Source organism: Gemmiger formicilis (assembly GCF_900167555.1).
Lineage (GTDB): Bacteria > Bacillota > Clostridia > Oscillospirales > Ruminococcaceae > Gemmiger > Gemmiger formicilis.
Genome location: NZ_FUYF01000005.1, coordinates 173,014 through 214,174, shown reverse-complemented (window position 1 = coordinate 214,174; position 41,161 = coordinate 173,014). Strand labels below are relative to the sequence as shown.

The window sequence follows — 41,161 nt, the reverse complement described above, 5'->3', positions numbered from 1 at the left end:
AGATAAGATATCCCACTGAGTCAATCAGGTAAGACCCCTTGAAGACTACAAGGTTGATAGGCACACAGTGTAAGCGGAGTGATCCGTTCAGCTAGCGTGTACTAATAGGTCGAGGGCTTGACCCCATCTTGATCAGATACTCTATTTGCTAAGAAAGCAGTTCGATATTCAGTTTTGAGGGTACATCCTCAACAAAAGAGAAGCATGACAAGCGCCATGTGAATGGCCGGTGTCGATGACGGTGAGGTTCCACCTGTTCCCATTCCGAACACAGAAGTTAAGCTCACTTGTGCCGAAGATAGTTGGCTGGAAACGGCCTGTGAAAATAGGTAGATGCCGGCTTCTCTTTAAGCCCTGCTCAGATTTGAGCAGGGCTTTTTTGTTTATGCAGAATGCCGGAAACGGAAAAGGACGATAGAGGAAGGCGGCGGGCCGGACATGTCCGGCCCCTACAGAGATTCTTCGGAAAGCCTGTTACTGCCGCAAGCGGGTACAGCAGTCGGAGGGAGGAAACGATACGCCTGCAAGAACGCCCAGCTTTAGGCAACACCGCATAATTCCCGCCTTACGGCTTAAGCACCGCTCCGGCAGCTGCCGCACCTCGCTCGCCGTATCGGCACTTAGAATTATGCGGTATTGCCTTTACTTTTTTATTTATACTGTTGACAAATCAAGAACTCTGCGGTATACTGGCAACTATTGTTGAGCAATCATGCAATGGTAGAAAGGGAAAGCAAAGTGAAAACGAAAGCAAACACGAAAAAGAAACTTCTAATCGCAGCGGGCGTAGTGGTCGTTGCGTTGGCTGCGGCGCTGATATTTATCAGTAATTATCTGGTCAATTATGCGATTGGCCGCAGCGGCAACGGTGGTGACCGAGAGGTGGCACTGGAGGTGGATGCACCGGCGGACAGTGTTGAGGCGGTCATGGAGGACAACCGCGCGGCATATAAAAGTAAGATCGATACTTTCACGAAGGAACACCCTGGCCGGGATGTGACCCTGACCGCGGACGACGGCCTGACCTTGCACGGCGTTTACTACGCCAATGCAGAGACCGCTGACACGCACCGTTGGGCCCTTGTACTGCACGGATACCGCGGTGACTACACAGGCGCGCTGCAGTTGGCAGCGCCCTATTATGAAGCTGGCTATCAAGTGATCGCACCCGACCTGCGGGCCTGCGGCGAGAGCGAGGGCGACTATGTCGGCATGGGCTGGCTGGATCGCAAGGATGTCCTGCAATGGATCGACTATATTATCGAGCAGGACCCCGAAGCAAAAATCGTCGTCCACGGCATCTCAATGGGAGCGGCTACAACGATGATGACGGCAGGGGAGAGCACACCCGACAATGTGAAAGCCTTCGTGGAGGACTGCGGCTACACCAGTGTGTGGGATATTTTTTCCAGTGAGTTGCAGCTGCGGTTCGGGCTGCCGGAGTTCCCGATTTTGTATACGGCCAGCGGTGTCGCCAGGCTGCGCGCAGGGTACAGCTTCACCGAAGCGAGCGCCCTTGTGCAGGTAGCGCACTGCGAAAAGCCTATGCTTTTCATCCACGGCACGGCGGACGACTTCATCCCCTACGAGATGATGGATACACTGTACAATGCCAAGCCCGGCGACAACAAGGCTGAGCTGACCGCTGAGGGCGCGGGCCACGGTGAGGCCATGTACGCACTGGGGGACAGCTACTGGGATACGGTGTTTGATTTTATTGCGCCTTATATGGCGTAATGCGTCGGATTCGATAGGAAAAAGCGGCACGGCGAAGGCTGTGCCGCTTTTGTGCTGCCTGGGCAGGATACGGCGTACAATGCAGCAGGGGAGGGGTGAGAATGCAGTATACCGTTATCGAGTTTTTCCAGTCGGAAACCGAGAAGGAGCGGCGGCGAAACCTTGAACACCTTTTACAACAGCTGCGGCTGATAAACGGTCCAAAGGACGGCGGCACCGATGCCACCGCGTAAGGGCTGGGCGGCGGTCTACTGCCGCCTGAGCAAGGAGGACGAGGAAAAGACCGCGCGCGAGTCCGAGAGCATCCGCAACCAGCGGGCGCTGCTGCTGGCCTGGGCTGCGGACCACGGCTACCGTATTTATAGGGTATACGCCGACGAGGACTACTCCGGCATTGACCGTGCGCGGCCAGGCTTCAACGCGATGCTGGCCGACGCGCGGGCGGGCAAATTTGAGGTCATTCTGGCAAAAACACAGTCGCGGTTCACCCGTGACATGGAGTTGGTAGAAAAATATCTGCACGGACTGTTCCCGGAATGGGGCGTGCGGTTCATCGCGGTGCTGGACCATGTGGATACCTGCGACCCGGCAGGCAAAAAGGCACGCCAAATCAACGGACTTATCAATGAGTGGTACCTGGAGGATCTGTCCGGGAATGTGCGGGCTGTGCTGGACCACAAGCGGCGCAGCGGGAGCTACATTGCGAGCTTTGCGCTCTACGGCTACCGGAAGAATCCGCAGGATCACAGCCGTCTGCTCCCGGACGAACCTGCCGCGCAGGTCGTGCGGCAGATATTTGCGCTGTACCTGCAGGGAAACGGCGTGGGCAGGATCGCCCAGACCCTCAACGCGCAGAGCGTGCCGCCGCCGTCCGCCTACCGCGCGGTCAGTGCTGGCCAGCCGCGCCCCACGCCCGCGCCGCTGTGGTGCAAGGCAACGGTGCGGCGCATTCTGTCCACGCAGACCTACGCGGGCGATCTGGAGCAGGGCCGCGTGCGCAAGCTGAATTACAAGTCCCGCAGAGTCATCCGCCTGCCGCGGGAGGATTGGATCATCGTACCCGGCACCCACGTACCGCTCATCAGCCGGGCGGATTTTGCAGCGGTACAGGCGCGGCTGGCGGCGCATGGCGGACAGACAGCGGCAGCGCGCCACCCGCTGGCTGGGTTTGTCCGGTGTGGTGTCTGCGGAGGCAAGATGGAGCTGACCGGCGCGGCGGCGCGGCGGTACTTCCGCTGCCGCACGGCGCGCCGGAGCAAGACCGCCTGCCCGGGCCAGCCCTACTGGCCGCTGTGCGACGCCGAGGCGCTTGTCGAAAAGCAGTTGTCCCGCTATGCCGCTGCGCCGGGGCAGCTGACGCAGGACCAAGCCGCGGCCCTGCTGCAAAGCATTACCGTTTACCCGCCGCAGGACGGCACACGCCGTATAGAGCTGCGGTGGAGCTTTTAAATAGAAGTGCGCCGTGTGCCGGGTGCGCTATCCCAGGTAGGGTAGACCTCACTCGACGCGACGTTGGCGATATAGGACTGGAAGCTGACCGTTACGTTGCGGACGTTGGCCGACGGCTTGCCCAGGTGTACTGTGATCTTCTTCGGCACGACGATGCGGTTCAGCACGCTGCCGGGCAGCAGTTCCTCCGGCGCAGGGCCGCTGCCGCCGTTCCCGCCAAAAAGGGTGTGCGGCGGGATCGTGACGATGTCGGTCTCGACCTCCCCCGTGCGGCTGACGGCGGAAGCGGGGGCCGCTCCTGCGGGCAGCAGGTTCAGCCGCGCCACGGTCTGCTGGGCGTCAAAGACCTGCACGCCGTTCAGCACAAGGGGCTGCCAGCCGTCCAATGCAGCTTCAATGCGGTAGAGTGCGTAGGGCTGCACCGTTGTGTTGGCGGCATCCAGACTGTAGGCGGCATCGGGGGCGGGCAGGTCGGCGGCTTCGGCAAAGCCGTCCGCATCGGTGACGAGCCGGGCGCGGATGCTGCCGCCCGCATCCGTTACGGTCAGGGTCACGCCGGGCAGCGGCGCGGCCTGCCCGGCAGCAGAGGTATAGATCAGTATACTGCCTTTGGACATATAAAAACACCTCCTGCCCCACGCTATGCAAACGCGCACAACTGTGTTACAATGGGGGCAGGAGGAGCGATTATGGTATATCTTTCCGGGTTCCGGTTCCCAGACCGGGCACAAGAAGCGAACTACATGGCGTTCAGTCCGCGCGCGAGGCAGACCTGTTATGACTCGTACTATCCGTTTGGATTGTTCGAGGGCCGCACGCTGCCCGAGCTGGATTTTCTTGAGATCACGATCCTGTACGGCGGCAATGGCAGCGGCAAGACGACCTTATTAAATGTAATGGCCGATGCCCTGCGGCTTTACCGCCGCGCAGAGTATAATCGCACGCCTTTTTTTGACGATTATGCGCGCCTGTGTGAGCCGCGGACTATGCGCCCCATACCCACGGGCAGCATGATTTTGACAAGCGACGATGTGTTTGATTATATGCTCGATCTGCGGGCGCTGAACGATGGCGTGGACATGCGGCGTGAGCAGATGTTTGCGGATTACAACGACCTTCGGCGGGAAAAGTTTCAGATGCAAGGCATGAAGGACTATGACCGGCTCAAGCAGGTAAGCGCCGCGCGGCGATACAGCCAGTCCCAGATGGCACGCCGCACATTGCCTGCCAATGTGCGCACCCGCTCCAACGGCGAGAGCGCGCTGGCCGTGTTCAGCGAGCGCATTCGTGAGGACGCACTGTATTTGCTGGATGAGCCTGAAAACAGTCTTTCACCTGCGCGGCAGCTGGAGCTTGCACAGTTTTTGCATGATTCGGCGCGGTTTTATAACTGCCAGTTTGTCATAGCGACCCACTCGCCGTTTTTGCTGGCGATGCCGGGAGCGCGGATTTACGATTTGGACAGCGAGCCTATTGCAACAAGGCGTTGGACGGAACTGGAAAACGTGCGGGCAACGTGGGAATTTTTCCAGAGCCACAAAGATGAATTTAAATAAAAAACCGCCCGCAGGCGTGGTGCTAAACCATACCTGCGGGCGGTGGTGTTTATTTTAAGCAGCAGCTAGGAAATCAAGCCTTGTTGGCGGAGCCGAACAGCTCGATCTTCTCGCGGACGGTAGCCTTGATGGCCTCTGCGCCGGGAGCGAGCAGCTTGCGGGGGTCAAAGCCCTTGCCCTCGAGATCCTTGCCGGCCTCGATGTACTTGCGGGTAGCATCGGCAAAGCTCAGCTGGCACTCGGTATTGACGTTGATCTTGGAGACGCCCAGGGAGATGGCCTTCTTGATCATCTCGTCAGGGATGCCCGTGCCGCCGTGCAGGACCAGAGGAATGTTGTCGGTGGCGTTGTGGATCTTGTCCAGCGCAACAAAGTCCAGGCCCTTCCAGTTGGCGGGGTACTTGCCATGGATGTTGCCGATGCCGGCAGCCAGGAAGTCGATGCCCAGAGCGGCGATCTTGGCGCACTCAGCGGGGTCAGCGACCTCGCCCATGCCGATGACGCCGTCCTCCTCGCCGCCGATGGAGCCGACCTCGGCCTCAATGGACAGACCGTGGTCATGGGCCAGGGCGACCAGCTCGGTGGTCTTGGCGACGTTCTCGTCGATGGAGTAGTGGCTGCCATCGAACATGATGGAGGTGAAGCCGGCGGCAACGCAGGCCTTGGCACCCTCATAGGTGCCGTGATCCAGATGCAGGGCAACGGGAACGGTGATGCCCAGGCTCTCGTCCATGGCCTTGACCATGGCAGCCACGGTCTTGAAGCCCGTCATATATTTGCCTGCGCCCTCAGAGACACCGAGGATGACAGGGGAGTTCATCTCCTGCGCAGTGAGCAGGATGCTCTTGGTCCACTCCAGGTTGTTGATGTTGAACTGACCGACTGCATAGTGGCCATCGCGCGCTTTCAGCAGCATATTGGTAGCATTTACCAGCATAGTTCATACCTCCACGTAAAACGTTATCAGTGGTTGACGTACCGAGGTCCGGTGCGCCATCAAGTTTATTATAACCTGACTTTGACAAAAAATCAACAGGTTTTTTCGCTGCGGAGGATGTACTTTTGTCACCATGGAGCAAAACCTGCGGAATTTGTGGCAAATTTGTAAATTCTGTCAGGGAACGGGGCGGAAAAACGGCCAAAATCGGCATTATTCCAGATTGACAGCGCGGTTTATCCGGGCTGTTATGTGGAAAATTTCTCCACAACGGCTGTTGAAAACTCTGTGGAAACGGTGGAAAAGCCCATCAATAAGCAGGTTTTGCACACTTTCCACAGAGTTTTCAACAGGTGGAAAAGCGGTGCGTCCTCTACGCTTTGTATAAACAGCGCTGTTTCGACAAGGTGGAAAAGGCATTTGCACTTTTGGCGCATTTTGTCCGGCAAACTTGTAAAATTGCCGCCGCATGCGCCCAAAAGCTGTAAAAAAAGATGACAAATGCCCCTGTCTTGTGTTATACTGTTATCTGATTATAAAGCATAGTCGGTTACTGTCGGCTTATGGCCGATTTTACAAGCCAGATGGAGGATGCTATGGAAAGATTCGCCCGCGAGCAGGCGCCTGAGCGCGCCGAGCGCACCGATACCCTTGTGTGGGGCAAGAATGCCGTGACAGAGCTGCTCAAGAGCGGCGGCGCGGTGGATACGGTCTACCTGACGGACACGATGCCCCAGGCCGTGGCGGGCTACTACACAGCCCTGGCCAAGGAGAGCGGCGCGGTGGTCAAGCGGGTGCCGGGCAATAAGCTGCAGAAAATGTGCGGCACGCCGGACCACCAGGGGGTGGCTGCCCGCGCCGCCGAGGTCGAGTACGCCGCGCTGGACGATCTGTTCCGCGCCGCCGAGGCCAGGGGCGAGCAGCCCTTTCTGGTGCTGTGCGACGGCGTCGAGGACCCGCACAATCTGGGGGCCATCGTGCGCTCCGCCTACCTGTGCGGTGCGCACGGCGTGGTCATCCCCAAGCGCGGCGGCGTCGGCGTGACCGGCACGGTCATGAAGGCCAGCGCCGGTGCTGCTGCCCGTCTGCCCATTGCCCGCGTGTCCAACCTGGCCCAGGCTATCCGCACGATCAAGGAGCACAATATCTTCGTCTACTGCGCGGACCTCGGCGGTGCCCCGCTGGCAAAAACGGACCTCTCCGGCCCGGTGGCGCTGGTCCTGGGCAGTGAGGGCGGCGGCCCCGGTGCGCTGACCCGCAAGCTGTGTGACGCTGCCGTCACGCTGGAGATGGCCCCCGGCCAGGCTACCGGCGTTGACAGCTACAACGTCAGCGTTGCGGCGGGCATCCTGTGCTATGATGTCATGCGCCGCCGTCTTGCAAAGAAGTAAAGGCAACACCGCATAATTCCCGCCTTACGGCTTAAGCACCGCTCCGGCGGCTGCGGCACGGCATCTGCGTTGCCAAAATGCTCGATGATACACAAAGTATTATCTGCGCTTTTGGCTTAGCAGCTGCCGCGCCTCGCTCGCCGTATCGGCACTTAGAATTATGCGGTATTGCCTAAATTCCACCTGGCCCCCGGAGAGCGGGGCAGGAAAGCCGTCCTTTTACTAAAGAGGAATCAACATGCCAAGCAAACGTACCAATGATTCGGTTGACCGGATCCTGGAAGAACTGAATATGCAGCAGGCGCAGGCCGGTCTGCGGGACAGCGTCACCGACCATCAGGTCGATGAGATCCTGCGCAGTGTCGGCATTTTATCGCTGCCTGACGAGCCGCTGCCCGAGGACAAACTCGCCTTCCCGGAGGGAGACGCGCTGGACGACCTGCTGCAAAAGCCGGCGTCGCAGCCTGCGCCCGCCCCGGCACAGCCGCGCCCGTATACCCCGGTGCAGCAGCCTGACCCGCAGCCGGTGCAGCCCGACGCACGGACGACCCGCCCGCCGGAGCAGCCGCTGCCGACGGTGGACAAGACCGGCACGCAGACCTTCAGCGGGGACACCACCGGCACCGGCATCATCAAGGGCTTTCTCGGTAAGATGGCCCCCGGCGGCGATGCCGAGTCGCTGGACCAGGGCAAGAACGAGTTCAAGCGATTCTTCGGCACTTCGGTGGCCGTCGTGCCCGATGAAAACGGACGCCTGCACGAGCCCGGCAAGAAGAAACGCAGCCTGTTCGGCTTAAAGCACGCCGAGGATACGGGTGCCTTTGAGCCTATCAACGTCACGATGGGCGGCGGCAGAGCCGTCGGGCAGGCGGAACCCGAGGAGGAGTACTACCCCGATGCCGAGCTTGAGCCGACCCCGGCCCAGCCCGCCCGCTCTGCGAAAAAGCACGGCTTCTTCGGCAGCCTGTTTGACCGTGATGAGGAGACCGAGGAGCTGATGATCCCCGAGGAGCGCGCCGAGGAGCCTTCCCCGTACCGCCCGGGAGCTGCCGTGCCTCCGCAGCAGCCTGTGCAGACGCCCTCTGCGGCAGCTGTGCCTGTGCAGCCGGAGCCGCCCGTGCCGCCTGTACAGGAGGAAATCTCCACGCAGGAGGTCTGGCGCAGCAAGTACACCCGCCCGGCCCGCCGCGCCGCGGAGGAGAGCGGCCATACCGTGGAGATCATCCAGGGCACGGTGGGCTATGCCAAAAACCACCCGTCCGCGCCGTCGCCCTCCGGCATGACCGGCACGATCTACCGCAAAAAGAAGAACACCGTGGAGTTCACCCCCGGCCAGAAGATCCAGAAGGCCCCGCCGCCGCAGCCTGTGCCGCAGCGCAGCGGGGAGCCTGTGGGTGAGCCCATCGAGACGCCCCGCAGCCAGACTTCCACCGGTTACACGATGCAGATCGGCGGGCTGGACGCCGTCCCCGTGGACAGCACGCAGGACTTTATGGCCGCCTACAACGCCGTGCGCCCGCAGCGCCGCCCGGCTCCCGCGCCGGTGCAGCCCGCAGCGCCCGTGCAGACGCCCACCGCGGCGGATGCCTATGACGAGTCGGCTGCCGTTGATGAGTCCTCCTGGGCGAAGCACGACGGCACCGGCCAGTGGCCTGCGCCCCGCCAGTGGGACGACGTGGACACGCTGGTCGACACGCTGACCGGGAACATCCACCTGACGCCGACGGCCCCGGAGCATTCCGGCTATACCCAAAACAGTGCCTCCGGGACGGCCCCGTCCGCCCCGGCGCACAGCGGCTTTACGCAGCGCATCGATATGCCCGCTGCACCTGCGCCCGGCAGTCCGGCCCCCGCGCCTGCTCACACAGGCTTTACCCAAAGGCTGGACCCGGCCCCGGCCCCGGCGCAGCCCGCCCACAGCGGCTACACCCAGAACCTGAACCAACAGGCCTCCGCCGCGCCGGATACGGCCTCCTTTGTCAACGGCATCGCCGCGGCCATCAACACGCAGCAGCCGGCAGGGGATACGCGCGATTATGACAGCGCTGCGGCGCGGCTGACGGACTCGCTGGCGGATGATCCCGCAGCCACCCGCACCCGCGCCCGCATCCCGACGGCGGCAGAGGTCAAAAAGGCCGCTGCCCGCCTGACGGGCCGCGCCGACGACGAGACTGAGGACAACGCCGCCTCCCCGTTTGACACAGCGGAGATCCCCGTGCCCCACAGCCGCGAGTATGAGCGTGCCGAGGACGCCCCGGCGATCCGCGCTCTACTGGCGAAAAAGCGTGCCCGGGCAGGCATTGCCTGCATCGTCTCGGGTGCGATGTCTCTTGTCATGATCGTGCTGGCACTGCTGCCGGTGCGCCCCGCTGCCCTGAACGACCCCATGGTCTACCCGGCGGCGCTGCTCGTGCTGCTGCTGGTCAGCTGCGCCGTCAACTGGCGGACTTTTCTGGACGGCTTCAGGGGACTGGGCAAGACCCCCTCGCCGGACAGTCTTTCAATTTTACCGGCGCTGGGTGCTGCGGTGCAGTGCCTGGCCGTTCTGGCCACCGGCGGTTACACCGACGGCACGCTGATGCTGGCCGGTCCGGCAGCGCTGATGCTCTGCATGAACGCGGCGGGCCACGCCCTGAACGCGGCCACGGTCTGCGATGCCTTTGAGAGCGTCAGCGGGCAGGACGGCTACGCCGTTGCCTACCGCCTGAAGGACGCCGGAGCCCTGCGCGCGATCTCGCAGGGGCTGTCCGAGCCGCATCCCTGTGTGCTCGTCACCCGCCCGACCCAGATCTTCCGCAGCTTTCTGACCAACAGTGCCGCCCACGGCACCAGCGATAAGAACCAGCAGCAGTTTGTCTGGCTGCTGGGCGGCTGCGGTCTGGCGGCCTTCCTGTTCACGCTTATCACGTCCAAAAGCGCAGCCACGGCGGCCACGGCCATGACCAGCCTGTTCTGCCTGGCCGCGCCGCTGGCCGGTACGCTGATGTCGGCGGTGCCGGCCCGCATGATGCAGCAGCGCGCCTACAAGGTCGGCGCGGTCATCCCCGGCTGGCGGGACATCCGTCAGCTGGGCCGCATCAATGTTGTGCAGGCCACGTCGCGCCAGCTCTTCCCGGAGGGGTGCGTCACGCTGCGGGACATCCATCCCGTCAAGATGGAGCACATTGACACCGCCATTATCTATGCGGCCTCGATGCTGGCCGATACGGACTCGACGCTGAACAAGCTCTTTACCGGCATGGTCGCCAGCAAGAGCCTGCTGGAAAAGGTCACGGATCGTCAGGCTGTGCCCGGCAAGGGCTATATGGGCTGGATCCGCAAGGAGCGCGTGATCCTGGGCAACCGCGCCATGATGATGGACTACGGCATCAAGGTGCCCAGCCAGGAGTATGAGCAGCACTACACGCTGAACCAGCGCCGCATCGTGTATATGGCGGTGGCGGGCAAGCTGTACGCCATGTTCCGTATTGCGTACCAGAGCGACCCCAAGATCGCCGCGGATCTGGAGCTCATGCACCGCACGGGAATGTACCTTGTTGTGGACTGCGACGACTTCAACTGTGATGTCCGGCTGCTGGAGACTGCCTACGGCCTGCCCACCGGCTCGGTCAAGGTGCTGTCCGGCGCCGAGCACGAGGCTGTTGCCCCGGCGGTGGCCTGGCTGCCCGAGAGTGAGGGCAGTATGCTGCATCTGGGCAGCTTCCGCAGTCTGGTCGGCGGTCTGGTCGCTGCCGCAGGGGCCGCCCAGGGCGAGAAGTACGCCGCCTACGCGCTGACCCTCTCGGTGCTGGCCAGCACCGCGGTGGGTGTGCTGATGACGCTGACCGGCGGCATTGTCACGCTGCCCCTGATCGGCATTGTGCTGTATCAGGCCGCTTGGCTGGTCATTACGCTGTTCTTCCCGCTGATGCAGCGTTAAGGCAGCACAGAATGATGTTAGGAAAGGGGACCCCCAATGTACCGTGCACGCGAAAAACAGATGTCGATCTACGACTATCTGCCGCCCTACCACGGCGAGCTGTGCAACGCCAACCGCTGGGTGCGGCTGGCTGCCGCCATCGACTGGGATGGCTTTGAAAAAGCCTACAGTGCGCTGTTTGCCCCCGGCGGCAAGGTGGCGCTGCCCGCCCGTGTGGCGCTGGGCTGCCGGATCATCCAGCTGCACTATGCGGCGTCGGACCGCGAGGTCGTGGCGCTGGTGCAGGAAAGCCCCTACCTGCAATATTTTTTGGGGTTCGAGAGCTTCACCGACGCGGTGCCGTTCTCGTCCCGCACGGTGGCGCGGTTCCGCGCCCGCATTCCGGATAAGGCTGTGCGCCCGGCGGTCCGCCTGCTGCGCAGCTTTCAGTGACCCATTATAGAGAGGTATTCATGGAATTGTTTTTAGACGCACTTCTGGACGCATTGATCGACGGCGTGAAAATGCTGCCGTTTTTGTATCTGGCCTACCTGCTGATCGAGTGGCTCGAACGCCATCACGGTGAGAGCATCGAGGGGGCCCTCGCAGGCGGCGGGCGGTGGGGGTTCATCCCCGGTGCGCTGCTGGGCTGTGTGCCGCAGTGCGGCTTCAGTGCGGTGGCCTCCAACCTGTACGCAAGCCGGGTCATCACGCCCGGTACGCTGCTGGCGGTGTTCATCGCGACCAGCGACGAGGCCATCCCGCTGTTGGCGGCGGAGCCGTCCCAGTGGATCACGCTTGTGCTGCTGCTGGCCTGCAAGGTGGCGTTTGCCATCGTGGGCGGCTGGCTGCTGGACATCCCGCTGCGCCACGTTCTGCCGCACTCCCTCTACGGCGGCTACGAGGGCCATGCCGACGACGTCGACTGCCACGAGGAACATGAGGAATCGAGCAGCATTTTTATGGCGGCACTGCGCCACACGCTGGAAATCTTCGTGTTCATCCTGCTGTTCAGCTTTATCATCAGTCTGCTGTTTGAGGGCTTCGGCGAGGAGCCCATCACGGCGGCGCTGTCCGGCATGGGCATCTTCCAGCCGATGCTGACGGCGCTGGTCGGCCTAGTGCCCAACTGCGCGGTCAGCGTGCTGCTGGCCCAGCTCTACGTGCAGGGAGCCATCAGCTTCGGCAGTCTGTTCGCCGGCCTGACTGCCGGTGCGGGCGTCGGCCTGGCTGTGCTCTGGCGCGTCAACCCCAGCTGGAAGCAGAACCTTTTCATGACCGGCTTGCTCTGGGCCGTCGGCGCTGCGACGGGTATGCTGCTGCAGCTGCTGCCGCTTTGATACAAAAAGGCTTCCCCCTAGGGGGGAAGCTGTCAGCGGCCCCGCCCGCTGACTGATGAGGGCCAGGCTTCCCAACACCACCCGTTCACGAGTCGCCGCGGCACACTTGCCCCTCATCCGCTTCACTTCGTTCAGCACCTTCCCCCACGGGGAAAGGCTTTTTAACATCTCCAGTCTGTATACTATACAATTTGTATATTTAAAAAGGAGGACTCCCCATGCAATACAGTATTGAAAACGACATTCTGCGCCTGACTGTCGACTCCCACGGTGCCGAGCCGGTCAGTGTCATCCATAAGCCCACCGGGGCCGAGCTGCTCTGGCAGGCCGACCCTGCGGTCTGGAAGCGTCATGCGCCGATTCTTTTTCCGTACACAGGCAAGCTGACCGGCGGCAAAATGCTGGCCAAGGGTGTGGAGTACGCAGGCGGTCAGCACGGCTTTGCCCGCGATGTCGAGCACACGATGACCCATCACGCCGACAATCTGCTGGAGTTTGAGCTGCACGCGAACGCCGAGACGCTGCCCAAGTGGCCGTATGCCTTCGTGCTGCGCTCCACCTTCACGCTGGAGGGGGAGACCGTCCACCACACGCTGACCGTCGAAAATCCCGTCGAGGACAAGCTCTGCTTCGGCATCGGCTACCATCCGGCTTTTGCGCTGCCCTTCGATGACCGCCACGTCACCGAGGACTACGAGATCCGGTTTGACGGCGTCGAGTCGCCGCTCTGCGTCAGTGCTCAGCCCAACGGTCTGCTCAACGGCCAGAGCTACTATCTGGCCCGCAACGTCGAGGCTATCCAACTGACCGACGACCTGTTTGACAACGACAGCCACGCCATGGTCAATCTGCGCAGTGCGCATGTTTCGGTCATTGAGAAGGACACGGGCCGCAGCGTCATCTGCGATGTCTCCGACTTCCCGTACACCCTGATCTGGTCCGCGCCCAAGAAGCCGCTGCACTTTATCTGCATTGAGCCGTGGCACAGCCTGCCCGGCGAGGAAAACGGCCCCATCGACTGGGAGCAGCGCCCCTGCGCCGCGATCTTGAAGAAGGGTGAGAGCTGGTCCACCACGCTGTCCACGACCTTTGTCCGCTGAAAGTCAGATGAAAGCATTGAAAAAATACCGCTGGCCGCTGACTGGCGCACTGCTGGGGGTGCTGGTCTTTCTGGCTGTTTACGGCGTGCGGGTGCTTGACCCGACGAGCGTTGACTGGATCCTGAACAGCCTCAGCCCCGACCCGATCCAGCACTATCTGGGGTGGGAGCTTTTCCGCCGCAGCCCGGTGCATCTGCCCTACATCGGCGCGAATTACAACGCGGTCTACCCGTTCCGCACCAGTGTGCTGTTCACGGACTCTCTGCCGCTGGCGGCGCTGTTCTTTAAGCTGCTGGGCGGGATTCTGCCCACGCGGTTCCAGTATTTCGGCTGGTGGGGTCTGCTCTGCTATGCCCTGCAGGGCGGCCTGGCACAGGCGGTCATTGCCCGCATTGCGGGCGTGCAGCCCACATTTGGCCGGGACGACAAGAGTAAGGTTGCCGTCGCCATCATCATGAGCCCCGGCCAGACCGCCAAGCTGTGGGGCAGCGTGCTGGGCGCGGGCGTGCTCGTGCTGTTCCCGGCGCTTACGATCCGCATGTTTGCCCACACGGCGCTGGCCGCCAACTGGCTTGTGCTGCTGGCACTCTACCTTTGGCTGCGCAGTGACGAGCTTATGCCCACGCCCCGACGCGCCTGCCTTATCTGGGGCGGCATGGGGCTGCTGTGCGCAGGCATCCACCTCTATTATCTGCCGATGGTCGGTCTTGTGCTTGTGGGATACGCGGTGCGCCGCGCCCTGCAAAAGCGAGGCCCGGCGGCTGTGCTGGCACCGATTGCAGCGTTCTGTGCTGCGGCGCTGGCGGAGTTGGTGCTGTTGGGGGCGTTCACTGTCAACTTTGCAGGCTACTCCAACGGCTACCTCAGCGGCGCGGATTACTTCGGCCTGTTTGTGCCGTGGCTGGCGCAAAGCTGGGAGCAAAATGTTTATGCAGGCATCGGAACATCGCTGGCCGTGGTGCTGGCGGTGTTCGGCATAGTCTGCAACGCCCGCAAGGCGGAAAAATTCTTTGCCGCCCACCGCGACTGGCTCATTGCCGGCGCTGTAGTGCTGGTGCTGGATTTGATTGCCGCGGGCGGAAACGCCATCACGGTGAACGGAAAAACGCTGTTCACCGTGCCCATTCCGCAGCCTTTGATGGACTTCTGGGCCATGTTCTCGTCCTGCGCACGCCTTGCGTGGCTGGCTGGCATGCTGCTGGCTGCCGTTGGCTGCGGGTTGGTGCTGCGCTTTTGGGATAACGGTGTCGCGCCCGCCCTGATGCTGGCAGTCTGCGCCGTGGCGCAGGGCTGGGGCCAGCGGTCGGAGTTGTTCAACCGCTGGACGGACTACCACTACTACGGCTTCCGCTACGAGAATAAGACCCTGCTGACCGACCCCGTGTGGGAGCAGGTCGCCGCGAGCGGCAAATACAGTCATCTGGCCTTTGCAACGTTCGACTTTGAGCACAACGAGTTCTGGGACCTGGTGGATTTTGCCGCCGACCACGGCTGGACATCGAACAGCTTCTACATGGCGCACATGGACGGCAACCTGGCCGCGGTCACACTGCCGGGTGAGCTGAACGAGCTTTCCGCTGACACGCTCTATGCCTTCATCGACGAGGACGAGCTGGCGCGGAACAGCTGCGACCTGCACTATTACAGGCTGGACGACATCCTGATCGGCAGCGTCGAGCCCATCGACGGCATCGAGGAGGAGCCTGCGCCCGAAGTGCCCGCCCACACGATGGATTTGACAAAGTCCGACCTCATCAACGCCCATTTTGCCGACGGCAGTGTAGGGCTGGAAACCGGCGGCGAGATGATGACCGAGGAATGGACGCTTTTCCCCGGGCGCTACCGCGTCACGCTGACCGGCAGCGGCTTTGACCACAGCTATATTTACGCTCGGTACGGCCTCATCAATCAGGAAACCTACAAGCTGGACATCGACTTCACCGGCATCGACCCGAACGAAATGACCTTTGAGTTTACGGCCGCCGAGATGCTCCACTACTGGCGCACCGCCGTCCACACGCTGGACGACGCAAATGTCACCGTCAACAGTGTGACGGTGGAGAAGGTAGGGTAAACCGGTTCGGTTCTCACATCCGGCTGTTTACCGTTTTCCACAAACAAAAAAATCCTGCCTGCACAATCAGTGCAGACAGGTTTTTTACTTTATAACGCTGCTAAATCAGAACGCAACCTTCTTGGCCACGTAGTCGCGCAGCTCGCTGATGGGCATACGGACCTGCTCCATCGTGTCGCGGTCACGGACGGTCACGCAGCCGTCGGCCTCGACCTTGTCGTCGCCGACAGTCTGGAAGTCCACGGTGATGCACAGCGGGGTGCCGATCTCGTCCTGACGGCGGTAGCGCTTGCCGATGGAACCGGCGTCGTCGTAGTCGACCATGAAGTCCTTGGCCAGCTCGTTGCGGATCTCCATCGCCTTGTCGCCCAGCTTCTTGGACAGGGGCAGCACGGCGCACTTGAACGGTGCCAGATAGGGGTGCAGATGCAGCACGGTGCGCACATCCTCCTTGCCCTTGGCGTCCACGAGGTGCTGCTCGTCGTAGGCCTCGCACAGGAAGGCCAGCGCCACACGGTCACAGCCCAGAGACGGCTCGATGACGTAGGGGATGTAGTGCTCGTTCGTCTCGGGGTCGAAGTATTCGAGGCTCTTGCCGGAGGCCTCCTGATGACGGCTCAGGTCGTAGTTGGTGCGGTCTGCAATGCCCCACAGCTCGCCCCAGTCGGTGAACGGGAAGGCGTACTCGATGTCGGTGGTGGCGCGGCTGTAGAAGGCCAGCTCGGCGGGCTCGTGGTCGCGCAGGCGCAGATTTTCTTCCTTGATGCCAAGGCTCAGCAGCCAGTTCTTGCAGTAGTCCTTCCAGTAGGCGAACCACTCCAGGTCGGTGTTGGGCTTGCAGAAGAACTCGCACTCCATCTGCTCGAACTCGCGGGTACGGAAGGTGAAGTTGCCCGGGGTGATCTCGTTGCGGAATGCCTTGCCGACCTGGCAGACGCCGAAGGGCAGCTTGCGGCGGGTCGTGCGCTGGATGTTCGCAAAGTTGACGAAGATGCCCTGCGCGGTCTCGGGGCGCAGGTAGCAGGTGGAGGAGGAATCCTCAGTCACGCCGATGGCGGTCTTGAACATCAGGTTGAACTTGCGGATGGGGGTGAAGTCATGCTTGCCGCAGACGGGGCAGACGACCTCGGGGTGGGTGGCGATGAACTCGTCCATCTCGTCAAAGGTCATGGCATCGACGTCCACGCCCTTGCCCTGCTCACACTCGGAGATGAGCTTGTCCGCGCGGTGGCGGCTCTTGCAGGCGCGGCAGTCCAGCAGCGGGTCCGAGAAGCTGGACACGTGGCCGGTGGTCACCCAGGTCTGGGGGTTCATCAGGATGGCAGCGTCCAGCCCAACGTTGTAGGGGCTTTCCTGTACGAATTTCTTCATCCATGCCTTTTTGACGTTGTTCTTGAACTCGACACCCAGAGGGCCGTAGTCCCAGCTGTTGGCCAGGCCGCCGTAGATTTCGCTGCCCGGATAGATGAACCCGCGGTTTTTGCACAGGTTCACGATCATGTCAAGGGTCTTTTCACTGTTCTTCATTACGTTACTCCTTCCGCATGGCTGGCTGCCACACAAAGCGTTTTTCCCACCGCGCCGGATGAATTTGGCACGATACGCTTATTATAGCATAGGTTGCGGGAGGGAACAAGGGCAGTTTGCGAAAAAAGGCTTCCCCCGAGGGGGAAGCTGTCAGCGGCCCCGCCCGCTGACTGATGAGGGCAAACCTTGCCGAGGCTGCCAGTTTATGGAGCAATGGCGGCGACTTTGCCCTCATCCGGCCTCGGGCGGGGCCTCGGCCACCTTCCCCCGAGGGGGAAGGCAAGCTCACAGCAAAAGCCAGCTGATTTCCTCCGCCAGTCTCCCCAATTCCTCCCGGGTCAGGGTCTTATCTGCCGTCAATCGCGCCAGCTCCTCCTGCACGCGGGGGATCTTGTGCGCCGGAATGCCGATGCGCGCCAGCTCCTTTTTCGTGAACGGCGGCTTTTTCGCCGTGCGTCCCAGCCGTGACACGGCCAGCGGGTCAATGCCCCAAATCAGCTTTGCCATTCTGCATCCCTCCTGCGGTTTTCTTCATTATAACAGGCGGTGCCGGAAAAAGCCAGAAAAATCACAGAGCAAGGGCGGCGTTTATCGTACCGTAAAAAGTTTTTTGTGCCGTCAAAGCCGCGGCGCAAGCGGCACCCTCGACGTATTGCTGTGTTTTGGCTCCCTGAATTTGTGCCTTTTACCCAAAAATTGGTCGGTCAGGCTGCAATTTCAAAAAAAGTGTTTATTTTGTTGCAGAAAAATAGTATAATTACTCCGTAATATAGTTAAGTATACCGCGTGCCATCCCCTACGGCAGCGGATAAATTTTGAGGTGACCACTGTTATGGTTTTTAGTATGTATGACCCCAAGCTGCTCGAAGGCGTCCGCACGATCCATTTCATCGGCTGCGGCGGCTCCGGCACCTATCCGCTGATCCAGATCCTGCACAGCCGCGGCTATGCCATCACCGGCTCTGACGTCGAGGAAACCAAAAACACCGAGGCCGAGCGTGCCCTCGGCGTGCGCGTCTGCATCGGGCATGACGCCGCCAACGTCGGCAACGCGGACCTTGTGGTCTACAGCGCCGCCATCCATGACGATAACCCCGAGCTGCAGGCTGCCCGCGCCCGCGGCATCAAAGCCGTTGAGCGCAGCGTCATGCTGGGCTACATCAGCCGTACCCATGCCCAGAGCATCGGCGTGGCGGGCACCCACGGCAAGACGACGACCACCGGCATGATCACCACAATGCTGGAGCTGGCGGGCAGGGACCCGGCGGCGGTCATCGGCGGCAAGCTGCCCCTGATCGGCGGCTACGGCAAGGCCGGCAGCGGCCAGAGCGTTGTCATCGAAGCCTGTGAGTACCACGAGACCTTCCTGCATCTGACCTGCGCGGTGGGCGTCATCCTGAACATTGACAACGACCATCTGGAATATTACGGCACGATGGGCAAGCTCAAGCTGGCGTTCCAGAAGTTTGCGCTGCTGTCCCGCACCGTTGTCTTTAACATGGACGACAAGAACACGATGGACGTCGTGAACTCCATTGACCGTCCGGTCCTGAGCTTCGGCATCGAGGAGGAGGCCCGTTTCCGCGCCGTCAACATCGGCGAGTACAAGCCCGGCTTCTTTGAGTTCGATGTCCTCGAACTCGGTGAGCACTTCGCCCACATCAAGCTGGGCGTGCCCGGCTACCACAACATTTACAATGCGCTGGCCATGTGCTGCTGCGTGCGCCCGCTGGGCCTCAAGCCCGAGGACGCCGTTCGCGCAGCCGAGCAGTTCCACGGCACGGGCCGCCGCTTTGAGATCAAGGGCGAGTGCAACGGCGCGGTCATCGTCGATGACTACGCCCACCATCCCACCGAGCTGGCCGCCACGCTGGCGACGGCCAAGGAGATGGGCTATGACCGCGTCATTGCCGTGCATCAGCCGTTCACCTACAGCCGCACCAAGATGCTGATGGACGACTTCGCCAAGGTGCTGCGTGCTGCCGATCAGGTCGTACTGCTGCCCATCATGGGCGGCCGCGAGAAGGACGATGGCAGCGTCAGGAGCGAGGATCTGGCCGCTAAGCTGCCCGGCAGTGTCGTGGTGGACGGCCTCGAGGGTGCCGCCGCCTGGGTCAGGCAGAACGCCAAAAAGGGAGACCTTGTCGTCTGCATGAGCTGCGGCGATCTGTACAAGGCCGCGGATATGATGGTCGAAAAATAAGCTTTGCGACAGGCTGCCCGGGCGGGCGGCCTGTTTTTTGGTAGTGACAGAGCGGTAGGGGCCGGGCATGCCCGGCCCGGTAGTGTAAGGCAGGCGGCTTCCTGCGGAAAGGCAGAGGGCCGCACATGTGCGGCCCCTACCGTGCGGCATCCCGGCGGGGTGAGGGCACCCCGCCCTACGCACCACCCGTAGCTGCCGTCGCCTTGCCATTACCGCCCACTTTATGGTACAATACAACCAAATATATTATAAAAGGAGCCACTCGCAATGAACCAACATTACCTCCAGCTCTACGCTGATTTTATCGTCAAGGTGGGCGTCAATGTGCGTCCGCGCCAGAATTTTATCGTCCGCTGCCCGGTCACGATGCCCGACTTCGCCCATGCCTGCGTCCGCGCGGGCTATGAGGCCGGGGCCAAGACCGTCGTCGTCCGCTGGGAGGACGATAAGCTCACCCGCCTGAACATGGAGCTGGCCGACGAAAAGGACCTGACTGCCATGAAGCCCTATGAGCTGCGCAGCTACCTCGACTACGCCGAGGACCCGGACGGCTGCTGCACGCTGGCCATCCATGCCGAGGATCCCGAGGCACTGGCGGGCCTCGATGCGGGTAAGCTGAACCGCGTCAACCTCGCGCGCCGTACCTTTATGAAGCCCTGGCAGGAGTACACGATGAATGACCGCGTCCAGTGGTGCGTGGCGGCTGTGCCCGCTCCGGGCTGGGCCGCCAAGGTGTTCCCGGAGCTGCCGCTCGACGAGGCTGTTGAAAAGCTCTGGGCGCTGATCTTTGACGTCTGCCGCGTCTCCACCGGTGACCCCGTCGGCGCGTGGCAGAAGCATGTCGCCGTGACCAAGGCCCGCCGCGACCGCATGAACGCGCTGGAGCTGGACCGCATCCACATGACCAGCTCGAACGGCACAGACCTGACCGTCGGTCTGGCCGACGACGCCACCTGGGAGGGCGCGTCCAGCAAGACCGAGGACGGCATTGAGTTCATCGCCAACGTTCCCACCGAGGAGGTTTTCTGTGCGCCCCACCGCGAGCGCACAAACGGCATCGTCTACGGCACGAAGCCCTACGCCTACAACGGCCAGCTGATCGAGGGCTGGCATGTCACCTTCAAGGACGGTGTTGTCGTGGAGCACGGTGCCGAGAAGAATGCCGACCTGCTGGCCGAGCTGCTCTCCACCGACGAGAATTCAAACCGCATCGGCGAGATCGCCCTCGTGCCCGCCTCCAGCCCCATCAACCGCAGCGGCGTGCTGTTCTACAACACCCTGTTTGATGAGAATGCCGCCTGCCACATTGCGTTCGGCGCGGGCTACCCGACGAACATCAGGGGCGGCTCTGCCATGACCCGCGACGACCTGATGAAGAAGGGCCTGAACAACTCCGCCATCCATGAGGATGTCATGATCGGCGCGGCGGATACCCACGTCACCGGCATCACGAAGCGCGGGGAAGAAGTCACGATCTTTGAAAACGGCGAATGGGCGTTCTGAGCCGCACGCCCGCGCCCATTGACGCAGACCGCCCGGCGGCTGCGGATCTTTTGCGGGTGCTGGCGGCCTGGGCTGTCGGTGCGTTCCACATCTGGCAGCAGAGCTGGTACAGCGGCGCGGCCCCGGCCCACTGGCTGCGGGCGGGCAGCGTCGGCGTAGACTGGCTTGTGCTGCTGTCGGCGTTCTGCCTGTTTCTGCCGTGGGCCAATGCGGCGGCGCAGGGGCGGCCCCTGCCGCTGACCCGCCCGGCGGCGTTCTACCGCCGCCGCGCCGTGCGGCTGCTGCCCGCCTACTACGCCAGCCTGATGTTCAGCCTTGTGTTGGCCCTGCACCGCGCCGGGTGGAGCCGCACGCTGGGCATCGACCTGGCCGCGCACCTGACGCTGACCCAGCAGCTGTTTCCGCAGAGCTATCTTGCCACCCGGCTCAACGGCGTGACCTGGACGCTGACGGTGTTTGCGCTGTTTTACCTTGTATTCCCGCTGCTGGCCCCGCTCTGTGTCAGACGCCCGCTGCCCACGCTGGGTGCGCTCTGCGCCGTGCAGCTGGGCTATACGCTGTGGGCGCTGCCGCAGTACGGCAGCGACGCCTATTCCTCACTGTTCAATCAGTTCCCTGCGTTCTGCGGCGTGCTGGCCGTGGGGCTGGCCGCGGCACTGGTGTTTGCACAGCTGGCCCGCGGCGGCTGGACGCAGCGGCTTTTACCCCGCGCGGGCTGTACGGTGCTCGGCGCGTTGGCGCTGGTCTGGCTCAATGCACAGCTGCGCACACAGGCGTATGCGGCGGAGTTCCAGCGGTACCAGCTGGTCAACCGCATGCCGTTGGCGCTGGCCGCAGCAGCGATGCTCGTCTGCTTCGGGCTGGGCCTGACCCCGCCCCGCCCGGTGCGGCGCGCGCTGGCGTGGCTGTCGGCGCTGACCTACAGCTTTTATCTGTGGCACCAGCAGCTGACCGTATTTTTAAAGTATGACCTGCACCTGCCCGCCTGGACCGGTACGACCCCGCCGAACCAGCTGGGCGACACCGCGTGGATGCGGCGGGCGGAGGCCTTGTACTGGCTGGCGGCGCTGGCGGTGAGCATAGCGGCCTACTATCTCATTGAAAAGCCCGCTGCGCGGCATTTCAAGAAAACTCCGCAAAAAATGCACGCTTAAAAAGCCCGATAAAAGGCAAAATCCCGCTGCAGGGGCTTGCTTTTTGCGGCAGAGTATGGTATATTCTTAGTGTTCGATGATGATTTTACTGAAAGTGGGCCGCAAGGTCCGCTTTCTTTTTATGATTGGAGCATTTTTATGGCAAAACCCGGTAAACCGCAGCAGGGCAGCGCGGTCAAGGTCGTCGAAGCGCTCGTCCGCCCCGTTGTTGAGGGGATGGACCTGCGCCTGTGGGATGTCCGCTTTGAAAAGGAGGGCCCGGATTGGTTCCTGCGCGTGCTGATCGACCGCGATGAGCCGCTGGACACTGACACCTGCGAGGCTGTCTCCCGCGCCATTGATCCGCTGCTGGACGAGGCAGACCCCATTGAACAGAGCTACTACCTCGAGGTCGGCAGCCCGGGCCTGGGCCGCCGCCTGACCCGCCCCGAACACTACGAGCAGCTCAAGGGCCAGAAGTGCGCGGCGCATCTGATCCGCCCCGACGAGCAGGGCCGCCGCGACTATGCGGGTATCCTGCAGGGGCTGGATGCCGACGGCAATGTGACCCTGACCGACGGGGAGGAGACCTACGCCTTCCCCGTCAAGAGCGCCGGCTACGTCAAGCTCTGCGACGACGAGGATCTGTTCGGCTGATTTGACCTGCGGGGCTGTCTTGTAGGGGCCGGGCATGCCCGGCCCGCGGCTTTCCCGCAAACTCGATTTTGCCCTTCTGTGCAGGGCCGGACATGTCCGGCCCCTACGGAGGCAAACCCTTTAAAGGGAAGGCAAGAGAGCGATTGTAACTACTGTATTGCGTGTACTTGAAATATAATTGGGAGGAAACCAGAAACATGGCTACTGCGAACAACGAATTTTTTGAGGCCCTTTCTGCACTGGAAAAGGAGCGCGGCCTGCCCGAGGACTACCTGATCGACAAGATCAAGGCGGCCATCGTCATTGCGGTCAAGAAGGACTACGAGGTCGAGGACGACAACGTCGTTGTGGACATTGACCCCGAGCTCGGCGCGTTCCGTGCCAGCCTGCTGCGTGACATCGTGGAGGAGGTCGAGAACCCCCACACCCAGGTCAGCCTGGAGGATGCCCAGAAGGTCCGCAAGAGCTACAAGGTCGGCCAGCGCATGGTCACGCCCCTCAAGACCAAGGAGTTTGGCCGCATTGCTGCCCAGACCGCAAAGCACGTCATCCGTCAGGGCCTGCGCGAGGGTGAGCGCAACCTGCAGTGCAGCGAGATGCAGTCCCGCGCACATGAGCTGATCGCCGCCACCGTCGTCTCCATAGACCCCGAGCGCGGCAACGTTGTGCTGGATCTGGGCAAGGGCGGCAGCGCTGTGCTGCCCCGCAACGAGCAGGTCCCCGGCGAGACCTTCACCGAGGGCCAGACCGTGCAGGTCTATGTCGTGGATGTACTGGCAACGGACCGCGGCCCCCGCGTCACCATCAGCCGCACCCATCCCGGCCTGGTCAAGCGTATGTTTGAGCTGGAGGTCCCCGAAATCTACGACGGCACCGTTGAGGTCAAGGCCATCGCCCGTGAGGCCGGTGCCCGCACCAAGCTGGCTGTCTGGAGCAAGAACCCCGATGTCGATCCCGTCGGTGCCTGCATCGGTGCCCGCGGCGTCCGCGTCGAGAAGATCGTCCAGGAGCTGAACGGCGAGAAGATCGATGTCATCCGCTGGAGCGAGGACATCACCGAGTTTATCTCCGCGGCCCTGTCCCCGGCCAAGGTCGTCAAGGTCGAACTGCTGCCCGGCGAGACCAAGAGCTGCCGCGTGACCGTGCCCGACCACCAGCTGAGCCTGGCTATCGGCAACAAGGGCCAGAATGTGCGCCTGTGCGCCCATCTGACCGGCTATAATATTGACATCCGCCCCGAGTCCGGCTACTACGGCGAGGACGAGGAATAAATAATAAAGATAAAAGATAATAGATAAAAGATAATATAAAATGTGGAGTTTTGGCAGGGCCAAAACCGTAGGGGCGGATTCTATATCCGCCCGGCCCGCTCCCGTAAGGCAGCACGGGCGCATATAGAATGCGCCCCTACGGCGGCAGAGCAATTTCGAGCGGCGTGCAGCGCCTCGGTCTACTATATTTTTTATCTTTTATCTCTTATCTATTCTCTAGAAATGAGGTCTGCCAGTTGCAGCAGCTAAAGCAAAAAAAGATCCCCGTGCGCCGGTGCGTGGGCTGTAATGCCCAGCGCCCCAAGCGCGAACTGGTGCGCGTCGTGCGCAGCCCCGAGGGCGAGATCAGTATTGATCTGCGCGGCAAGGCACCGGGACGCGGCGCGTATCTGTGCCCCTCGGCTGCCTGCCTTGCCAAGGCGCGCAAGGCCAAGCGGCTCGAACGCACATTTGAGGTCCCCATCCCGGACGGTATCTATGACCGCCTGACCGAGGAGATCGCCTGTGCGGAGCAAAGTGCAAAGGAGGCGGCGAGCCATGAATAACGATCAGCACCCGCTGCTGGGTGCACTGGGGCTGTGCCGCAAGGCCGGCAAGCTGCTGCACGGGTATGACCGCGTACAGGAAAACGCACTGCGCGGCAAAGTGGCCCTGGTGCTGCTTACCTCGGACGCCAGTGAGCGCACGGTCAGCCATATGAAGGACGCCTGCGACGGCATCGTCGCCTGCGAGCAGATGCCCCTGACCAGCGCTGACCTGGCCATGCTTACCCCCAAGCCCGCCGCCGTGTTCGGCGTGACCGACGAACACCTTGCACAGCTGTGCGCAAAATACCTTTGATGAGGAGGACCACACTATATGGATTTTAAATACAAGATTGCTGATGTTGCCAAGGAGTTCGGCATGCCCGCCAAAAAGGTCGTTGAGACCGTTTCCGGCGTGACCGGCGAAGCCTATAAGACCGCCGGCACGTTTGAGGAAAAAGAGCTCAACGTCCTGCTGGAGACCCTGACCCGCGAGAACGCCGAGGACAGCCTCGACGCCTACCTTGCCAGCGGCAAGGAGCCTGCCCCGGCCCCGAAGGCAGAAAAGAAGCCCGAGCCGAAGAAGCAGCCCGCCGCAGCCCAGAAGCCCGCTGCCGAGCCCAAGCCTGCGGAGCAGCCCAAGCCCGCCGCCAAGAAGGAGCCGAAGCCCGAGCAGAAGAAAGACAGCCGCAAGCCCGAGAAGCAGGCGGAAAAGCGCAGCGAGAAGCGCGTCACCCTGCAGGAGCTGGCCGCCGATACCGGCATTAAAGAGCCTGTCAAGACCGAGCAGGTCCAGGTCAACCGCGCGCAGGTGTCCGTTGACACCCGCACCGTCGACGTGAACGTTGACAAGTTCAACGCCCGCTATGACGACCTGGCCGACAGCCGCAACATGCCCAGCAAGCGCAAGAACCAGCCCACCGGCAAGAAAGAAAAGTTCAACAACCGCAACAACCGCCGCGGCCAGCAGTTTGGCCGCCGCCGCGAGACCGAGGCCGAGCGCCTGCAGCGCATCCAGCTGGAAAAGGCCCGCAACGCGCAGCTGAAGATCTCCATCCCCGACGAGATCACCGTCGGCGAGCTGGCCACCCGTCTGAAGCAGAGCGCCGCCAAGGTCGTTGCCAAGTTCATGCAGATGGGCGAGATGCACGCCATCTCCGACGTTGTCGATTTCGACACCGCGGCCCTGATCGCCGAGGAGTTCCATGCCAAGGTCGAGCATGAGGTCCACGTCTCCATCGAGGAGCGCCTGTTCGTGCAGGAGGAGGACAACGCTGCCGATCTGGTCGAGCGTCCGCCCGTCGTTGTCGTCATGGGCCACGTCGACCACGGCAAGACCTCCATTCTGGACGCTATCCGCAAGACCAATGTCACCAAGGGTGAGGCCGGCGGCATCACCCAGGCCATCGGCGCGTACCAGGTCAAGAGCAATGACAGCGTCATCACCTTCCTGGACACCCCGGGCCACGAGGCGTTCACCTCGATGCGTGCCCGCGGCGCGAACATGACCGACATTGCGGTCCTGGTCGTCGCTGCCGATGACGGCATCATGCCCCAGACCATCGAGTCCATCAACCACGCCAAGGCCGCCAACGTCAAGCTGATCGTCGCCATCAACAAGATGGATAAGCCCACCGCCAACCCGGAGCGCGTCAAGGAGCAGCTGACAAAGTACGAGATCGTGCCCGAGGACTGGGGCGGCGACGTCGCCTGCATCCCTGTGTCCGCCGTCACCGGCATGGGCATCAGCGACCTGCTCGAGCGTATCGTTCTCGAGGCCGAGGTCATGGAGCTGAAGGCCAACCCGAGCCGCCGCGGCAAGGGCGCTGTCGTCGAGGCCCGTCTGGACAAGGGCCAGGGTCCCATCGCAACTCTACTGGTCCAGAACGGCACCCTGCACAAGGGCGACTGCCTGATCGCCGGTACCGCTGTGGGCCGTGTCCGCACGATGCGCAACGACAAGGGCCAGGAGATCACCGAGGCCGGCCCGTCCACGCCTGTTGAGATCACCGGCTTGACCGAGGTCCCCGAGGCCGGCGAGCTGTTCGAGGCTGTCGAGGACGAGCGCCTCGCCCGTGAGCTGGCTGACAAGCGCACCGCCGAGGCCAAGGAGAAGCAGTTTGCCGCCTACACCAAGGTCACGCTGGATAACCTGTTTGACCAGATGGCTGCCAACGATATGAAGGAGCTGCCCATCATCGTCAAAGCGGACGTCCAGGGCTCCGCCGAGGCCGTCAAGCAGAGCCTCGAGAAGATCTCCAACGACGAGGTCCGCGTCCGCGTCATCCATGCGGGTGTCGGTGCCATCTCCAAGTCCGACGTCTCTCTGGCCGATGCGTCCAACGCCATCATCATCGGCTTCAACGTCCGTCCCGACGCCGTCGCCAAGGCCGAGGCTGAGCAGACCGGCGTTGAGATGCGTATGTACCGCGTCATCTACGACGCCATCAACGATGTCTCCGACGCTATGAAGGGCATGCTGGCCCCGAAGGTCCGCGAGGTCGCCCTGGGCGAGGCCCAGGTCCGCCAGGTCTACAAGATCTCCAGCGTCGGCACCGTCGCAGGCTGCCGCGTTACCGACGGCAAGATCACCCGCGACGCACAGCTGCGTCTGGTCCGTGACGGCATCGTCATCTGCGAGGATTCCATCGCCAGCCTGAAGCGCTTCAAGGATGACGCCAAGGAGGTTGCCGCGGGCTTTGAGTGCGGCATCACCCTGGCCAAGTTCCAGGACATCAAGGAAGGCGACGTCTTTGAGTGCTTCAAGATGGAGGAGTACCGCGATTGATTGCAGAGGTAAAGTAAATGCCAACCAAAAACCATGGCCGTATGGCCCAGGATATGAAGCGTGAGCTGATCGCCATCATCGGCGAGATGAAGGACCCCCGTGTGACGGGCGGTCTGCTGACCGTGACCCGTCTGGATGTGACCCCCGACCTCGATCAGGCCAAGGTCTACATCAGCGTCATGGGCCGTGAGGGCGGCCCGGAGCCGGTGGTCAAGGCGCTGAATAAGGCGTCCGGCCATGTCCGCACCGAGGTCAGCCGCCGGATGCACATCCGCAAGGCACCGCGCTTTGTATTCGTCAAAGATGAAGGCGCAGCCTATGCCGCGCACATCAACAAGCTGCTGGGTGAGCTGGACATTGAGCCTGACTCTGACGCAGAGTAAAGCAGCCCAGTTAGAAAAGAGGAACCTATGACTCAGAACGTAGACCGCGAGACGGTTGTTTCGCGTCTGCTTGCTGCAGATGACATCCTGATTTTGTGCCATAAAAACCCCGACGGTGACACCATCGGCTCAGGCACGGCGCTCTGCCTGGCGCTTCAGCAGCTGGGCAAAAATGCCGCCGTGCTGTGCAGTGATCCGATCCCTGCCATGTATGACTACATGCCCATCACGGTGTTTGACGGCAGCTTCCGCCCCGCGTTTGTGGTGGCGGTGGATGTTGCGGGCATTCAGCTTTTTGGCGAACGCAACAACATTCAGGAATACGCCGAGCATGTCAATCTGTGCATCGACCACCACGGCTCGAACAGCGGTTATGCCTATGAGACGCTGGTGGACGCCGGGGCTGCCGCATCTGCCGAGCTGCTGACGACGCTCATCCCCGAGATGGGCGCGAAGATCACGCCGGAAATTGCCTCCTGCCTGTATACGGGTGTGGCAACGGACACCGGCTGCTTCCGGTTCAGCAACACGACGGCGGAGACCCACAAGGCGGCAGCGGCTCTGATCGAGGCCGGAGCCGACGTGGAAAGGCTGAACGAGCGTCTGTTCGAGAGCCGCTCCCACGCGCGGGTCATCGCGGAACGCATGGCTTTAGAAAGCCTGGAGTTTTACTACGATGACCGCTGTGCGCTCATCTGCCTGACCTGGGACCAGATCCAGGCCGCAGGTGTGGCCGGGGCCGAGCTGGAGGATCTGACGAGCCTGCCGCGCTCCATCGAGGGCGTCGAGGTCGGTCTGACCCTGCGCCAGCAGAAGGACGGCAGCTTCAAGATCAGTGTGCGCACCGGGCACGACACCAACGCCTGCAACATTGCGCGGCGTCTTGGCGGCGGCGGGCATCCCCGCGCCGCCGGCTGCGAGATCAGCGGCAACCCGGACAACGCCAAGCACGCGATCCTCGAGGAAGTCAAAAAGGAACTGGACCGCGCCGACGCGGAGAAAGCGCAATAAAGCCTTCCCCCATTGGGGGAAGGTGGCCGCGCGAAGCAAGGCCGGATGAGGGGGGGAGTTCCCGTGGCCGCTCATGAACGGGCAATAGCGGAAAGTCTGCCCTCATCAGTCACCTTCGGTGACAGCTTCCCCCGAGGGGGAAGCCTTTAAATCCACAACAGAAAAGGAACCCTGCTATGCAAACGCCAAACGGCATTCTGCCCGTCGATAAGCCCGCAGGCTGGACCAGCTTTGATGTGCTGGCCAAGCTGCGCGGCGCACTGGGCACACGCAAGCTGGGACACTCGGGCACACTGGACCCTATGGCCACCGGTGTGCTCGCGGTGTTTATCGGCAAGGCGACCTCCGCCGCTGACCGCCAGCTTGACCACGATAAAACCTACGAAGCTACGCTGCGTCTGGGCCTGCGCACCGACACCGGCGACGTGACCGGCACGACGCTGGAAACTGCCCCCGTCACGGTGGGGGAGGCCGAGCTGCGCGCCGTACTGCCGCAGTTCCGCGGGGATCGTATGCAGCTGCCGCCGATGTACAGCGCGGTGAAAATCAACGGCCAACCGCTGTATAAAGCTGCCCGCAAGGGCCAGACCGTTGAGCGCACGCCCCGCCCCATCACGATCTATGACATCGAATACCTCGGCAGCCCTGCGCCCGACGAATACACCGTCCGCGTCGCCTGCTCCAAGGGCACCTACATCCGCGTGCTGGCCGAGGAGATCGGCGACGCCCTCGGCGTGCCCGCCACGCTGTCCGCCCTGCGCCGCACGCAGGCCGGTGTGTTCAGTCTGGCCCAGTGCCACACACTGCCGGAAATTTTAGCCGCCGCCGAGAACGGGGAACTCGAAACCAACGGCTGGATACTGCCGATCGAGTCAGTCTTTACGCCGCTGCCCGCCCTGCACGTCAACAGCGGCGTCAAGGCGCACCTGCTCAACGGCTGCCCGACGAGCCATTACGCTGCCGCCGATGGCCGCTACCGCACCTACGATGAGACCGGCGCGTTTCTGGGTCTGGCCAGCGTCGAGGACGGCGTGCTCAAGGTCGAAAAACTATTTTGCGAAAGGGGCTGACTGCCCAATGCAAATTTATCAAAGGCTGACGCCCATCCACGCCCCGCAGGGCAGTGCTGTGGCGCTCGGCTATTTTGACGGCGTCCACTGCGGCCACCGCGCCGTGCTGGGGGCTGCCGTCGAATGCGCCCGGGCCGGCGGTCTGACCGCTGCGGCCTTCACGTTTGAGCTGCCCGCCAGCAGTACGCTGAAAGGCGGGCGCATCCTCTCGCTGCCGCAGAAGCACGCCCGCGTTGCAAGCTTAGGCATCGAGGAATACCAGGAGGCACCGTTTGACGAGTTCCGTGCGCTGACGCCGGAGGATTTTGTGCAAAAGGTGCTGGTGGACTGCTTTAACGCAAAGCAGCTGTTCTGCGGCGACAACTTTACGTTTGGAGCCCGCGCCGCCGGTAACGTGGAGCGTCTGCGGGAGCTCTGCGCACCTCTCGGCATCGGCGTGCATATCGTGCCGATGGCGCAGTACGGCGGGCAGACCGTCTCATCCACCCGCATCCGCGCCGCGCTGGAGGAGGGCCGTCTCGACGACGCCAACGCCATGCTCGGCACACCCTACGCCATCGACTGGCCCGTTGTCCACGGCAAGGGCATCGGCAGCGGAAAGCTCGGCACGCCGACGCTGAACCAGAACTACCCCGCTGCGGCCCTCCAGCCCTGCGCGGGCGTCTACCTGACCCGCATTTATCTGGACGGCCAGTGGCGGCCCGCAGCCACCGGCATCGGCAAGCGCCCCACGGTGGACAGCAGTGAAAACGCCGCCGTGACCTGCGAGACGTTTGTGCCGGACTTCTCCGGCAATGTCTACGGTCAGCAGCCGGTGTTGGAATTTCACAAATATTTCTGCCCGGTGCGCAAGTTCAATTCGATGGACGAGCTGGCGGCCCTCATCCACCACGCCGCCGACGAGAGCAAGGCGTATTTTGCGGCCCTGAACGGCGCAAAATAATTGCGAAAATGCCGCAAATGCTCTTGTATTCCGCAAAATGTTGTGGTATACTAATTCTTGTTACCGCGGCCCGGTATGGGGCGTATGCCTCAACGGTTCCAACTACCCCTTACTGCGCCGACGGCTAATACATTTTTATGAAAGAGGTATATACCCATGAGCCAGAAATCCGCTATCGATAAGCAGCCCATCATCGCCAAGGCAGCCATCCACGAGGGTGACACCGGTTCTCCGGAGGTCCAGGTTGCTCTGCTGACCGCTCGTATCAACCACTTGACCGAGCACCTCAAGACCAACAAGCATGACAACCACAGCCGCCGCGGCCTGTTCAAGATGGTCGGCCGCCGCCGTAATCTGCTGGCCTATCTGCAGAAGAAGGACATCAACCGTTACCGTGCCCTGATCGCTGAGCTGGGTCTGCGTAAGTAATTTTCGCAAAAACGGGCAGGGTGCATTTGCACTCTGCCCGATTTTTTATACATGTGTGCTGCCGCCGCCTACAACGCGGCGCATCACAAAAATCCACTGCACCCGTATTTTACAGCCGCCCCCGCCGCGTTTTGTGCAGTAAATCGAGCACCCAAGCAACAGGCTTGGCTGCTGGCTTTATTGTACAGAACCGGGGCAGGGGAGCGCTGAAAGTAAAAATCTACCAAAGAAGGAGAATCCCCATGGCTTACGAATTCGCATCCAGACTGGAAACCTTCCCCAACTACCGCAAGTTCGAGACGACCTTTGCGGGCCGCCCGTTTGTGGTCGAGACCGGCAAAATGTGCGGTCTGTCCAACGGCAGCGCCATGATCCGCTACGGCGAGACCTGCGTGCTCTGCAACGTCACGATGAGTGATAAGCCCCGCGACGGCGTCGATTTCTTCCCCCTGAGCGTCGAGTTTGAGGAGAAGCTCTACGCCGCCGGCCGTATCCCCGGCAGCTTCATGCGCCGTGAGGGCCGCCCCGGCGAGCACGCCATCCTGTCCTCCCGCGTTGTGGACCGCCCCATCCGCCCGCTGTTCCCCAAAGATATGCGCAACGATGTCTGCGTGACCATGACCGTCATGAGCCAGGACCCCGACTGCTCTGCCGAAATTTCCGGCATGAACGGTGCGTCCCTGGCCATCGCCATGTCTGATATTCCCTGGAACGGCCCTATTGCCGGTGTGTTTGTCGGTCTGGTGGACGGCGAGATCGTGCTGAACCCCACGAAGGAGCAGCGCGAGCACAGCGACCTCTCCCTGACGCTGGCCGCCAGCGAGGAAAAAATCGTCATGATCGAGGCCGGTGCCAACGAGGTTGACGAGGAGACCATGATGAAGGCCATCCGCGCCGGTCACGAGGAGATCCGGAAGATGCTGGCGTTCATCAACAGCATCGTCGCTGAGATCGGCAAGCCGAAAAAGAGCTTCACCCCCGTGGAGCTCGACCACGCCCTGCTGGCTGACGTTTACGCCAACCACCTCGAGGACGTTAAGGCCGCGATGAACACCGACGACAAGAACGTCCGCGACGCCGCGATGCTGCCCATTATGGATGCCATCGCCGCCGAGCACCCCGAGCTGACCGCCGCCGACCTCGACCTCATCAGCTACAAGCTGCAGAAGAAGGTCGTCCGCACCTGGCTGCTGGAGGACAGCAAGCGCGTCGATGGCCGCGGCATCAACGAGATCCGCCCGCTGGCCGCCGAGGTCGGTCTGCTGCCCCGTGTGCACGGCTCCGGCATGTTCACCCGCGGCCAGACCCAGGTCCTGACCATCTGCACCCTTGGCTCCACCAAGGACGCCCAGCTCATGGACGACCTGTCTGATACGCCGTACAAGCGCTACATTCACCACTACAACTTCCCGCCGTACTCCGTCGGCGAGGCCCGCGCACCCCGCAGCCCGGGCCGCCGCGAGATCGGCCACGGCAACCTGGCCGAGCGCGCGCTGATTCCCGTCCTGCCCGATCAGGCCGAGTTCCCGTATACCATCCGCTGCGTCTCCGAGGTCCTGTCCTCCAACGGCTCCACCTCGCAGGCCTCCATCTGCGGCTCCACGCTGGCTCTGATGGATGCCGGCGTGCCCATCAAGGCACCCGTTGCCGGTATCTCCTGCGGCCTTATCACCGACGGTGACCCGCTGCACGGCGGCCGCTGGATGACGATGCTGGACATTCAGGGCGTCGAGGACTTCCACGGCGACATGGACTTCAAGGTCGGCGGCACCCGCCGCGGCATCACCGCCATCCAGATGGACATTAAGGTCGACGGCCTGACCTACGACATCGTTGAGGAAGCTCTCGAAAAGTGCCGCAAGGGCCGTCTGTACATCCTCGATGAGATCATCAAGCCGGTCATCGCCGAGCCGCGCGCTGAGCTGTCCAAGTACGCGCCCAAGATGTTCAGCATGATGATCCCCGTTGACAAGATCAAGGACGTCATCGGCAAGGGCGGCAAGGTCATTCAGGAGATGTGCGCCAACTTCAACTGCAAGATCGACATTGAGGAGGACGGCCACGTCTTTATCTCCGCCGTCGATCAGGACGACGCGAAGCGCGCCATTGCGACCATCAAGACGATTGTCGAGGACCCCGAGATCGGTGCCATCTACAAGGGCCGTGTGACCCGCCTGATGAACTTCGGTGCCTTCGTCGAGATTGCCCCCGGCAAGGAGGGCCTTGTCCACATCTCCAAGCTGGACGACCACCGCGTCGAGCATGTTGAGGATGTCGTTGCCGTTGGCGACCCCATCTTTGTCATGGTGACCGACATCGACCAGCAGGGCCGCATCAACCTGTCCCGCAAGGATGCCCTCGCCGCTATCGCCAAGAAGCGCGCCGAGGCCGCCCAGCAGTAAGTTACTTTTCTTGCAAGAAAAGTAACCAAAAGAACTCCAATATAGCAACACAAAAAAGGGAGTCTGCCGTGAATCGGCAGGCTCCCTTTTTAATTTGCTTGCACTGTAGGGGCCGGGCATGCCCGGCCCGCGAGTTTACGCCGGCACCCTATTTATGGTCTGCTCTGTAGGGAGGAATCTTGACCCCTCCCCAGGAACCTGGCGGCTGCCGCAGCCTGCCCGGAGCGGTCAAGACCGCTCCCTACAAACGGCGGCATATATGCCGACTATACCATAAAAAGAGGCTGCCGCACAAGGTCAAACCCCATGCTGCAGCCTCTCGCTAGAACCCGTTTCCGGGAAAAAATATTGAAAGTTCTTTTGCTTACTTTTCTTTCAAGAAAAGTAAGACTTACTTCTCGAGGACTTCCTTCGTGTCGCGGGCAATCATCAGCTCTTCGTTGGTCTCGATGATCAGCGTGCGGACACGGGCGCCCCAGGCGGTGACCTCCACAACGTCCTTCTTCTGCTTGTGAGCATCGCGGTTCTTGTCGGTGTCGATGCGGATGCCCAGCCAATCCATGTGGTGGCAGATCTTGGCGCGGGAGTCGGCGTCATGCTCGCCGATGCCGCCGGTAAAGACGATGGCGTCCACGCCGCCCATCGCGGCAATGTAGCTGCCGATGGTCTTTTTGATCTGGTAGTTCAGCATGTCGCTGGCCAGCTGTGCGCGTTTGTTGCCGTTCATGGCGGCCTCCTCGACGTCGCGCTTGTCGCTGGACACGCCGGAAACACCCAGCAGACCGGACTTCTTGTTCAGGATCTCGTCCAGCTCGTGGCCGGTGATCTCGAGGTTGTACTTCAGGTAGTTGACCACAGAAGGATCCAGGTCGCCGCAGCGGGTGCCCATCATCAGACCGGCCAGCGGGGTCATGCCCATCGAGGTATCAATGACCTTGCCCTGATCGACTGCGGCGATGGAGGAACCGTTGCCCAGATGGCAGGTGATCAGCTTCAGGCGCTCAATGGGCTCCTCCAGAAACTCAGCGGCGCGGTGGCTGACATACTTGTGGCTCGTGCCGTGGAAGCCGTAGCGACGGACGCCGTACTTCTCATAGTACTCATAGGGGATGGCGTACATATAAGCCTTCGGGGGCATGGTGGAGTGGAAAGCCGTGTCAAAGACCGCCACGTTCGGCTTGTCCTGACCAAAGACCTTGTAGGAGGCCTCGATGCCCAGGATGGCGGCGGGGTTGTGCAGGGGAGCCAGCGGGCTCAGGTCGTGGATGGCCTTGACGACCTCGGGGGTGATGAGGCAGCTCTCCTTGAACTTCTCGCCGCCGTGGACTACGCGGTGGCCGATGGCGTCGATCTCGGAAACGCTGTCGATGACCTTGCCCTCGCCGGTGGTCATCTTCTTCACGACCTCGGTAAAGGCCTCGGTATGGGTGGGGAAGATGGCGGGTGTGGTTGCCTTATGGCCGTTGGCCTCATGGGTGATCATGCTGCTTTCCATGCCGATGCGCTCGCACAGACCCTTGCAGAGGACTTTCTCGCCCTCCATATCGATCAGCTGGTACTTCAGGCTGGAAGAACCGCAGTTGATAACCAGAATTTTCATGGAATATCCTCCTTAAATTGGCAGGGTAGATTGCCCTTTCCTAAATGCTGATTTTATTATATAATGGTATAAATAAATTTTCAAGCGCAAGTTCTGCAAGATAGCACAATTTTTGCACAGAACGCCAAAGTACTTTTTTAACAATCTATCGCCAAAGAATCAGGAGCCAATTGTTATGGATTTCACAGGCATTATTGCCGAATACGACCCCTTCCACAACGGCCATGCGGCCCAGCTGGCTGCCGTGCGCGCCGCAGGGGCACAGTGTATTGCCGTCTGCATGAGCAGCGGCACGGTGCAGCGCGGCGGTGTGCCGATTCTGCCCGAGAGCGTGCGGGTGCGCGCGGCGCTGGATGCCGGGGCTGACCTTGTGGTAGCCCTGCCCGCGCCCTACGCCTGCGCCACGGCGGAGCAGTTCGCCGCCGCGGGCGTGCACCTGCTGGCCGCACTTGGCTGTGATACGCTGGCCTTCGGTGCGGAGACTCCCGACGCGGCGGCTCTGCTGGACACGGCCCGCCTGCTGGACGGGGAGGAACTGAACGCCCGCATCCGTCAAAATCTTGCCACCGGCATGACCTATGCCGCCGCCCGGGCCGCGGCTGCCGACGCGCTGCACCCCGGCACCGGCGGCCTGCTGCGCACGCCCAACAACATTTTGGGCATCGAGTACTGCAAGGCGATCCTGCACCGGCACGCGGCTCTGACGCCGCTGGCACTGCCGCGGCTTGGCGCGGCGCACGGCGGCGGGGCAGGGGCGCACGCGGGCACGCCGATGGCCAGCGCCAGCTTTCTGCGCGGCCTGCCGCAGCCCGACTGGGAGCCGTTCGTGCCCGCCCGCGCGGCGGAGCTGTACGGCAGGGCTGCGGCGGACGGCCTTTTGCTGGACGGCGCAAGACTCGAGACCGCCGTTTTGGCCCTGCTGCGGATGCAGGACCCCGCGAATTTTGCGCAGGTGCGCGGCGTGAGTGAGGGACTGGAAAACCGCCTGACCGCCGCCGTGCGGGAAGCCGACAGCCTCGACGACCTCTACACCCGCTTGAAAACCAAGCGCTATCCCCATGCGCGTCTGCGGCGGCTGGTGCTGGACGCGGCGCTTGGCTTCCCGGCGGAACTGCCAATGCCGCCGTACCTGCATGTGCTGGGGGCACGCAAAGCGGCGCTGCCGCGTTTAAAACAGGCGTCGCTGCCCGCCGCAACAGCGCTGGCAGACCTGGCCCGAACCGGCCCGGAGGCATCAAAAATCAGCAGACTGCATAATAAGGCGGTTGATTTTTCGTCATTATGTAGAGAAAAAATTCAGCCTAAGGGGCTTGCGTTCACAGCTAAGCCGGTGGTAATATAATTTTATATGGATAAAAAATGCGCGTGATACAACATTGTTGCATTTTTAACGCGCAAAATCGGTACGAAATGAAGGAGTAAAACATGGCGCTGCACGTAATGGACGAAGCAAACCACTGCCTTGGCTGCAAGGTGCCCCGCTGTCAGCAGGGCTGCCCGATCCACACCAATATTCCCGAGGTCATCCGCCTTTTGAAGGCCAATAAGCTCGACGAAGCGGGCCGTATGCTGTTTGAGAACAACCCCCTGACGACGGTCTGCTCGCTGGTCTGCAACCACGAAAACCAGTGCGAGGGCCATTGCGTGCGCGGCATCAAAGGTGCGCCGGTGCACTTCTCGGTCATCGAAAACTACATCTCGTCCACCTACGCCAGCCAAATGACCCAGGGTCCCGCGCCGTCCAACGGCAAAAAGGCCGCCATCATCGGCTCCGGCCCGGCGGGCCTGACCATTGCGGTCATCCTGGCGCGCTACGGCTACGACGTCACGATCTTTGAGAGCCACGATAAGATCGGCGGCGTGCTGCGCTACGGCATCCCGGAGTTCCGTCTGCCCAAGACCGTGCTGGACGATTTCGAGTACCGCCATCTGCGTTTAAAGGGCATCAAGGTCCGCCCCAACACCGACGTGGGCAAGGCGTTGAAAATTGAGGATCTGTTCCGCGACGGCTACAAGGCCATCTTCATCGGCACCGGCGTCTGGCGGCCCAACACGCTGCACATCAAGGGCGAGAGCCTCGGCAACGTGCACTACGCCATCAACTATCTGCAGAACCCCGATGTCTACCACCTGGGCAATCGGGTCATCGTCATCGGCGCGGGCAACGCGGCCATGGACGTGGCGCGCACCGCCCTCCGCCACGGCACGCGGCATCTCGAGTGCTTCTCGCTGTCCAGTCACATTACGGCCAGCGAGTACGAGGCAAGCTATGCCAAGCTGGAGGGCGTGAACTTCATCTTTAACAAAAAGCCGTTGGAGATCACAGACAAGGGCGTTGTCTTTATCGACCTGAACGAGGCCGAGGACGGCACGCTGACCGAGATCCCCGGCACCGAAAAGCTCTACCCGGCGGATAGTGTCATTGTGTCCATCAGCCAGGGCCCTTGCACGACGATCACCGACAGCACGAAAGATCTGAAAACCACCCCGCGCGGCCTGTTTGAGACCGACGAGGTGGGCCGCACGAGCATCCCCGGCATCTTTGCCAGCGGCGATGCCGTCAAGGGTGCGCGCACCGTCGTCGAGGCCGTCGCCTACAGCAAGAACGTGGCCGAGGCCATGCACGAGTACATGCAGACCCTGCCCCCTGACCTCCCCGACGAGTACGCGAATGTGCCCGTAGCGGAGTACGATGAGGGAAACTAAGTAAAAACACCCCTGCGCCGATTTAACGGCACGGGGGTGTTTTGCTGCACTGCGCAATGAAATATTTCCGGGACACATGTAGGGCGGCCGGCCCTCTGGCCGCCGTGCCCGTTTACGGCAGTGAGAAACCTTGGGCAATACCGTAAACCTGCGGGCCGGCATGTCCGGCCCCTACCGCGTGGGTCACCGCTTCCTTGCAAACGCCCGCGCGTGCTCCACAAATTCCCGGGCGGCGGGGGAGAGCGCTGTCCGCGACAGGCACGCCAGACCAATCGTGCGCTTGGCGGCGGGCTCTAATTGCAGCACCTGGCACCCCGCGCTGGCTGCGCCCTCCTTGAACATCAGCTCAGGCATCAGCGCCAGTCCCTGCCCGCAGGCGACCATTGCGATCATGCTCTGGTCATCCACGATGTAGCACCGGCTCGACACATGCAGGTCGTTCTTTTTAAAGTAGCTCTGGATGTCGGCATCCACGTCGGACTGCTGGCTGACGAACGGCTGGCTGCGCAGCTCCTCGGCCCGCACCACGCCGGGGCGGCGCGGCTGGTAGTCGGGCGGCGCGATGCAGATGAGCCGGTCATCATAGAGCGGCTCAAAATCCAGATCGTGGGCGCTGGAGTTGGAGAGGAACCCCAGCTCCACCGCGCCGGTTTTCAGCCAGCCCGTGATGTCGTCATACGACCCCTGGTAAATCTGCACGTCGATGCCCGGGAACGCTGCGCGGAAGCCCGGCACGATCTTGGGCAGCCAGGTCACGCAGGCCGAGTTGAACACCCCCAGCCGCAGTGCGCCCTTGTGCATCCCGTTGATCTGGGCAATCGACTGGTCAAGCGACTCGCTGCTGGCAAGCATCTGCTGGATGGAGGGCATGAGCTTTTCGGCGGCGGCGGTCAGCGTGACGCCGCTTTTGGTGCGGGTGAACAGCGGAAAGCCGCACTCGGCCTCCACGCCCGATACCGCGTGGCTGACGGCGGACGGCGTGATGTGCAGCCGCTCCGCCGCGGCGGCAAAGGTACCCAGCTGTGCTACAATGCTTAACAGCTGGCAGTCTGTCAGTGTCATGAGCTGCATCTCCTATAGTGAAAAAAATTCATGTGATGTATGAAAAAGTGTAGCTTTACTTCATGTCTATACTGTACTATTATAGTAGCAGAAAGTCAATGCCTGCGGCGCACAACGCAGGCAATGAATAGACTCCTCTCCCTCCAACCTTGCCCTGCCGGCCCGCACACCGGTGGGGCTTTTTTTATTGGCCGGATTGTGGTATGATGATAATAAAGCCTTCCCCGGAGGGGGAAGCCTTTATATGGAGGATAAAAAATCATGACAAAATCTCGCGGGGTGCGGGGCGCGGCAGGCGGCTGCGCGGTGGCATCCCTTGTATATCTTCTGGCTCGCGGCCTGCTCACGCTGCTGGTCAGCGCACTGATGGGGCTGGCCCACCCCGGTGCCAGTCTGGCCAAGCCGCTGGGCTTCAGCGGGGTCAGCACGGCGCTGTTTCAGCTGCTCATCGGGCTGGGGGCCATCGTGCTGACGCTGGTTTTTCTGTTAAAGGTCACGCGGCTGAAAACCAAAGACCTGCGGATCATGCTGCCCGCACCGTGGAGCCCCGGCTTCTGCCTGCCGGTTTTTCTCGGCGTGGCGAACCTTGCCAATCTGGCGGGCGCACTCATCAACCGCCTGACAGGTAGCCCTGCGACCAGTGAAATGCTGCCCAGCGGCGGGCCGGAGCTGCTCGTGCAGTTTCTGGCGCTCTGCGTCATGCCCGCCATCGCGGAGGAACTGCTGTTCCGCGGTGCGTTTCAGGGATTGATGCGCCCCTGCGGCAGCGCGGCGGCCATCTTTGCCCCGGCGCTGCTGTTCGGTGTGCTGCATCTCGACCTTGCGCAGGGCCTGACGGCCTTTGCCTGCGGCGTGTTTTTGGGCTGGCTGGCCGAGCGCTCGGGCAGCATCCTGCCGGGGATGCTGCTGCACCTTGTCAACAACGCGCTGGCATTTTTAACGATCTATCTGCGGTATTACGCCCCGGCGGAGGTCTCCTTCGGTGTGGAGCTGTTCATTTTGCTGTTCTTCCCGGCGTTCGGCGCATGGATGATCTGTAACGCCCGCCGCCAGGGGTTCAGCTTTTCGGCGGGACTGCGCCCCGGCGTGGATGTGCTGACCGTTTTTACCAGCCCGGTCTACTGCGCAACGGTGCTGTTTCTTGTGGCCTACGCCGCAATTTTTGTACATTGAGGGGATAGTATGACCGATGAAGAACTGATGCGTGCCGCGCTGGACGAGGCAAAGATCGCCGCCGATCTCGGCGAGGTCCCCGTCGGCGCGGTGGTCGCGAAGGACGGCGAGATCGTCGCCCGCGCCCACAACCTGCGGGAGAGCGGCAAAAATGCCACCTACCACGCCGAGCTGATGGCGATTGACGCGGCCTGCAAGGCGCTGGGCGGCTGGCGGCTCTGGCAGTGTGAGCTGTTCGTTACGCTCGAGCCCTGCCCGATGTGCAGCGGAGCCATCATCAACAGCCGTTTAAAGCGGGTCGTCTACGGCGCACGCGACCCCAAGGCGGGCTGCTGCGGCAGCCTGACCGATCTGTTCGCCCTGCCGTTCAACCACCATCCTGTCATAGAATCGGGCCTGCTGGAGGACGAGGCGCAGGCCTTGCTGCAGGATTTTTTTGTGATGCTGCGGGAAAAACGCAAAAAGAAATAGCGCCTTTTTTCTTGGCCCCCTCTGGGAGGGGGCTCCGCCCGCAGGCGGTGGGGGAGAGAGCCTTGCGGTCATCCGAAATATTTCGGGCCATGGCAAGGCTCTCTCCCTCCGCCCCTTCGGGGCACCTCCCTCCCAGAGGGAGGCAAGCAAGTGGGCAATGAATTGAGGTTTTACCATGACAAATAACGTTTTCATCACCGGCGGTAGCCGCGGCATCGGTGCGGCGGCGGTGCTGGCCTTTGCCCGGGCGGGCTATAACGTCGCCTTTACGTACAATTCCCACCCCGATGCCGCCGACGCCGTGCGCCGTCAGGCCGAAGAAATCAACCCCGGCGGCCTCTATCTTGCCATCCGGGCCGACGCGGGCGACCCCGCCCAGGTACGCGCCGCCGTTGCCAGGACCGAGCAGGAACTCGGCAGTCTGCAGGTGCTCGTCTGCAATGCGGGCATCGCGCAGGTCAAGCTGTTCACCGACACCACCGACGAGGACTGGCGGCGGATGATGGCCGTCGATCTGGACGGCGCGTTCTACGCCTGCCGCGCGGTGCTGCCCGGCATGATCCACCGCAAATACGGCCGCATCCTGCTTGTCAGCAGCATGTGGGGCCAGACCGGCGGCAGCTGCGAGGTCGCCTACAGCGCGGCCAAGGCAGGGCTCATCGGCCTTGGCAAGGCCCTTGCCAAGGAGGAAGGCCCCAGCGGCATCACGGTCAACGTCATTGCGCCCGGTGTCATCAACACCGACATGATGGCCGGTTTTACCGACGAAGACCGCGCCGCGCTGGCGGAGGAGACCCCTGTGGAGCGCCTCGGTGAGCCGGAC

35 protein-coding genes and 2 rRNA genes (1 of these 37 cut by a window edge) are annotated in these 41,161 nt (G+C 62.0%); 31 read left to right on the top strand and 6 right to left on the bottom strand.

Annotated features, from left to right (window positions below):
* The 5 genes from B5D32_RS06665 to B5D32_RS06650 all read left to right on the top strand — a co-directional run.
* Nucleotides 1-125: ribosomal RNA gene (locus tag B5D32_RS06665) — 23S ribosomal RNA — on the top strand; the annotation flags it as partial.
* Between the two features lie 100 nt (nucleotides 126-225).
* Nucleotides 226-342 (top strand): 5S ribosomal RNA (gene rrf / locus B5D32_RS06660).
* Nucleotides 343-738: 396 nt separating this feature from the next.
* Nucleotides 739-1,737 (top strand): alpha/beta hydrolase, encoded by a 999-nt coding sequence (locus tag B5D32_RS06655; RefSeq protein ID WP_159446996.1) that lies wholly within the window; start codon nucleotides 739-741, stop codon nucleotides 1,735-1,737.
* Between the two features lie 101 nt (nucleotides 1,738-1,838).
* The gene (locus B5D32_RS15665) at nucleotides 1,839-1,970 is read left to right on the top strand and encodes a hypothetical protein (RefSeq protein ID WP_276327515.1); all 132 of its coding nucleotides are present in this window, start codon (nucleotides 1,839-1,841) and stop codon (nucleotides 1,968-1,970) included.
* Nucleotides 1,957-3,186 carry a recombinase family protein gene (locus B5D32_RS06650; protein WP_078784300.1) on the top strand — a complete coding sequence of 410 codons (1,230 nt, stop codon included), beginning with the start codon at nucleotides 1,957-1,959 and terminating at the stop codon, nucleotides 3,184-3,186. Before B5D32_RS15665 ends, B5D32_RS06650 begins: the two co-directional genes overlap by 14 nt.
* Here the strand turns inward: B5D32_RS06650 and B5D32_RS06645 are convergent.
* Nucleotides 3,183-3,803 (bottom strand): carboxypeptidase regulatory-like domain-containing protein, encoded by a 621-nt coding sequence (locus B5D32_RS06645; RefSeq protein WP_078784299.1) that lies wholly within the window; start codon nucleotides 3,801-3,803, stop codon nucleotides 3,183-3,185. The two genes, B5D32_RS06650 and B5D32_RS06645, sit on opposite strands and share 4 nt — an antisense overlap.
* A gap of 72 nt (nucleotides 3,804-3,875) precedes the next feature.
* Between B5D32_RS06645 and B5D32_RS06640 the strand changes: the two genes are divergently transcribed.
* Nucleotides 3,876-4,742: an AAA family ATPase gene (locus B5D32_RS06640; RefSeq protein ID WP_078784298.1), complete on the top strand. Its 867-nt coding sequence runs from the start codon at nucleotides 3,876-3,878 to the stop codon at nucleotides 4,740-4,742.
* A 73-nt stretch (nucleotides 4,743-4,815) separates the two neighbouring features.
* On the opposite strand, the gene fba is transcribed toward B5D32_RS06640, so the two are convergent.
* Nucleotides 4,816-5,679, bottom strand: coding sequence for a class II fructose-1,6-bisphosphate aldolase (gene fba, locus B5D32_RS06635; RefSeq protein WP_078784297.1), 864 nt, complete (start codon nucleotides 5,677-5,679; stop codon nucleotides 4,816-4,818).
* A gap of 596 nt (nucleotides 5,680-6,275) precedes the next feature.
* On the opposite strand from fba, the gene rlmB reads away from it, so the two are divergent.
* The 6 genes from rlmB to B5D32_RS06605 all read left to right on the top strand — a co-directional run bounded on the left by rlmB (nucleotide 6,276) and on the right by B5D32_RS06605 (nucleotide 15,482).
* A complete protein-coding gene (rlmB, locus tag B5D32_RS06630) occupies nucleotides 6,276-7,070 on the top strand; it encodes a 23S rRNA (guanosine(2251)-2'-O)-methyltransferase RlmB (RefSeq protein WP_078784296.1) in 795 nt (264 codons plus the stop codon).
* 238 nt (nucleotides 7,071-7,308) lie between these two features.
* Nucleotides 7,309-10,989, top strand: coding sequence for a hypothetical protein (locus tag B5D32_RS06625; protein ID WP_078784295.1), 3,681 nt, complete (start codon nucleotides 7,309-7,311; stop codon nucleotides 10,987-10,989).
* Nucleotides 10,990-11,025: 36 nt separating this feature from the next.
* On the top strand, nucleotides 11,026-11,421 hold the full coding sequence (locus tag B5D32_RS06620) for a transposase (RefSeq protein WP_078784294.1): 396 nt from the start codon (nucleotides 11,026-11,028) through the stop codon (nucleotides 11,419-11,421).
* Nucleotides 11,422-11,441: 20 nt separating this feature from the next.
* The gene (locus B5D32_RS06615) at nucleotides 11,442-12,308 is read left to right on the top strand and encodes a putative manganese transporter (RefSeq protein ID WP_078784293.1); all 867 of its coding nucleotides are present in this window, start codon (nucleotides 11,442-11,444) and stop codon (nucleotides 12,306-12,308) included.
* Nucleotides 12,309-12,526: 218 nt separating this feature from the next.
* Nucleotides 12,527-13,408 carry an aldose 1-epimerase family protein gene (locus B5D32_RS06610; protein ID WP_078784292.1) on the top strand — a complete coding sequence of 294 codons (882 nt, stop codon included), beginning with the start codon at nucleotides 12,527-12,529 and terminating at the stop codon, nucleotides 13,406-13,408.
* A 7-nt stretch (nucleotides 13,409-13,415) separates the two neighbouring features.
* Nucleotides 13,416-15,482: a DUF6311 domain-containing protein gene (locus tag B5D32_RS06605; protein WP_143402691.1), complete on the top strand. Its 2,067-nt coding sequence runs from the start codon at nucleotides 13,416-13,418 to the stop codon at nucleotides 15,480-15,482.
* A gap of 105 nt (nucleotides 15,483-15,587) precedes the next feature.
* Here B5D32_RS06605 and B5D32_RS06600 read toward each other — a convergent pair whose 3' ends face one another.
* On the bottom strand, nucleotides 15,588-17,009 hold the full coding sequence (locus tag B5D32_RS06600; protein WP_078784290.1) for a glycine--tRNA ligase: 1,422 nt from the start codon (nucleotides 17,007-17,009) through the stop codon (nucleotides 15,588-15,590).
* Between the two features lie 285 nt (nucleotides 17,010-17,294).
* Nucleotides 17,295-17,516, bottom strand: coding sequence for a hypothetical protein (locus B5D32_RS06595; RefSeq protein WP_078784289.1), 222 nt, complete (start codon nucleotides 17,514-17,516; stop codon nucleotides 17,295-17,297).
* A gap of 325 nt (nucleotides 17,517-17,841) precedes the next feature.
* On the opposite strand from B5D32_RS06595, the gene murC reads away from it, so the two are divergent.
* The 14 genes from murC to B5D32_RS06525 all read left to right on the top strand — a co-directional run bounded on the left by murC (nucleotide 17,842) and on the right by B5D32_RS06525 (nucleotide 33,326).
* Entirely contained in the window at nucleotides 17,842-19,212 is a 1,371-nt protein-coding gene (gene murC, locus B5D32_RS06590; protein WP_078784288.1) for a UDP-N-acetylmuramate--L-alanine ligase, read from the top strand.
* 267 nt (nucleotides 19,213-19,479) lie between these two features.
* Entirely contained in the window at nucleotides 19,480-20,715 is a 1,236-nt protein-coding gene (locus tag B5D32_RS06585) for an aminopeptidase (protein WP_078784287.1), read from the top strand.
* Entirely contained in the window at nucleotides 20,703-21,869 is a 1,167-nt protein-coding gene (locus B5D32_RS06580) for an acyltransferase family protein (RefSeq protein ID WP_078784286.1), read from the top strand. The genes B5D32_RS06585 and B5D32_RS06580 overlap by 13 nt, the downstream gene beginning before the upstream one ends.
* A gap of 138 nt (nucleotides 21,870-22,007) precedes the next feature.
* Nucleotides 22,008-22,505, top strand: coding sequence for a ribosome maturation factor RimP (locus B5D32_RS06575; protein ID WP_078784285.1), 498 nt, complete (start codon nucleotides 22,008-22,010; stop codon nucleotides 22,503-22,505).
* Between the two features lie 197 nt (nucleotides 22,506-22,702).
* Entirely contained in the window at nucleotides 22,703-23,776 is a 1,074-nt protein-coding gene (nusA, locus tag B5D32_RS06570) for a transcription termination factor NusA (RefSeq protein WP_078784284.1), read from the top strand.
* Between the two features lie 236 nt (nucleotides 23,777-24,012).
* A complete protein-coding gene (gene rnpM, locus B5D32_RS06565) occupies nucleotides 24,013-24,321 on the top strand; it encodes an RNase P modulator RnpM (protein ID WP_078784283.1) in 309 nt (102 codons plus the stop codon).
* Nucleotides 24,314-24,616 (top strand): L7Ae/L30e/S12e/Gadd45 family ribosomal protein, encoded by a 303-nt coding sequence (locus B5D32_RS06560; protein WP_078784282.1) that lies wholly within the window; start codon nucleotides 24,314-24,316, stop codon nucleotides 24,614-24,616. The genes rnpM and B5D32_RS06560 overlap by 8 nt, the downstream gene beginning before the upstream one ends.
* A gap of 18 nt (nucleotides 24,617-24,634) precedes the next feature.
* Nucleotides 24,635-27,088 (top strand): translation initiation factor IF-2, encoded by a 2,454-nt coding sequence (gene infB / locus B5D32_RS06555; RefSeq protein WP_078784281.1) that lies wholly within the window; start codon nucleotides 24,635-24,637, stop codon nucleotides 27,086-27,088.
* Nucleotides 27,089-27,105: 17 nt separating this feature from the next.
* Complete coding sequence (rbfA, locus tag B5D32_RS06550) at nucleotides 27,106-27,471, top strand: 30S ribosome-binding factor RbfA (RefSeq protein WP_143402690.1); 366 nt, start codon at nucleotides 27,106-27,108, stop codon at nucleotides 27,469-27,471.
* 27 nt (nucleotides 27,472-27,498) lie between these two features.
* Complete coding sequence (locus B5D32_RS06545) at nucleotides 27,499-28,482, top strand: DHH family phosphoesterase (RefSeq protein WP_078784280.1); 984 nt, start codon at nucleotides 27,499-27,501, stop codon at nucleotides 28,480-28,482.
* Between the two features lie 176 nt (nucleotides 28,483-28,658).
* Nucleotides 28,659-29,552, top strand: a complete 894-nt coding sequence (gene truB, locus B5D32_RS06540; protein ID WP_078784279.1) for a tRNA pseudouridine(55) synthase TruB — start codon at nucleotides 28,659-28,661, stop codon at nucleotides 29,550-29,552.
* Nucleotides 29,553-29,559: 7 nt separating this feature from the next.
* Nucleotides 29,560-30,495: a riboflavin biosynthesis protein RibF gene (gene ribF / locus B5D32_RS06535; RefSeq protein ID WP_078784278.1), complete on the top strand. Its 936-nt coding sequence runs from the start codon at nucleotides 29,560-29,562 to the stop codon at nucleotides 30,493-30,495.
* A gap of 156 nt (nucleotides 30,496-30,651) precedes the next feature.
* Complete coding sequence (gene rpsO / locus B5D32_RS06530) at nucleotides 30,652-30,924, top strand: 30S ribosomal protein S15 (protein ID WP_078784277.1); 273 nt, start codon at nucleotides 30,652-30,654, stop codon at nucleotides 30,922-30,924.
* A gap of 242 nt (nucleotides 30,925-31,166) precedes the next feature.
* Nucleotides 31,167-33,326, top strand: coding sequence for a polyribonucleotide nucleotidyltransferase (locus B5D32_RS06525; protein WP_078784276.1), 2,160 nt, complete (start codon nucleotides 31,167-31,169; stop codon nucleotides 33,324-33,326).
* Nucleotides 33,327-33,717: 391 nt separating this feature from the next.
* Here the strand turns inward: B5D32_RS06525 and B5D32_RS06520 are convergent, their stop codons facing one another.
* Nucleotides 33,718-34,926 (bottom strand): acetate/propionate family kinase, encoded by a 1,209-nt coding sequence (locus tag B5D32_RS06520; protein WP_078784275.1) that lies wholly within the window; start codon nucleotides 34,924-34,926, stop codon nucleotides 33,718-33,720.
* A 175-nt stretch (nucleotides 34,927-35,101) separates the two neighbouring features.
* Between B5D32_RS06520 and B5D32_RS06515 the strand changes: the two genes are divergently transcribed.
* Both B5D32_RS06515 and B5D32_RS06510 read left to right on the top strand, forming a co-directional pair.
* Complete coding sequence (locus B5D32_RS06515) at nucleotides 35,102-36,268, top strand: nucleotidyltransferase family protein (protein WP_078784274.1); 1,167 nt, start codon at nucleotides 35,102-35,104, stop codon at nucleotides 36,266-36,268.
* Nucleotides 36,269-36,351: 83 nt separating this feature from the next.
* The gene (locus B5D32_RS06510; RefSeq protein ID WP_078784273.1) at nucleotides 36,352-37,632 is read left to right on the top strand and encodes an NAD(P)-dependent oxidoreductase; all 1,281 of its coding nucleotides are present in this window, start codon (nucleotides 36,352-36,354) and stop codon (nucleotides 37,630-37,632) included.
* 183 nt (nucleotides 37,633-37,815) lie between these two features.
* Here B5D32_RS06510 and B5D32_RS06505 read toward each other — a convergent pair whose 3' ends face one another.
* Nucleotides 37,816-38,694, bottom strand: a complete 879-nt coding sequence (locus B5D32_RS06505; RefSeq protein ID WP_159446995.1) for a LysR family transcriptional regulator — start codon at nucleotides 38,692-38,694, stop codon at nucleotides 37,816-37,818.
* Between the two features lie 261 nt (nucleotides 38,695-38,955).
* Here B5D32_RS06505 and B5D32_RS06500 point away from each other — a divergent pair, with 261 nt between their 5' ends.
* The 3 genes from B5D32_RS06500 to ymfI form a co-directional block, all read left to right on the top strand.
* Nucleotides 38,956-39,867, top strand: a complete 912-nt coding sequence (locus B5D32_RS06500) for a CPBP family intramembrane glutamic endopeptidase (RefSeq protein WP_078784271.1) — start codon at nucleotides 38,956-38,958, stop codon at nucleotides 39,865-39,867.
* 9 nt (nucleotides 39,868-39,876) lie between these two features.
* Complete coding sequence (locus tag B5D32_RS06495) at nucleotides 39,877-40,338, top strand: nucleoside deaminase (protein WP_078784270.1); 462 nt, start codon at nucleotides 39,877-39,879, stop codon at nucleotides 40,336-40,338.
* 175 nt (nucleotides 40,339-40,513) lie between these two features.
* Nucleotides 40,514-41,161 carry the 5' portion of an elongation factor P 5-aminopentanone reductase gene (ymfI, locus tag B5D32_RS06490; protein WP_078784269.1) on the top strand. It continues 93 nt past the right edge of the window, so the window shows 648 of its 741 coding nt (coding positions 1-648); it begins with the start codon at nucleotides 40,514-40,516; its stop codon lies off the right edge, out of view.

Coding starts and splice junctions, on each gene's coding strand:
- B5D32_RS06620 (WP_078784294.1), top strand. CDS start 11,026: ATGTACCGTGCACGCGAAAAACAGATGTCGATCTACGACTATCTGCCG.
- B5D32_RS06600 (WP_078784290.1), bottom strand. CDS start 17,009: ATGAAGAACAGTGAAAAGACCCTTGACATGATCGTGAACCTGTGCAAA.
- B5D32_RS06520 (WP_078784275.1), bottom strand. CDS start 34,926: ATGAAAATTCTGGTTATCAACTGCGGTTCTTCCAGCCTGAAGTACCAG.
- B5D32_RS06500 (WP_078784271.1), top strand. CDS start 38,956: ATGACAAAATCTCGCGGGGTGCGGGGCGCGGCAGGCGGCTGCGCGGTG.
- B5D32_RS15665 (WP_276327515.1), top strand. CDS start 1,839: ATGCAGTATACCGTTATCGAGTTTTTCCAGTCGGAAACCGAGAAGGAG.
- B5D32_RS06515 (WP_078784274.1), top strand. CDS start 35,102: ATGGATTTCACAGGCATTATTGCCGAATACGACCCCTTCCACAACGGC.
- B5D32_RS06610 (WP_078784292.1), top strand. CDS start 12,527: ATGCAATACAGTATTGAAAACGACATTCTGCGCCTGACTGTCGACTCC.
- rbfA (WP_143402690.1), top strand. CDS start 27,106: ATGCCAACCAAAAACCATGGCCGTATGGCCCAGGATATGAAGCGTGAG.
- B5D32_RS06605 (WP_143402691.1), top strand. CDS start 13,416: ATGAAAGCATTGAAAAAATACCGCTGGCCGCTGACTGGCGCACTGCTG.
- B5D32_RS06505 (WP_159446995.1), bottom strand. CDS start 38,694: ATGACACTGACAGACTGCCAGCTGTTAAGCATTGTAGCACAGCTGGGT.
- B5D32_RS06580 (WP_078784286.1), top strand. CDS start 20,703: ATGGGCGTTCTGAGCCGCACGCCCGCGCCCATTGACGCAGACCGCCCG.
- nusA (WP_078784284.1), top strand. CDS start 22,703: ATGGCTACTGCGAACAACGAATTTTTTGAGGCCCTTTCTGCACTGGAA.
- B5D32_RS06650 (WP_078784300.1), top strand. CDS start 1,957: ATGCCACCGCGTAAGGGCTGGGCGGCGGTCTACTGCCGCCTGAGCAAG.
- B5D32_RS06545 (WP_078784280.1), top strand. CDS start 27,499: ATGACTCAGAACGTAGACCGCGAGACGGTTGTTTCGCGTCTGCTTGCT.
- B5D32_RS06595 (WP_078784289.1), bottom strand. CDS start 17,516: ATGGCAAAGCTGATTTGGGGCATTGACCCGCTGGCCGTGTCACGGCTG.
- rlmB (WP_078784296.1), top strand. CDS start 6,276: ATGGAAAGATTCGCCCGCGAGCAGGCGCCTGAGCGCGCCGAGCGCACC.
- rpsO (WP_078784277.1), top strand. CDS start 30,652: ATGAGCCAGAAATCCGCTATCGATAAGCAGCCCATCATCGCCAAGGCA.
- B5D32_RS06575 (WP_078784285.1), top strand. CDS start 22,008: ATGGCAAAACCCGGTAAACCGCAGCAGGGCAGCGCGGTCAAGGTCGTC.
- fba (WP_078784297.1), bottom strand. CDS start 5,679: ATGCTGGTAAATGCTACCAATATGCTGCTGAAAGCGCGCGATGGCCAC.
- B5D32_RS06625 (WP_078784295.1), top strand. CDS start 7,309: ATGCCAAGCAAACGTACCAATGATTCGGTTGACCGGATCCTGGAAGAA.
- B5D32_RS06510 (WP_078784273.1), top strand. CDS start 36,352: ATGGCGCTGCACGTAATGGACGAAGCAAACCACTGCCTTGGCTGCAAG.
- truB (WP_078784279.1), top strand. CDS start 28,659: ATGCAAACGCCAAACGGCATTCTGCCCGTCGATAAGCCCGCAGGCTGG.
- B5D32_RS06615 (WP_078784293.1), top strand. CDS start 11,442: ATGGAATTGTTTTTAGACGCACTTCTGGACGCATTGATCGACGGCGTG.
- B5D32_RS06645 (WP_078784299.1), bottom strand. CDS start 3,803: ATGTCCAAAGGCAGTATACTGATCTATACCTCTGCTGCCGGGCAGGCC.
- B5D32_RS06495 (WP_078784270.1), top strand. CDS start 39,877: ATGACCGATGAAGAACTGATGCGTGCCGCGCTGGACGAGGCAAAGATC.
- infB (WP_078784281.1), top strand. CDS start 24,635: ATGGATTTTAAATACAAGATTGCTGATGTTGCCAAGGAGTTCGGCATG.
- B5D32_RS06560 (WP_078784282.1), top strand. CDS start 24,314: ATGAATAACGATCAGCACCCGCTGCTGGGTGCACTGGGGCTGTGCCGC.
- B5D32_RS06525 (WP_078784276.1), top strand. CDS start 31,167: ATGGCTTACGAATTCGCATCCAGACTGGAAACCTTCCCCAACTACCGC.
- B5D32_RS06585 (WP_078784287.1), top strand. CDS start 19,480: ATGAACCAACATTACCTCCAGCTCTACGCTGATTTTATCGTCAAGGTG.
- murC (WP_078784288.1), top strand. CDS start 17,842: ATGGTTTTTAGTATGTATGACCCCAAGCTGCTCGAAGGCGTCCGCACG.
- B5D32_RS06640 (WP_078784298.1), top strand. CDS start 3,876: ATGGTATATCTTTCCGGGTTCCGGTTCCCAGACCGGGCACAAGAAGCG.
- ribF (WP_078784278.1), top strand. CDS start 29,560: ATGCAAATTTATCAAAGGCTGACGCCCATCCACGCCCCGCAGGGCAGT.